General features: G+C 55.7%; 47 protein-coding genes and 1 riboswitch. Of the genes, 23 read left to right on the top strand and 24 right to left on the bottom strand.

What is annotated here, in order from left to right; translation table 11 throughout:
• The 5 genes from BQ5353_RS01085 to BQ5353_RS01065 form a co-directional block, all read left to right on the top strand.
• Nucleotides 1–241 (top strand): MnmM family RNA methyltransferase (locus BQ5353_RS01085; RefSeq protein WP_321164274.1); only part of this gene is annotated, 241 nt, incomplete at its 5' end.
• Nucleotides 242–255: 14 nt separating this feature from the next.
• Nucleotides 256–1797 (top strand): indolepyruvate ferredoxin oxidoreductase subunit alpha, encoded by a 1542-nt coding sequence (locus tag BQ5353_RS01080; protein WP_143117120.1) that lies wholly within the window; start codon nt 256–258, stop codon nt 1795–1797.
• Entirely contained in the window at nt 1794–2222 is a 429-nt protein-coding gene (locus BQ5353_RS01075; protein ID WP_054331106.1) for a 2-oxoacid:acceptor oxidoreductase family protein, read from the top strand. The genes BQ5353_RS01080 and BQ5353_RS01075 overlap by 4 nt, the downstream gene beginning before the upstream one ends.
• Nucleotides 2223–2311: 89 nt before the next feature.
• A complete protein-coding gene (locus tag BQ5353_RS01070) occupies nt 2312–2860 on the top strand; it encodes a flavodoxin family protein (RefSeq protein WP_071427123.1) in 549 nt (182 codons plus the stop codon).
• 35 nt (nt 2861–2895) lie between these two features.
• On the top strand, nt 2896–3348 hold the full coding sequence (locus tag BQ5353_RS01065) for a hypothetical protein (protein ID WP_071427122.1): 453 nt from the start codon (nt 2896–2898) through the stop codon (nt 3346–3348).
• Between the two features lie 44 nt (nt 3349–3392).
• Here the strand turns inward: BQ5353_RS01065 and BQ5353_RS01060 are convergent, their stop codons facing one another.
• Both BQ5353_RS01060 and BQ5353_RS01055 read right to left on the bottom strand, forming a co-directional pair.
• Nucleotides 3393–5756, bottom strand: coding sequence for a homocysteine S-methyltransferase family protein (locus BQ5353_RS01060; protein ID WP_074026291.1), 2364 nt, complete (start codon nt 5754–5756; stop codon nt 3393–3395).
• Nucleotides 5731–6429 carry a hypothetical protein gene (locus tag BQ5353_RS01055; protein WP_054331109.1) on the bottom strand — a complete coding sequence of 233 codons (699 nt, stop codon included), beginning with the start codon at nt 6427–6429 and terminating at the stop codon, nt 5731–5733. Before BQ5353_RS01055 ends, BQ5353_RS01060 begins: the two co-directional genes overlap by 26 nt.
• A 314-nt stretch (nt 6430–6743) precedes the next feature.
• Here BQ5353_RS01055 and BQ5353_RS01050 point away from each other — a divergent pair, with 314 nt between their 5' ends.
• Entirely contained in the window at nt 6744–7424 is a 681-nt protein-coding gene (locus BQ5353_RS01050; RefSeq protein WP_054331110.1) for a hypothetical protein, read from the top strand.
• Between the two features lie 51 nt (nt 7425–7475).
• Here the strand turns inward: BQ5353_RS01050 and BQ5353_RS01045 are convergent, their stop codons facing one another.
• Nucleotides 7476–7712: a hypothetical protein gene (locus tag BQ5353_RS01045; protein ID WP_054331111.1), complete on the bottom strand. Its 237-nt coding sequence runs from the start codon at nt 7710–7712 to the stop codon at nt 7476–7478.
• A 54-nt stretch (nt 7713–7766) separates the two neighbouring features.
• Nucleotides 7767–8999, bottom strand: a complete 1233-nt coding sequence (locus BQ5353_RS01040) for a tRNA nucleotidyltransferase/poly(A) polymerase family protein (protein WP_054331112.1) — start codon at nt 8997–8999, stop codon at nt 7767–7769.
• A 625-nt stretch (nt 9000–9624) separates the two neighbouring features.
• On the opposite strand from BQ5353_RS01040, the gene BQ5353_RS01035 reads away from it, so the two are divergent.
• The 4 genes from BQ5353_RS01035 (at nt 9625) to BQ5353_RS01020 (ending at nt 13875) form a co-directional block, all read left to right on the top strand.
• On the top strand, nt 9625–10791 hold the full coding sequence (locus BQ5353_RS01035) for an NAD(P)-dependent malic enzyme (protein ID WP_071427121.1): 1167 nt from the start codon (nt 9625–9627) through the stop codon (nt 10789–10791).
• A 184-nt stretch (nt 10792–10975) separates the two neighbouring features.
• Nucleotides 10976–11560, top strand: a complete 585-nt coding sequence (locus tag BQ5353_RS01030; RefSeq protein WP_071427120.1) for an HD domain-containing protein — start codon at nt 10976–10978, stop codon at nt 11558–11560.
• 175 nt (nt 11561–11735) lie between these two features.
• Nucleotides 11736–12677, top strand: a complete 942-nt coding sequence (locus BQ5353_RS01025; protein WP_054331113.1) for an AEC family transporter — start codon at nt 11736–11738, stop codon at nt 12675–12677.
• Nucleotides 12678–13002: 325 nt separating this feature from the next.
• Entirely contained in the window at nt 13003–13875 is an 873-nt protein-coding gene (locus tag BQ5353_RS01020) for a DUF6612 family protein (protein WP_054331114.1), read from the top strand.
• Between the two features lie 77 nt (nt 13876–13952).
• Here the strand turns inward: BQ5353_RS01020 and BQ5353_RS01015 are convergent, their stop codons facing one another.
• The gene (locus BQ5353_RS01015; RefSeq protein WP_054331115.1) at nt 13953–15551 is read right to left on the bottom strand and encodes an ABC-F family ATP-binding cassette domain-containing protein; all 1599 of its coding nucleotides are present in this window, start codon (nt 15549–15551) and stop codon (nt 13953–13955) included.
• 39 nt (nt 15552–15590) lie between these two features.
• Complete coding sequence (locus BQ5353_RS01010) at nt 15591–16193, bottom strand: flavin reductase family protein (protein ID WP_071427119.1); 603 nt, start codon at nt 16191–16193, stop codon at nt 15591–15593.
• A gap of 246 nt (nt 16194–16439) precedes the next feature.
• Here BQ5353_RS01010 and BQ5353_RS01005 point away from each other — a divergent pair, with 246 nt between their 5' ends.
• Nucleotides 16440–17681: a M20 family metallo-hydrolase gene (locus BQ5353_RS01005; RefSeq protein ID WP_071427118.1), complete on the top strand. Its 1242-nt coding sequence runs from the start codon at nt 16440–16442 to the stop codon at nt 17679–17681.
• A 50-nt stretch (nt 17682–17731) separates the two neighbouring features.
• On the opposite strand, the gene BQ5353_RS01000 is transcribed toward BQ5353_RS01005, so the two are convergent.
• Nucleotides 17732–18145 carry an aminoglycoside 6-adenylyltransferase gene (locus tag BQ5353_RS01000; protein ID WP_054331119.1) on the bottom strand — a complete coding sequence of 138 codons (414 nt, stop codon included), beginning with the start codon at nt 18143–18145 and terminating at the stop codon, nt 17732–17734.
• A gap of 300 nt (nt 18146–18445) precedes the next feature.
• On the opposite strand from BQ5353_RS01000, the gene BQ5353_RS00995 reads away from it, so the two are divergent.
• The gene (locus BQ5353_RS00995; RefSeq protein WP_071428382.1) at nt 18446–19792 is read left to right on the top strand and encodes an MATE family efflux transporter; all 1347 of its coding nucleotides are present in this window, start codon (nt 18446–18448) and stop codon (nt 19790–19792) included.
• Nucleotides 19793–19872: 80 nt separating this feature from the next.
• On the opposite strand, the gene BQ5353_RS12850 is transcribed toward BQ5353_RS00995, so the two are convergent.
• The 6 genes from BQ5353_RS12850 to BQ5353_RS00970 all read right to left on the bottom strand — a co-directional run bounded on the left by BQ5353_RS12850 (nt 19873) and on the right by BQ5353_RS00970 (nt 24589).
• Entirely contained in the window at nt 19873–20025 is a 153-nt protein-coding gene (locus tag BQ5353_RS12850; RefSeq protein ID WP_153801618.1) for a hypothetical protein, read from the bottom strand.
• Nucleotides 20026–20126: 101 nt separating this feature from the next.
• Nucleotides 20127–20873, bottom strand: a complete 747-nt coding sequence (locus tag BQ5353_RS00990; protein WP_071427117.1) for an ABC transporter ATP-binding protein — start codon at nt 20871–20873, stop codon at nt 20127–20129.
• A gap of 3 nt (nt 20874–20876) precedes the next feature.
• The gene (locus tag BQ5353_RS00985) at nt 20877–21881 is read right to left on the bottom strand and encodes an ABC transporter substrate-binding protein (protein ID WP_071427116.1); all 1005 of its coding nucleotides are present in this window, start codon (nt 21879–21881) and stop codon (nt 20877–20879) included.
• 12 nt (nt 21882–21893) lie between these two features.
• Nucleotides 21894–22676 carry an ABC transporter permease gene (locus BQ5353_RS00980; RefSeq protein ID WP_054331120.1) on the bottom strand — a complete coding sequence of 261 codons (783 nt, stop codon included), beginning with the start codon at nt 22674–22676 and terminating at the stop codon, nt 21894–21896.
• Nucleotides 22645–22944: a thiamine-binding protein gene (locus BQ5353_RS00975; protein WP_071427115.1), complete on the bottom strand. Its 300-nt coding sequence runs from the start codon at nt 22942–22944 to the stop codon at nt 22645–22647. Before BQ5353_RS00975 ends, BQ5353_RS00980 begins: the two co-directional genes overlap by 32 nt.
• 93 nt (nt 22945–23037) lie before the next feature.
• A riboswitch (TPP riboswitch) is annotated at nt 23038–23142 on the bottom strand.
• A 52-nt stretch (nt 23143–23194) separates the two neighbouring features.
• Nucleotides 23195–24589 carry a glycosyl hydrolase family 18 protein gene (locus tag BQ5353_RS00970; protein ID WP_071427114.1) on the bottom strand — a complete coding sequence of 465 codons (1395 nt, stop codon included), beginning with the start codon at nt 24587–24589 and terminating at the stop codon, nt 23195–23197.
• 328 nt (nt 24590–24917) lie between these two features.
• Here BQ5353_RS00970 and BQ5353_RS00965 point away from each other — a divergent pair, with 328 nt between their 5' ends.
• Entirely contained in the window at nt 24918–26093 is a 1176-nt protein-coding gene (locus tag BQ5353_RS00965; protein WP_054331123.1) for a M20 metallopeptidase family protein, read from the top strand.
• Between the two features lie 244 nt (nt 26094–26337).
• A complete protein-coding gene (locus BQ5353_RS00960) occupies nt 26338–27465 on the top strand; it encodes an aldo/keto reductase (RefSeq protein WP_054331124.1) in 1128 nt (375 codons plus the stop codon).
• Nucleotides 27466–27517: 52 nt separating this feature from the next.
• On the opposite strand, the gene BQ5353_RS00955 is transcribed toward BQ5353_RS00960, so the two are convergent.
• On the bottom strand, nt 27518–28636 hold the full coding sequence (locus BQ5353_RS00955) for a hypothetical protein (RefSeq protein WP_204211274.1): 1119 nt from the start codon (nt 28634–28636) through the stop codon (nt 27518–27520).
• A gap of 344 nt (nt 28637–28980) precedes the next feature.
• Here BQ5353_RS00955 and yabP point away from each other — a divergent pair, with 344 nt between their 5' ends.
• From yabP to BQ5353_RS00915, 8 genes are all read left to right on the top strand, one after another.
• The gene (yabP, locus tag BQ5353_RS00950) at nt 28981–29262 is read left to right on the top strand and encodes a sporulation protein YabP (RefSeq protein WP_054331127.1); all 282 of its coding nucleotides are present in this window, start codon (nt 28981–28983) and stop codon (nt 29260–29262) included.
• Nucleotides 29263–29273: 11 nt separating this feature from the next.
• Entirely contained in the window at nt 29274–29801 is a 528-nt protein-coding gene (gene yabQ, locus BQ5353_RS00945; protein WP_071427112.1) for a spore cortex biosynthesis protein YabQ, read from the top strand.
• Nucleotides 29798–30088: an FtsB family cell division protein gene (locus tag BQ5353_RS00940; RefSeq protein ID WP_054331129.1), complete on the top strand. Its 291-nt coding sequence runs from the start codon at nt 29798–29800 to the stop codon at nt 30086–30088. Before yabQ ends, BQ5353_RS00940 begins: the two co-directional genes overlap by 4 nt.
• Nucleotides 30089–30139: 51 nt before the next feature.
• Nucleotides 30140–30574 carry a S1 RNA-binding domain-containing protein gene (locus tag BQ5353_RS00935; RefSeq protein WP_054331130.1) on the top strand — a complete coding sequence of 145 codons (435 nt, stop codon included), beginning with the start codon at nt 30140–30142 and terminating at the stop codon, nt 30572–30574.
• 63 nt (nt 30575–30637) lie between these two features.
• Nucleotides 30638–31804 carry an amidohydrolase gene (locus tag BQ5353_RS00930; protein WP_054331131.1) on the top strand — a complete coding sequence of 389 codons (1167 nt, stop codon included), beginning with the start codon at nt 30638–30640 and terminating at the stop codon, nt 31802–31804.
• 107 nt (nt 31805–31911) lie between these two features.
• Nucleotides 31912–32436 (top strand): ribosome hibernation-promoting factor, HPF/YfiA family, encoded by a 525-nt coding sequence (gene hpf, locus BQ5353_RS00925; RefSeq protein ID WP_054331132.1) that lies wholly within the window; start codon nt 31912–31914, stop codon nt 32434–32436.
• Nucleotides 32437–32642: 206 nt separating this feature from the next.
• The gene (locus tag BQ5353_RS00920; RefSeq protein ID WP_207733431.1) at nt 32643–33155 is read left to right on the top strand and encodes a DUF1836 domain-containing protein; all 513 of its coding nucleotides are present in this window, start codon (nt 32643–32645) and stop codon (nt 33153–33155) included.
• Between the two features lie 18 nt (nt 33156–33173).
• Complete coding sequence (locus BQ5353_RS00915) at nt 33174–34031, top strand: DegV family protein (RefSeq protein WP_054331134.1); 858 nt, start codon at nt 33174–33176, stop codon at nt 34029–34031.
• Between the two features lie 168 nt (nt 34032–34199).
• Here BQ5353_RS00915 and BQ5353_RS00910 read toward each other — a convergent pair whose 3' ends face one another.
• Nucleotides 34200–34985 (bottom strand): EcsC family protein, encoded by a 786-nt coding sequence (locus BQ5353_RS00910; protein WP_071427111.1) that lies wholly within the window; start codon nt 34983–34985, stop codon nt 34200–34202.
• A gap of 257 nt (nt 34986–35242) precedes the next feature.
• Here BQ5353_RS00910 and BQ5353_RS00905 point away from each other — a divergent pair, with 257 nt between their 5' ends.
• The gene (locus BQ5353_RS00905) at nt 35243–36367 is read left to right on the top strand and encodes a THUMP domain-containing class I SAM-dependent RNA methyltransferase (RefSeq protein WP_071427110.1); all 1125 of its coding nucleotides are present in this window, start codon (nt 35243–35245) and stop codon (nt 36365–36367) included.
• Nucleotides 36368–36440: 73 nt separating this feature from the next.
• Here the strand turns inward: BQ5353_RS00905 and BQ5353_RS00900 are convergent, their stop codons facing one another.
• The 9 genes from BQ5353_RS00900 to pheS form a co-directional block, all read right to left on the bottom strand.
• Entirely contained in the window at nt 36441–37730 is a 1290-nt protein-coding gene (locus tag BQ5353_RS00900) for an MATE family efflux transporter (RefSeq protein ID WP_233424484.1), read from the bottom strand.
• A 42-nt stretch (nt 37731–37772) separates the two neighbouring features.
• Complete coding sequence (locus BQ5353_RS00895) at nt 37773–38222, bottom strand: MarR family winged helix-turn-helix transcriptional regulator (RefSeq protein WP_054331137.1); 450 nt, start codon at nt 38220–38222, stop codon at nt 37773–37775.
• A gap of 112 nt (nt 38223–38334) precedes the next feature.
• Nucleotides 38335–38862, bottom strand: coding sequence for a P-loop nucleotide/nucleoside kinase family protein (locus BQ5353_RS00890; RefSeq protein WP_054331138.1), 528 nt, complete (start codon nt 38860–38862; stop codon nt 38335–38337).
• Nucleotides 38863–38864: 2 nt separating this feature from the next.
• Nucleotides 38865–39479, bottom strand: a complete 615-nt coding sequence (locus BQ5353_RS00885) for a DUF3267 domain-containing protein (protein WP_054331139.1) — start codon at nt 39477–39479, stop codon at nt 38865–38867.
• Nucleotides 39476–40318, bottom strand: a complete 843-nt coding sequence (locus tag BQ5353_RS00880; RefSeq protein WP_054331140.1) for a putative RNA methyltransferase — start codon at nt 40316–40318, stop codon at nt 39476–39478. The genes BQ5353_RS00885 and BQ5353_RS00880 overlap by 4 nt, the downstream gene beginning before the upstream one ends.
• 78 nt (nt 40319–40396) lie before the next feature.
• Nucleotides 40397–40705: a hypothetical protein gene (locus tag BQ5353_RS00875; protein ID WP_054331141.1), complete on the bottom strand. Its 309-nt coding sequence runs from the start codon at nt 40703–40705 to the stop codon at nt 40397–40399.
• A gap of 267 nt (nt 40706–40972) precedes the next feature.
• A complete protein-coding gene (locus BQ5353_RS00870; RefSeq protein ID WP_054331142.1) occupies nt 40973–41218 on the bottom strand; it encodes an IreB family regulatory phosphoprotein in 246 nt (81 codons plus the stop codon).
• A gap of 181 nt (nt 41219–41399) precedes the next feature.
• The gene (pheT, locus tag BQ5353_RS00865) at nt 41400–43787 is read right to left on the bottom strand and encodes a phenylalanine--tRNA ligase subunit beta (protein ID WP_071427109.1); all 2388 of its coding nucleotides are present in this window, start codon (nt 43785–43787) and stop codon (nt 41400–41402) included.
• An 18-nt stretch (nt 43788–43805) separates the two neighbouring features.
• Complete coding sequence (gene pheS, locus BQ5353_RS00860) at nt 43806–44825, bottom strand: phenylalanine--tRNA ligase subunit alpha (RefSeq protein ID WP_071427108.1); 1020 nt, start codon at nt 44823–44825, stop codon at nt 43806–43808.
• Between the last annotated feature and the right edge of the window lie 167 nt (nt 44826–44992).

Here is a 44992-nt window from a genome sequence, read left to right as displayed (position 1 = left end):
GGCGGTGCCCCCCCGCCATGAGACCAGCCTTTCCGCCATCCAGACAGCGACTGAGATGCTCAAACCGGGCGGCGTCCTGGTGGTGGCAGTTTACCCCGGCCATGGGGAGGGCGCCTTGGAGGGGGAGCTGGTTCAGAGGCTTGCCGCGGGCCTGGACAGCAGGCGGTTTGACAGCTTTTTCTACCGGCTGCTCAACCAGCCCTCCGCCCCGTTTTTGGTGGCCATACAGCGCAAGAAATAAGGGGGATGATCTCGGTGAAAGAATGGAAATCCGGGCGGGAAGCTCTCGCCCAAGCAGCGAAGGGCCAGGTGTGTTTTGTTTTTGGGGAGAGGCGTCAGGAGACTGCCTCCCTTTTGGATTTGCTTGAGGAACCCGGTTGCTCCCGCCCTGAGGAGGCCATTGACCGGGCCTTTGGCACATCTATCGCCGGAGCGAGGGCTCTCTGCGTTTTGTCGGCGTCCTCCGCCGGCGTTTTGAGCCGGATCAGCGATCTGGGCTGTGGTGGAGGGATCCTCTTTCTTTTGGTGGGGCAAGAGGATGCGCCGCCCGCAGACCTGCGTCCTTTGGCGCAGCAGCTGGAGCTCCCCTTGTTGACCCCCGCTGTGCCCCAGGACTGCGCCAGTCTCCTGGGGGAAGGCTTTGCCCTCTCCGGGAAGATCGCCGCGCCGGTGCTGGCCGAAGTGGGCCCATGGCTGCTGGATGCCGCCAGCATGGTGGAGTTTCCACAAGGGCAGAGCGCCTCTCTCCTGGATTACCAGCGGGAGAGCGGCCGGTTTGTCCGGCTTCCCGGGGCGGAAAAACAGAAAATACAGTTGGCAGAACGGCGGAAGGCGCTGCTCTCCTGGCTGGAAGTTTCCCCTTGTGTCACTAGAAAAGGGGAGGGGGAGACCGGCCTGATCGTCACCGGCGGAATGGCCCACAGCGTCCCTCAGATGGAGCGTCTCGCAGTCCTCCAGCTGGGGATGGGCTGGCCGGTAAACCTGGAGGAGATCCGCCGGTTCTCCCAATCGGTGGAGCATCTTTACCTCCTGGAAAAAGGCCGGTACCTCGCCCCCATCCTGGCCGAGGCGGGAATCCCAGTGGAACCCGGCCTCCCCTGGGCGCCCGAAGAGACCATTTCCCCGGATCTGCCCGCCCGGCCGCCCCAGCTCTGCCCGGGATGCCCCTGGCGCGGGGTGCTTTACACCTTAAAAAAGGAAAAAGCCTCTGTGTTTGTGGAAAGCGGCTGCCTCAGCTTGGGGGCTGGCCTGCTGATGAAAGGGGTGGACGGCTGCGGCGCCGGTTCGCCCCTTGCCCTGGCCATGGGGTTTGCCGCCTCCCGGCCGGGGAAGGCGGGAAAAACTGCGGCTCTTCTCACCGCACAAGGGTGGGAGGGGTGCAGCTTTGCCCAGCTTGGGGATTTTTCCTCCAGCCGGATTTTTGCGGTGGTATTGGAAGATGCTGCCCAGCCCGCCCAGCTCACCCCCCAACAGGTGGCAAGGGCGATGGATATCCCCATTGTGGAGGCAGACTCCCACAGTTTATCCCAGATCCGGGATGGGGTGCGCAGCTGTATGGCCCGGCCGGGGTCGGTGCTCATCCTTCACGGAAGCTGTGCTGCCAAGGAGGAAAGCCTTCCGGCCCATCGGGTGGACCGGGAGCTCTGTACCGGCTGCCGCCAATGCCTGCGGATGGGGTGCCCGGCCATCTCTTTCCCAGAGCACAAGTCCGCCATTGATCCAAACTGCTGTGCCGGATGCGGCCTCTGCGGGGAAATCTGCCCGGTAAAAGCTATCCAAAAGGGGGAAAAAGCATGAAACATTGGGTGATCGTCCTCTGTGGAGTACAGCCCATAGACATTTGGGCAAAGGGCCTAGCCCTGCTGCTGGAGAAATGCGGGTATGCGGCCACCCTCCAACGGGAGGGCCCGTCCCACATTGGCGGCGGGTGCCGCTGGATTCTCCGGGCAGGGGAGAAGCCTTGTTTTGCTCCAATCCGGTTGGGGGAAGCCGATTGCCTCATCGCCTTGGAGCAGTTGGAAGGGGTGCGAAACCTCCCTTTCCTCAAGGAGGGAGGAACCTTTTTCTTGGGAGAAAATCGGGAAAACCCTGCGGCTGTCAGCGCCGGGCGGGTGAATTACCCTGTGTTGGAAGAGCTTCCAGTGAAGGCCCAGCCGCTGCCTGCTTCGCCCCAAGAGACATGGGAACAGATGCTGTCAGCCTGTGAAAGGATGGGGGATTGACGGTACCGGTAAAATTTGCTATACTCAAAATAGAAGAATATATATTTATCTATATTATTTCTATTTGCCGAAAGCAGGGAGGAATTATCATGGGGAAAAATGTATTGATTTTGCTGGGCAGCCCCCGCAAGGAAGGCAACAGCCATCTGTTGGCTAAGGCGTTTGCCGAAGGCGCGGAGTCGGCTGGCCACACCGTCACATACTTTGACGCGGGCAAAGGCGGCATCGCCGGGTGCATGGCCTGCGGCGGGTGCTGGAAGACCGGCGCGCCCTGCGTTCAGAAGGACCGGATGCAGGAAGCTTACCCTCTATTGGAACAGGCGGACGTTTTGGTCATCACTTCGCCCCTCTATTTTTTCGACCTCAATGCCCAGGTGCGTGCGGTGCTGGACCGCTTCTACCCCTATGGCCGGCAGGAGCGCACCAGCAGCCTGCACATTCAGGAGAGCGTCCTGCTGATGACTGCCGCCGGGGTGCCCTACAAATTTGACGGCGCCCGGGCCACTTATGAGCTGATGGTGGAGTACATGAAATGGACCGACCGGGGCATGATCCTGGCGGACGGTGTCTGGGACAAGGGGGATATCAAAACCACAGGGTTCCTCGATCAGGCGAAGGCGCTGGGCGCGGCCTTGTAGCGATTCGATTCTAGTTTGGAAAGAAGGAGAACACTTTGAAGAAAAAGAGATTGTTTTTGGCGGCGCTGCTGCTGTCATTCTGCCTGCTGGCTGCCTGCCAGAACGGGGAAATCCCATCCAGCAGTGAGAATGTCTCTGTCCCGGTATCTGGTTCAGAACCAGCCCAGGGAGAAAATCCCCCTGATCCGGCTGAGCCCACCCCAAACCCATCGACCCCCTGGGAACCATCCATGCAAGATCCCGCCGTTCAGCCGGAGACTTATTCTGAAGGGCAGCTGGAGAAAATCATGGAGGAGATTCAGGAGAGTGAGATCGCCCCCTGTATCACCGGGGTGGAGATCAGCACCGATGGCCAAGTTTTGATCACTGCGGCCGGGGCGGAAAACATCGGGAAAATTGAGGATTTTTTAAAGACCTACCCGCAAAGGGATGCGGTGTCAATTTTAGAGCTGGCCCCCACCCCTCCCGGCGAAAATCCCACTGTATAGAGAGTAAAAAAGCGCCCCCGGCCCAGGCCGAAGGCGCTTTTTGTTTATCCAAGTACCTGCCGGGCGAACTGCACCGACTGCTGGGCATCCGCCGCATAGAAGTCTGCGCCGATGGATTTGGCGTATTCGGCGGTGAGCACCGCGCCGCCCACCATCACTTTGCACTGGGGGAGCTCCTGCCGCAGCAGGCGGATGGTCTTCTCCATGCTGGGGACGGTTGTGGTCATCAGAGCGGAGAGGCCCACCAACCGGATGTCCCGCTCCTTAGCAGCCTGCACCACTGCGGCGGGGGGGACATCTTTTCCTAGGTCAAGGATGGTGTAGCCGTAGTTTTCCAACACTACCTTGACGATGTTCTTGCCGATGTCGTGGATGTCCCCCTCCACTGTGGCCAGAAGGATGGCGCCCTTGGAATGGGTTTGAGGCCCCTTTTTGGCCAGGGTTTCTTTGAGGAGTTCAAAGGCGGATTTGGCCGCCTCTGCCGACTGGATCAGCTGGGGGAGGAAGATGCGCCCCTCCTCATAATCTCTGCCCACCTGGTCCAGAACGGGGATTAAATGGCGGTTGACGATCTCCATAGGGGGCAGGGAAGAGAGTAGGCGAAGGCAGGCTTCCCTGGCCTGTGCTCTAAGCCCTCGGGCGATGGCGTGACCGATCTCCATGTCCTGGCCCGAGGGGAGGGGCTTCGTTTCCGACTCCCCGGCAAATCGGGAGAGGAATGCGGCACAGGATGTATCCTGCCCGGTGAGGGTGGCAGAAGCGAAAAAGGCGTCCATCATCCCCTTGTTGTTGGGGTTGAGGATGGCAATATCCAGCCCGCGGCCCAGCGCCATGGAGAGAAAGGCCTGGTTGAGGGCTTCCCGTGCCGGAAGGCCAAAGGAGATGTTGGAGACGCCCAGGATGGTTTTCAGCCCCAGCTCCCGTTTGACCAGGGCGGCCGCTTCCAAGGTTTCGGTGGCATTGTGCTGCCCGGAGCTGACGGTGAGGGTCAGGCAGTCGATGAGCAGCCGCTCTTCCGGGATGCCGTAGGACAGGGCGCGGTCCCGGATTTTTTTGGCCACGGCAAGGCGTTCCCGGGCCGAGGATGGAATCCCGTTTTCATCCAAAGTGAGGCCGATGACCATGGCGCCGTATTTGCGGGCCAGAGGGAAAACCTGCGCCATTGACTCCTCTTTTCCGCTGACCGAATTGATTACAGCGCGGCCGCAGTACACCCGCAGGGCGGCCTCCAGAGCGGCGGGAGAGGAGGAGTCGAGCACCAAGGGCAGGTCCAGCACCTCTTGGAGGGCCTTGACCGCCTGTTTCATCGCCGCTGCTTCGTCGAGGCCCGGGAGCCCTACATTGACGTCCAAAAGGTGGGCGCCGGCCTCTGCCTGCTGGATACCCTGGCGGGCCAGGTAGCTGGAATCCCCATCCAACAGGGCCTGTTTCATTGCCGGTTTGCCGGTGGGATTGATCCGCTCCCCGACAATCCGGGCGCGGTCCAGCTCCACCACCTGGGAGGGGGAGCAGACCGCAGAGCGGATCACTTTTTGGCGGGAAGCGGGGCTCCTGCCTGCGACTGCTTCCCTCAGGGCGGCGATATATCGGGGATCGGTGCCGCAGCAGCCCCCCAGAATGGAGGCACCCAGATCCAGGAACCGGGCCATCCCCCGAGCGTATTCCTCCGGCCCGATTTTATAGACCGTCTCGCCGTTTTCCACCGCTGGGAGGCCGGCGTTGGCTTTGATCAGCAAGGGAAGGTTGGTCCACTGGGCCAGCTCCTGGGCGATGGGGTAGATTTCAAAGGGCCCCAGGGAGCAGTTGATGCCGATGGCATCTGCGCCCATCCCCTCCAAGGTGAGGGCCATGGCCCGGACATCGCAGCCGGTGAAGGTGCGCCCCCCCTCGTCAAAGGACATGGAGCAGAACACAGGCAGGGGGGAGTTCTCCTTGGCGGCCAGCAGGGCCGCCCGCATCTCCTGGAGGTCGGTCATCGTCTCAATGACGATGAGATCCGCCCCGGATGCGCCGGCCAATATCTGTTCCCGAAACTGCCCATAGGCTGCCTCAAAGGGGAGGGTCCCCATGGGCTCCAGCAGTTCCCCCAGGGGGCCGATGTCCAGCGCCACCAGACCGCCAAAGTCTGCGGCCGCTTTGCGGGCGATGGCCACTGCCGCTGGGATAACTTGATCTGGGGTATGGCCACTCCCTTGGAGTTTTAAGCCGCTGGCCCCAAAGGTGTTGGTGTACACCACCTGGGCTCCAGCAGCGAAGTAATCCCGGTGGATCTGCTCGATGGCATCGGGGGCGGTGAGGCAGAGAAGCTCTGGTCGTTCTCCCGTATTCAGCCCGTGTTTGAGGAGCATAGTTCCCATGGCCCCGTCCAGCAGGAGGGGCTGGCTAAACAGTTGTTTTGTCCGGTTCACAAAAAGTCCCCCCTTTTCGGTATGGACAGCTTTCCCAGTTTGGGCAGGAGGTACAGCTCCGGCCTGCGGCGGCGATAGGTTCTGACGATAACCCCAGGATGGCGGTCACTGATTTGCGGGGCAGGAGGATTCCCGAGCCGTTGACGGTGAGGCCGATGGTTTTGGGGGTGTCCAGCGCCCGGGTAAATTCCCGCTGTAAGAGGATGGGAAGGTCTCCATAGCCAGGGCTGAACCGCCCGGTGGCGAATAGACCGTGACATTTAGCCTCCCGGTGGACAGTGACCTCCACCCAATCGCACAGCTCCTCCACCGCAGCGGTTGCGGCAGCATCCGCCATAGCGCCAAGGGTCATATCGGTCAATTCTAGGTATTTAATCTCCTTGTCCACCTGAACCCCCAAGGTGGCGGCCATCAGCGCCACCTGGTTACATCCGGCCAGGTGGTTTGCGATGTCTTCACCTGAAAGGAGGAGGTTTGTCCCTTGGGGAACAAGCCCGGTTTCGGTGCGGCTGAGGGGAAATATCCGATAGGTGTAGAGAGGGCGGCTCACCCTGCGGATTCTCTCCCGGGCCAGGTTCAGTTTTTCCAGAAGGGAGTCCTCCAGAGGCTGGCCCTGGTACCCCAGGTAGCGCAGGGTCTCCTCCCGCCGGATGGGGAAGGGAAAAGGCTCCATGGTGACCTCCTTGTGCAGATTGTCCTGTTTATGATCAAAACATAGTTTAATTTAGTCTATTGTGAGCGGGTAATGATCTGTAAAGGGGTATATCTTTACAGATCAATTGGCTGAATTCAGATGGCTGATTCTACACAATAATGGGAAAAAGTGGTTAGCAGTAGGGGCTTGTCCGTTTTCTGGCAAGAAGTTTCGAAAATCTTCATACATTTTCCTGCTATTCATGGTAGAATAATATTATTCATTGTAGTATACTTTGTGGGAAATGTAAAGTTTTCCCATTGGGATCATCCTGTGAAACCGGAGGAATGCATGTGTACGGTTATCGTTATTATAGCTCATCGGGGGCGGCGGCTCTCCTGGGATTTCTTGCCGCGGTGGTTTCTCTGATTTTCTTGGTGCTTATGGTCTACTGGATTATCAGCTATATTTTCAGCTCCATCGCCTATTACAAGATTTCCAAGCGGCGAGGGTACCAGCGTCCCTGGCTGGCCTGGATTCCTTTTGCCCGGAATTATCTGTATGGAGCTATTGCTGATGACATCAACATCAAACGCGGCAAAAAGACCTACTTCGGCTGGATTTTGCTGGTGCTGAACCTGTGCTCCACCGGTGCGTTGGCCTTTCTGTTGGGTGACCTGCGGGCAGGCGGGCACATCGGCATGGGGGGCTATATAATCGGCAGCCCGTGGAGCAGCTTAATCGGCCTTGCTACCACCGTTTTGTATTATATTGCCTTGTCGGTGATTTACCGGGACTATATGCGCGGCCAGATCACCTTGATGCTGGTTCTTTCCATCGTGTTTCCATTCATCTCCCCCTTTGTTCTGTTTTCCATCCGCAATAAGCCGTCGGTCTCCTGTGGGGAGGCCGCCTATGGCGGTTTCGATGGCTTCGGCGGTTATGGAGGTTATCAGAATTACGGCGGGTACCAAGGGGGATACCGCCCCGGCGGCTATCCAGGGAATCATGAGACCAGAGGTCCCAAAGAATAATGGATAAAACGAAAAGCAGCTTTGGATATTCCAAAGCTGCTTTTTTCAGATTTAATCCACGTTCTCGGTGACGATCAACGTTTTATTGACAATGGCGCGCTGAGCCAGAATGGCATCCAGGATATCGCTGACCAAGTTGAACAAATTGATCAAGGTTTCCAGTTCCTGCTGGGTTTTTCCCTGGCTGGTGGCAAGGGCGATGGTGACCGCAGCAGTAACCAGCTGTTCCGGCGTCAGCACCGAGGAGGGGTGTTCCTTCTGTTTATCCTTACCCTTACATTGTGCCACAGTGCATCACATCCATATTCCCATATATAAGCGGGAGCCGGGTCGGATATGCCGTTATCGGGCAAGCCTTTTGGCCAAGGGGAGGAGCTTTTCCCGGGTGTTGAGGGAATCCTGTGCCCAGACCTGTTCCAGAAGCTGGGGAAGTATCCGCTTTGCATCCTCGGGGGAGAGCCCTTCGGCGGTTAAATCCTCTTGGCCAACCGCCAATTCCCGCAAGGTGCAGCACTGGTTGGTGCGAAGGATGTCGCCTAGCAAGAGGTTGGAGCGGTGCAGGGAGAGAATGCTGTCCACCTTGCTCCCTTGCCCCGAGTAGATGAGGGCCTTTTTGAAAAGGATCAGCCGCTGGAACAGAGGCTTGCCATATTGGGCAATCATCTTTTTCATCTCGGTGGGGGAGGTGGGGATAAAGGTGTCATAAGCCCCACAGAGCTGTTCGATGTATCCCGCCGTCAGGGAATCCAGGGCAAAATCCAACGCTGCCTGTTTGGCCAAAGCACCGGTGACAGCCCCCTTTTGCCGCTCAATGGGGAGAAGGAGCAGGGCAAGGCGGACGGTGAGATCCGGCGGGCAGTGTTCCAGTGACCGGGCCACTAAGGCGGGAAGGTTAGCTTCCCGCTCCAAAGGGGCGGCGAGGCTGGGGATTAGGGCCGACGCCACATCAAAGTAGTTGCGGATGGTACCCGCTGCATTGCTGCACATGAGGATGCGGCAGAAATCCACCGAAGCCCTCTCGGCGGGGATGTCGGATAGCATAGGGGCCAGCCGGTGGATGGACGAGGCCACTGACCGGTCCATCCGGCAGGAGGACAAGGCGGAAAAGCGCAGCGTCTGAAGCATGTTGAATGGGTTGCGGCGGAAGTAGATATCCGGGTCGCCGATGCCGCGGATCAGCTTGCCCTCCAGATCCTCCAGGCCGTGAAACTCGTTGACCAACCCTTTGACTGGGTGATAGGCGATGGCGTTGACCGTCAGCCCCCGGTCGGAGAGGTCCGGTTTGGGGTTGGAGCTGGAGGATTCCTGCCGGAAGGTGGCGGTCGTCACCCGCAGGGAAACGCCATCCACCACCAGCATCAGGGAATTGGGCTCTTGTTTGGGTTCTATGTGCAGTTCATTTTGAATACAGGAAGCGGCCTGTGCAAGGCTGGCGTCGGTGCAGACTTCCCACTCCGCAGGGATAAGGTCTACCAGCCGGTCCCGGACACAGCATCCCACGGCATAGGCTTCATGCCCGCTGCCGGACAATAGATCTATCAGATGATTTACCTGCAAAGGCAAACGCAAAGTCAACACAGATTCCTCCTCCCAGGCGGTGTCAAAAATGCCTGGCGATCAATTCTCATACAAACAAAAAAACCACTGTTAAAAAATTAGTATAGCACGTTTTTGGAGGGAATGCAATTGTCGCAAAGCACACAAAAAAAGCCCCCGATTTATGGCATATCCACAGGAAAAACAGGGATTTGAGCACACTTTTTGATGGGGCATTGGAAGCGGGAGAGAAGGTTGCAACCTGCTATACTTACTAGATGAAGATGGGTCCCTTTTGCGAATTGTCTCACAAAAGGGACCATCGGGGGAGCAGGGCCTCCCTATTGCTGTGCTGCCTTGTCAATTTTGGCCCCGAAGCCAGCAGGTGTATCTGCTTCCAGAACCTGCGGGATAGGCAATTTCCTGGAAAAAGGATAATGGATTTATTCATTCTACCCAAATGCAAGAAATCATGCATTGTTTCCCGAAAGAATGGAAAATAACCCACAAGAAGAGGGCGGTATTTTTGTTTCAAGGGGTGATTGACTTGCTTTGGGCGGAGTGCTATAGTGTAGATGCAAGATTTCTTTCATCAATAGAGATGCAGAGAAGAGCCGGTCCCAATCTTATGGGACGTGCGGATTGAAAAGGGAGGAAATAACCAATGACCTATGGTGAAAAAGCGTTGATCGCCCATGAAAAAAGCAAGGGCAAAATCGAAATGAAAAGCAAACTCCCCGTGACCAATGCAGAGGACCTGAGCATCGCCTACACCCCTGGCGTGGCCCAGCCCTGTCTGGAAATCAGCAAAAACAAAGAGGACGCCTACCGCTATACCGCTAAGGGCAACCTGGTGGCAGTAGTCACCGACGGCACCGCTGTCCTCGGCCTGGGCAACATCGGTCCCGAAGCTGCCATGCCGGTGATGGAGGGCAAATCCATCCTCTTTAAGGCATTTGCCAATGTAGATGCTTTCCCCATCTGCCTGGACACCACCGACACAGAGGAGATCATCAAGACCGTCAAATACCTGGCTCCTACCTTTGGCGGTATCAACCTGGAGGACATCGGCGCCCCCCGCTGCTTCGAGATTGAGAAGCGCTTGCAGGAAGAGCTGGATATCCCGGTGTTCCACGACGACCAGCACGGCACCGCCATCATCGTCTCCGCGGCGGTGATTAACGCCTTGAAGATTGTAGGAAAACCCATTGAGACCGCCAAATTCGTAGTCAACGGCTGCGGCGCTGCCGGCAGCGCTACCATCAAAATGCTGATGAACCTGGGCGCTACTGACATCCTCGCTGTGGATCTGCCCGGCATCCTCAACACCGATATGAAAGGCAAAATCGACGACGCCAAGTATCACCTGGCTGAAATCACCAACAAAGACCACAGATCCGGCGGCCTGAAGGAAGCCCTGGTGGGTGCGGATGTGTTTATCGGCGTTTCTGCCCCCAACATTGTCACCGCTGACATGGTCCGCTCGATGAACAAAGACGCCGTCGTCTTTGCCATGGCCAACCCCGTCCCTGAGATCATGCCCGACGTGGCAAAAGAGGGTGGAGCCCGGGTGGTCGGCACCGGCCGTTCCGACTTCCCCAACCAGATTAACAACGTGGCGGTATTCCCCGGTATTTTCCGCGGCGCGCTGGATGCCAGAGCCCACAAGATCACTGAGGAAATGAAGGTCGCCGCCGCCTACGCTATTGCGAATGTCGTCACTCCTGAGGAGCTGAATGAGGACTATATCCTGCCCGGCCCCTTTGACAAACGGGTTCCTCTGGCTGTGGCGGAAGCGGTCAAATCCACCTGGGAAAAGAGCGGCAAATAAGTTGTTTTCACAAAGGAGAGTGCAGTCGGCACTCTCCTTTTTTATGTAGGCAGGGAGGATTGGCTCTACGTCTGGGAGGATTTTGTGCTATAATAAGGAAAATGGCCGCCGCGAGCAGGTTGGGCCATCTAGAAACACATGGCAATAGGGCACAAGGCAGCCCATCATTTATAAGGAGGGACCTATGAATTATCAAGAGCGCTTTGAGGAAATTTACACCGCCCACATCACCCGGGAAGGTTCCAAAGAACTGCTGGACTGGCTGCGGAAAACCGATTTTTTCACCGCCCCGGCCAGCACCAAATACCACTGCGCCTGTGAGGGGGGATTGGTGCAGCACAGCGTCAACGTCTATGAGGTGTTGCGGGAGAAACACTTTGAAGAAGGGGACAGTGAGGAGAGCTTTGCCATCTGTGGGCTGCTCCATGACCTGTGCAAGGCCCAGTTCTACAAAGTGAGCACCCGCAACGTAAAGAATGAAGCCACCGGCCAGTGGGAAAAACAGCCCTTTTATATGGTGGAGGACAGCTTCCCCTACGGCCATGGGGAAAAATCGGTGTTCTTGATTGAGCGCTTTCTACGGCTCAAAACCAGCGAGGCCATGGCCATCCGCTGGCATATGGGCGGGTTTGATGAGACGGCCAAGGCCGGCGGGTTCTCCATCAGTGTGGCTTTTGAGAAATACCCCATTGCAGTAAAGCTTCACTTGGCGGACTTGGAGGCCACTTATCTGCGGGAGAAAAACACCTCCGCCGTCAACAGGAAATAGCCCGATGAGGTGCAGCCAAGGGCGAGACATATGGATGGAAGAGCGGCTGACACACTTGCCATCGATAGGGCAGAGGAGATTGTGAGGTTTTTTGTTGCATCCTGGGGTATATGGTGCTAAACTAATACAATATGCCCTTCCAATCAATCTTATAAAGAAATGGAATGATGATTTCGTGGAACTCTCCCTCCTCCTGGGCAAACAAGTGTTGTCCATGCTGGTGATGATGCTGGTGGGCATCTTCGCCGCTAAGACCCACCTGGTGGATTCTTCCGCCAACAAGTCCCTATCAACTTTGGTTTTGTACATCTTCTCGCCCTGCGCATTGCTGGCTGCCTTCCAGATGGATTTTGACGCCCAAAAGCTGGTTTCTCTGGGGGTGGTCACCTTTTTTGCGGTGATTGCCCACCTGTTCTTTATCCTGATGGCCCAGTTTGTCTTTTTCCGAAAAAAGACTGCCTTTTCCAATGCCAACCGGGCGGCGCTCATCTATACCAACTGCGGCAACCTGACCATCCCTTTGATCAGTGCGACTCTGGGGCAGGAAGCGGTCTTTTACTCCTGCGGTTACATGCTGGTTTCCAGCATCCTCTTGTGGACCCACGGCCGGGTGGTGATGAGCGAAGACATCCGCAGCATTTCGGTGAAGAACATCGTTTTTAACTCCAATATTATCGCCATTGTGGTGGGGCTGGGTATGTTTTTGACCGGACTGCGGTTTCCTTCTGCCCTGGATAGTGCGGTCAATTCCTATTCTGGGGCGATGGGCGCAGTTTCCATGCTTGCCTTGGGCCTGATGCTGGGCGGAAACAACCTCAAGGAGATTTTTGCGGACAAGCGGGTCTATTGGGTCTGCTTCTTGAGGCTCATCGCCCTGCCACTCCTGCTGATTCTCTTTTTCAAGTTCACCGGTTTGGCATACATTGTCTCCAACGGCAAGGAGCTGCTGACGGTGGTTCTCATCGCCGCATTTGCGCCGGTGGCCGCGGCGGTTGCCATGTTCGCCCAGCTGTTTGAGAAAAATCCGGATTACGCTTCCCGTTTGACCGGCGTTTCCACCATGCTAAGCATCGCGTCGATGCCTTTGATGGTCGCAGCCAGCCAAATTCTGCTGTAACACGTTCGGAAAGTCCGCACAGGGGGATGATTCTCCCTGTGCGTTTTTGTATGGGGACCTTCTACAAGGGATAGTGCTGCATCTTCGTATGATTTTTTTGTAAGAAAAACCCAATATATACCAAATTTGTAAAGTTTTTGGGGTGGATGTTCTCTCTTTTAACACGGATTCTGTTTAACCATTCTGTGAAAAACATCCAAAATAGTGACAGAAGATTTACAGACAATGGACATGATGCAAAAAATATGCTAAAATGAAGCAAATCGGTGCAACAAAAGTGCGCCAGTTTTAATCGTATGGATACGAGCTAAAGGAGGATACCCCAATGAAAAAATTTCTGGCGCTGACCCTTGCCGGTGCAATGGTTTTGACCTTTGCCGCTTGCGGTCAGACAAAGAAGACCGCTGAAGAGGTGTATACGGAAGCGGTTGCCAAGAATGCGGCTCTGACTTCAACCCAAGCCAACATGACAATGGACCTCGACATGGACATGGGCGGCATGTCCCTCGGCATGAAGATGGACATGGTCATGAAGATGAAGAAAGCTGATGACAAGTTTGAAATGGCGATGACTGGCGGCACCACTGTCATGGGCCAGAGCATCGACATGGCTGTCTACTACAAAGATGGCTACAACTACACCAATGCCATGGGCACTAAGGTCAAACAAGCCATGGATTTGGAGGCAATTGCCAAACAGGCCGAGAGCATGACCATGGATTCTGCCCCCGTGGAATACTTGGAGAACCTGACCATGACCGAGGCCGACGGCGTCACCACCCTGACCTACACCATTAGCCAGGACAAGATGAAAGAGTATTTTGACCAGGCTATGAGCACCGCTGGTGAGAACGCCATCCCCGAGGGCACGGAGATGAACTTTGAGTCGATGAACGGCACTGCCACCGTGAACAAAGACGGCTACATCACTGCCGAAACTGTCGATATGGTGTTCACCATGGTGATGGAAGGCCAGGAAGTTAAGACCACTGTTAAAGTGGACCTGACCTATGTGGATCCCGGTCAAGATTTTGAGATCGAGTTCCCTGAGGATCTGGATACTTACATCGAAGTTCCCGCCTTGACTGGTGAGGAAGACGGCACTGCCCCTGAAGGGGATGTGTCCAATCCCGACACCGCTCCCGATGCCTCCGCTCCGGAAGATGTTCCCGAAGGCAGCTCCAGCACAGCTGCATAATACCCATTTCACACAATAAAAGGCATCCTCCTATGGGAGGATGCCTTTTTTCTTTGGATGGATTTGAGTGGTTCCCCTTACTGCCGGGCGAGTCCTTTGGATTCCAGGTATTCGTCAAAGGTGGACATCCGGTCAATGACCCCATCGGGGGTTATCTCGATGATTCGGTTGGCAATGGTCTGGATGAACTGATGGTCATGGGAGGTAAAGAGGACATTGCCCTTAAAGTCGATGAGCCCGTTGTTGAGGGCGGTGATCGACTCCAGATCCAGGTGGTTGGTGGGCTGGTCCAGAAGAAGGACGTTGGAGCCCGCCAGCATCATCCGGGAGAGCATGCAGCGCACCTTCTCGCCGCCGGAGAGGACCTTGACCGGTTTGAGTGCCTCGTCCCCAGAGAAGAGCATCCGGCCCAAAAAGCCCCGCAGGTAGCTTTCATGTTCGTCGGTGGAGAACTGGGCCAGCCATTCCATGATGGAGAGGTCGCACCCCTCAAAGAAGGCGGAGTTGTCCTGGGGGAAGTAGGAGGTGGTCACGGTGCCGCCCCATTTGGTCTCACCGGAATCCGGTTCCAATTCGCCGGCCATGATTTTGAACAAGGTGGTGAGGGCGATCTCGTTCTCGCCGATGAAGGCGATTTTATCCCCCTTGTTGACCCGGAAGGAGACGTTGTTCAGCACCTGAACCCCGTCCACCGTCTTGGAGACCCGATCCATGAAGTAGATATCCTTGCCCACTTCCCGATCCTGCTGGAAGGCCACATAGGGGTAACGCCGGCTGGAAGCGGGCATCTCCTCCACGGTCAGCTTGTCCAGCAGCTTTTTACGGCTGGTGGCCTGCTTGGATTTGGATTTGTTGGCGGAGAACCGCTCGATGAAGCTTTGCAGCTCCTTGATTTTGTCCTCCCGCTTTTTGTTCTGATCCCGCATCATCGACTGCATAATCCGGCTGGATTCATACCAGAAATCGTAGTTGCCCACGTAGAGCTTGATTTTGTTGTAGTCGATGTCCACCGTGTGGGTGCAGACCGCGTTGAGGAAGTGGCGGTCGTGGGAGACCACGATGACTGTCCCCTCAAAGTCCAGGAGGAAGTCTTCCAGCCAGTTGATGGATTGAATGTCCAGGCCGTTGGTGGGCTCGTCCAACAGGATGATGTCCGGGTGGCCGAAGAGGGCTTGGGCCAGAAGGACTTTGACCTTCTCACTGCCGGTGAGGCTGGACATCTGGGCATAGAGGAGATCGGTCCCGATGCCCAATCCCTGGAGAATCTGGGTGGCCTCGGTCTCGGCGTCCCAGCCGTTCATCTCGGCGAATTCCCCTTCCAGTTCGGAGGCGCGGACCCCATCCTCATCGGAGAAATCCTCCTTGGCGTAGAGGGCGTCCTTTTCCTGCATGATTTGGTAGAGCCGCTCGTTGCCCATGATGACAGTGAGGATGACATTGTACTCATCGTAGGCGTAATGGTCCTGTTTGAGGACGCTCATCCGCTGGGCGGCGGGGATCTCCACCGTGCCGGTAGAGGGTTCCAACGCACCGGAGAGGATCTTCAAAAAAGTGGATTTGCCTGCGCCGTTGGCCCCGATGATGCCGTAGCAGTTGCCGGGGGTAAATTTGAGGTTGACGTCGCTGAACAGCTTCTGCCCGCCAAATTGGAGGCTCAGGTTGGAAACAGTGATCATAGTGTTTTCTTCATCCTTTGCTTGTGATAATAGACAGGGTTATTTCTTTCTCCCGGTTTTGGGGGGCAGCTTGCTGCGGGAGACGTGTTTCTTCACCGAATAGCCAAAGTAGCCCATCTTTTTGCCGATGGCATAATAGGAACCGTGGGCATAGGCCACCAGGCCGCACTGCTCCAGCCGGAGTTTGCCGGTTTCGTCGATGTATTTTTCATCCACATTGACTGCCACAATGTCCGCCAGGAACATATCGTGGGTGCCAAGGGGAGTCACCGAGCGGACTTTGCATTCCAGGCTGACCGGGCTCTGGGCGATCATCGGGGCGGAGACAATGGTGGCGGGCTCCGCCGTCAGCCCTTTTTCTTTGAATTTATCATATTTGGCGCCGGATCGGGCCCCGCACCAGTCGGCAGTCCGGAGCAGCTCCTTGGTGGTCAGGTTGATGACAAACTCCCCCGATTCCTTAATCAGATGGTAAGAATGGCGGGTGGGCCGCACCGAGATGTAGGTCATGGGCGGGTTGGTGTTCACGATGCCAGTCCAGGCGATGGTCAGGCAGTTGGGTTCTTCCACCGTGCCACAGGATACCAGGGCAGGGGGGACGGGGGCCATCAGAGCCGCCGGTTTCCAGGTTACTTTGCTCATGTTTTTTGTTCTCCTTTTGTATGAAGGCCGCAGTTTTGGCGCTGCGGCTGGGGTGGGCAAACATATACAAATTCTATTTTACCATATTTCCCCACAAGATAACAGCGGTCCGGCAAAGAAAACAAGGGAATTTCTAAGGTTGGCGGATTCTTGTGGAATCTGCCTGATTTGGATTGCTTGTTGGGAGAAAATATGGTATATTTAAGGCAATAAATCCTGCAATTTTAAAGGGGAGGAGATACGATCATGAAGGATTTGACTCAGTTGACAGCACGGCTTCAAAACCATTTGGAAACCTTGCGGGAGTTCACCGCAACCCCAGGCGAGGGCGTCACCCGGCTTCCCTTTACCAAGGAAGCGCGGCAGGCCGTGGAGTACTTAAAACAGCAAATGGAGGAGATCGGCCTTGCCGTGCGGGTGGATAACTCGGGGGCAGTCATCGGCCGGCTGGAGGGGGAAGACCCGGATGCCCCGGCCATCCTCATCGGATCCCACTATGACACAGTGAAGTCTGGCGGGGCCTATGATGGCATTGCCGGGGTGGTCTCTGCCATAGAGATCGCCCGGTTGGTCAAGGAGAGCGGCGTGGGGCTGAAGCACCCTTTGGAGGTGGTGGCCACCAACGACGAGGAGGGCATTGTCTACGGGGTGTGCTTTGTCAGCAGCAAGGCCATGCTGGGCCGCTGGACGTTGGAGGAACTCAAATCCCTGAAGGACAGCGAGGGGGAGAGCATCTATGAGGCCATCCGCCGGTTTGGCCTCGACCCGGATAAGATCGAAGACTGCCGCATCGACCCCAGCAAGGTCAAGTGCTTTATCGAAATCCATATTGAACAGGGTCCTGTGCTGGACGCCACTGGAACCCAGCTGGGCCTTGTAGACTGCATTGCCGGCTTGCAGCGGTACCGGGTGCAAATGGTGGGCGAATCCAACCACGCGGGAAGCACCCCTATGAATATGCGTAAAGACGCGGTGGAGGCGGCAGCCAAAGTGGTGAGCTGCATCCCCGGATGGGCCCGGGAAGAAGGCGGAGGCACTGTGGGGACGGTTGGCTATTTCCAAGTGTACCCCAATGCCCTCAACACCATTGCAGGCAAAGTGGAATGGGTGTTGGACTGCCGTTCGGCCGAGAAGGAGAAAATCGACCATGTGGTTGCCAAGATGAAGGAAAAACTGGAGGAGGTCTCCCAAGAAACTGGGGTGAGCTACACAGTGGAACAGCTGGTCAACATTCTGCCCGGCGCCATGAGCCCAGAACTCCTGGATCTGTTGGAAGAATCCTGCAAGGCTGCTGGGTACAGCTGCCAGCGGATGCTCAGCGGCGCAACCCATGACACCCACCTTCTCTCGGAAGAGATGGATACGGTGATGGTCTTCATCCCCAGCAAAAACGGGGTGAGCCATTCGCCGGAGGAATCCAGCAAATACGAGGATTTGGCCCGCGCAGTTGATGTGGTTGCGGACACCGTCCTCAAGCTGAACCGGTAGTATTGGCAGAATAAGGCAACAAATAGAAGGATGCCGTTAACGGCATCCTTCTATTTGTTGAAGGGACTTGTATAGGGTGGGGGAACACAAGATGGAAACCGCTGCTTTTTATCCAAAATCACCCGATACCCTCCCTGTAATACCTGCATTGTCCCCGCATCCAAAGGGCGGGCGATCCACGACGGTTCTACAAGGCCAAACTCCACTTCCGGCCCGCCTTCATACCACACGCGGATGGAGGTGCAGGCCCCATAATACTCGGTCTGGCGGCGTGCTACAGTCCCAAACTGCTCTGTGAATGCCTGGTTTTGAAGAAAATCCTCCTTGCTGGGGGTGAGGAGGACTAGGTCGATGTCAGAATCATCTTTGTGATCGCCCCGCGCACAAGACCCAACGAGAATAACCCCCTCAATTTTTGGGTGATTTTGCGCCCATTGTTTGATATCCTGTAACAATTTTTCCACAAAAAGCCCTCCAGCCCATAGAATGATATAGATGAAATAATACCACAATGGAGCATGTGCCGCAACGCTTTTTCTATAAGGTTGTCGGAAGGAGAAACTCTCTGTTCCTTGACAATTCCCGGCGAAAAATGGTATACTGAATTTCACTCGGAGGGTAGGAGTCCTCATGCGATAGCAGACGGATTTGTGCTGGATAAGAGATCGACCGCGGTTGATTCTTATCCAGCTTTTTTTGTGTGGATAGCTTCAAATGCCATGCTTCCCTCCCAAAAGATTGTATGGAAGAAAGGCGGGCTCCCTGTGGAGAACAACAGCAGCAATTTGACCGAGGGCAGCATCGGCCGCCGGCTGATCACCTTTGCCATCCCTTATCTGATCGCCAACTTTGTCCAGGCGCTGTACGGCGCGGTGGATATGGCGGTGGTGGGATGGTTTGCCAATTCGGCGGGTATTTCAGCGGTGTCGGTGGGCAGCCAAGTGATGCAGATTGTCACCAGCATGGTATCCGGCCTCACCATGGGCGGCACCATTCTGATCGCCCAATATTTCGGCGCCAAACTGGAAAAAGACACCAAGGAGACCATCAGCACCATGCTGACCATGTTCGCTGCGGCGGGGGTGGGTTTCACGGCAGTGATGTTTTTGTGTGCCCCTTGGGTTTTATCGCTGCTGCAAACCCCGCCGGAGGCCTTCGAACAGGCCCTCTCCTATGTGCGGATTGCCTCCTGCGGCATCCTGTTTATCTTTGGCTACAACGCCATCAGCGCCATGCTGCGGGGGCTAGGGGACTCTAAAAGTCCTCTCCTCTTTATCTCCATCGCCTGCCTGACCAACATTGCCCTGGATCTTCTTATGGTCGGCGGCATGGGGATGGGCCCAGCCGGCGCGGCGCTGGCCACCATCCTCTCCCAGGCGGTGAGCATGTGCTTGGCCATCCTCTACCTGACCCGGCGGGATTTTATCTTTGACTTTAAGCTGCAAAGCTTCCACATGTACAAGGATAAGGCATTGAAACTGCTGAAAATTGGTCTGCCGGTTTCCTTGCAGGAATCGATGGTCAGCGTGTCCTTTTTGTTCATCGCGGCCATTGTCAACTCGTTGGGGGTGATCACCTCGGCAGCGGTGGGCATTGCCGGCAAGTTCACCAACTTCGCCATGCTGCCCGCTACGGCATTTTCCGGGGCGATTTCCGCCCTCACAGCCCAAAACATGGGGGCCGGACAACCGGATCGGGCAAAAAAATCCCTGCTTATCGCCATTTCCATGGCCTTGGGATGCGGGTTCCTCTTCTTTTTGTGGGTACAGCTGGCCCCGCAGTCGGTGCTGCACATCTTCAAAGCGGACCCGCAGGTAACTGCCGCCGGAATTGCATATATGCGAACCTTCTCCATCGACTATCTGCTGGTGGCCTTTGTATTCTGCATGAACGGCTTTTTCAATGGCTGTGGGCGCACGGTGTTCTCGATGGCAAATGGCCTTTTTTCCACGTTAATGGTTCGTGTGCCCCTCGCTTATTTCCTAAGCCGATACATTCCGGGAAGCCTCAGCGGCATTGGGCTGGCTGCGCCGCTGGCATCCTCCACCTCGCTGATCTTTGGGCTTATCTATCTGAAAATGGGGCGGTGGAAGCAGTTCCAGGTGGAATAAAAATCATGAAAAATCCCGGCGAGCCCAATTGGGTTCGCCGGGATTTTTCATCGCTTTGCAGCGGGAAGGGATCGGGGATCTTACAGGTGGACCGGGAATTTCTCGGATTTTTCCAGCGCTTCGATCTGCTCCCGGACCAGTGAAACCAGCCAATCGCGGTGTGGGGAAGGGGGCATTGCCTCCAGTTCCCGCAAGGTCTCCCGGTAGTTTTCCAGCTGCTGTTCCTTAGGCATACCAATCCCTCCTAACCCTTTCAGTATAAAGGGGCCGTCAAGGGATATTTTGTCGAACGGTGTCACAACAAAAAATATTTTCAAGATTCCTGGATTTTTTCTTAGTGTGGCAGTTCCAGCAGCCGGATAATCTCCCGTTTATATTGAAGGAATTCCCCGGTGAGTGGAAACTGAGCGCTGCGGGGCTTGGGCTCCCGAATGGCCAGCTCCGCCACAATCCGCCCCGGCTTGCCGGATAAGATGTAAATGCGGTCGGAGAGGAGGATCGCCTCGTCGATGTCATGGGTGATGAACAAGGTGGAGAGGCGGATGCGCTCCATCACCTCCAGATACCAGGTGTGGATGGCCCCTTTGGTGATGGTGTCCAGGGCGCTGAACGGCTCGTCCAGAAGGGCCACGTTCTGGGAAAAGAGATAGGTTCGAAGGAGGGCGGCCCGCTGCCGCATCCCGCCGGAGAGCTGGCTGGGGTACCGGTGTTCCGTCCCCGCCAGGCCGAATTCCCCAAAGTGGCGGGCGGCTTCGGCGTAGGCCTCCTCTTTTTTCACCCCGCGGATGAGGAGGGGCAGGGCCACATTGCCCAGCACCGTCTGGTAGGGGAGGAGAAGGTCTTTTTGCAGCATATAGCTGATCTTTCCCGCCTTGCCGGTGATCTCCTCGCCGGAGAGATAGACCTTGCCCTCTTCCGGCTCCATCAGACCGGAGATGATGTTGAACAAGGTTGTCTTGCCCGCGCCGCTCACCCCCAGCAGGCAGACCAGTTCCCCCTCTTCCAGACGGAGGGAGACATCCTCTAGGATGGGGACGCCGTCAAAGGATTTGGAGACATGCTCCACGACAAGCTTGCTCATGGGCTACTGGGGAAGGTAGTCGTTGGAGTACCCAGTTCCGGCGGGGATTTCCTCCTCCAGCAGCTGGTTGTCCCACAGCCACTGATAGAAGCCGTCCCAGCGGGCGGGGTCGATGACCCCCCAAGCTTCCGCGTCCGCCTGATACTGGGCGGAGAGGTATTCCTGGCTGGCGTAAACCAGATCTTTGTCCAGCTCTGGGCTGGCTGCCAGCAGGAAGTCGGCAGCTTCCCTGGGGTTGGCGATGGCGTATTCATACCCTTTGCGGGTGGCGGCCAGGAACGCTTTTGCCGTCTCGGGGTCCTCTTGGAGGAAGGCGTTGTTCGCCAGGATCACTGGGGTGTAGTAGTCAAAGGTGGGCTCAATGTCGGAAAATGCCCAGTAATCCATATCGATGCCCTTCACTTCCGCGGCGATGCCATCCCAGCCGTAGAACACCCAGATGGAGTCCACGTTGGTCTGCAAGCTGGTGAGGACATCCGTGGGGGTGCTGGGCACCAGGTTGACCTTGGAGAAATCCCCGCCGTCTTTTTCCACGCAGTACCGCATCATGGCCTGTTCCACTGGGTTCTGCCAGGTGGCGTAGGTGCGGCCTTCCAGCCCTTTGGGACGGTCAACCCCTTTTCCGCTCAGGGTGAGGATGCCGCTGGTGTTGTGCTGGACAATGGCCGCCACTGCGGTGACCGGCAGGGCGGCGTCGCCGATGAGGGCGGGGGCGATAGTGTCCTGGGCGTTGATGCCGAACTGGGCTTTGCCCGAGGCCACCAGGGCGGGAGCTCCATCTTCCGGGGGCTGGACAAACTCCACCTTCAGGCCGGCTTCCTCATAATAGCCCAGGGCCTGGGCGGCGTAGAGGCCGGTGTGGTTGGTGTTGGGGGTCCAATCCAGGCAGAAGGTGATCTCTTTGAGGGATTCCCCCTCGCCGGAGGAACTGGAATTGCCGTTCCCGCCGCAGGCGGTGAGGGAAAGGGCCAGCCCAGCCGCAAGGATGGCTGCAAGTATCCGTTTCATATACAATTCTCCTTATAATTCTTGTTCCTGCTGGCGCAGGTTGTCCCAAGGCGTGGCCTTCTTTTGCAGCAGGTCGATGGCCTTCATCAGCAGAAGGCTGATGGCGGAGATCAAAAAGATCACCGCGAACATTTTGTCAAAGGAATAGGATTTTTTGACCCGGGTCATGTAGACCCCCAGGCCCTCCATGCCGCCCAGCCATTCGGAGATGACCGCCCCCACCACCGAGTAGGAGGCGGCGATTTTCAGGCTGGCAAAGAACTGCCGCAGGGCAGAGGGGAACTTGACGTACCGGAAAATCTGGTTCTGGGTGCTGCCCATAGCCCGCATCAGGTTGATGGTGTCCGGATCGGCGGAGGAAAACCCCTCCAGCAATCCGATGGCCATGGGGAAAAAGCAGGTGATGACAATGAGCACCACCTTGGGGGCGATGCCATACCCCAGCCAAAGGATGAGCAGGGGGGCGATGGCAACGGTGGGAACCGTCTGGCTCACCACTAAGAGGGGATAAACCGCTCGCCGCAGCAGGGAGTAGCGGTCCATAAAGAAGGCGACCACAAAGGCCAGGAAGATGGCGCAGGAGAGACCGAGGGCGGCCTCGGCCAGGGTGGTCTTGGAGTGGCTGACCAGAAGGGGAAAATCGGCAAAAAAGGCCTTGACCACATCAGCGGGGGAGGGCAGCATGTACTTGGGGACCACTCCCAGGCTGGACAGCCCCTGCCACACGGCCAAAAGAAGGGCGATCAGCACTCCGGGAGCGGCCTTATTGATGGTGCTTGGTGACTTTTTGGTCAATGGTCAACACACCGCCTTCCGGCCGGTAGGAGATCCGCACATAGGTGCTGACCGCGGGGGCGCCCGCCTTGGCGGCGATGAGCTGGCAGTTTTTGACGATCTCCATCAATTGGTCGTAGTCCCCCTCAATGGCGGTCTCAAAGGGGCCGACAAAGGTGGTGAGGCCGGTGGATTTGATGTAGGCGATGACCTCATCCACAATGCGGATGGTCTCGGCGTCGTCCATGACTTTGGGAACAACTTGGATAGCTACGCTTGCGTTTGGCATAAAATCTCGCTCCTTTTTGCTGTACAATCAAAAGACCGCCCAGCCGGAAAGCCAAGCGGTCTTATCATACAGCATCTGTTGGGGGCAGGCCCCCACAGCATTGTGCAGCATCCCTCCGCCGGCATTATCCGGATCAGGTTCAGGGTTACAGGCCATAAGCCCGCTCTCAGCCGAAAATCAGCACCCCTTGCGGTTTTATTGTCGAGACTAGAATACTCCAAAAGGGAGAAGTTGTCAACCAGGCAGAAAATCACCAGGTCAACGCCTCCCCAATGGCGGTGAGCAGGCTCTTCTCCCGGTCGGCGGTGTCCTGGGTCACCTCCCAGACCATCACCCCGCCCAGGTGTTTTTTTGCGTAATAGGTTTTGTCTTGGATGGTGGGAATCCCGTTGTAATGGACTTCCACCCCGTTAATGGTGGTGACATCCTTCCCATAGGCATCTGGGTCGGCGGCCAGGATGGCGCTGTAAGTGGCCCAGGAAGGACGGCCATAGAAGGGCATCCCCAGTACTACCTTGTTGGCGGGCACACCCCTGGTCTCCTTCCAATAGGTGGCGCTGGCCACAGCGAGGGAGTAGCTGGAATGCCGCTCCCCGTCGCCGCCATCATAGGCCATGACATTGATCCAGTCCACGCAGGAAAGCACCTTATCGGTGTGGGCGAGGGTGGCGTCCCGGTAGACGGTACCCTCGGGGGAGACGCCGCCCAGCACCGCCGCAGTCAGCAGCTTGCCCTTGGCGTGGAGCTTCTCGCTTAAATAGAGCATCAGTTTTTCATACCGTTTGGAGCTGCCATTTGAGACGTTGGGATGTTCCCAGTCCATGTCCACCCCGTCGAAGCCGTATTGGTCGCACATGGTCAGGATGGCATCCCCTAGCCGGTAGAGCTTTTCGTCGGTGGCGGTGGCCTGTTCAAACACCGATTGGAGGGTGTTGCCCTGGTAACTCCAGCCCCCCACCCCCAGAAGGACCTTGTTCCCCTTTTGATGGGCGGCCTCGATGAGGGATTGGGCAGCATAGGCATTTTCCAAAGGGAGAAGGGTCCCCTCCTTGGTGGGGATGGCGAAAGCATAGATCAGGTGGGTCACCACGTCGTGCTGGATTTTTTCCATGCTGCTAGGCTTCCAGGAGGGATAATAAGCCACTACTTTAAACCCTTGTGTGCCAACCGAAGGGGAGCCGGCAGGGGGAAGGGAAGAAGAAGACGCGCTGGAGGAGGATGCTGGTGCCGAGGAGGAGGGAGGGGCTGCACTGGAACTGGAAGGGGGCATTGGAGTGGAGCTTGGACTTTCCACCGTTTCCCAGGGGTTGCCATCCCCTTTGCCAGGCTGTTCGCCTGTATTCCACCATTTGGCCTGGTAAAGAACGCCGCCGTAGAGGACTCGATCCCCCTTTTGGTAGGTGGCGGCGGAATCCCACACAGAGGCTTGTCCAGGGGCAGGGGAGGTTACCTGAGAGGAGGATTCTTCCTCCAGGCTTTCTTGGTTCTCGCTTTCCGATGACTCTTCTTGGGAGGCGCTGGAGGAAGGGGCTTCCCCCGGCAAAAAGCTTCGGTACAGGGAAAAACCCCCAGTGATGAGCAGGACAGCCAAGGTGATTCCCGCCGCAAGCAGCAAATAAGGTTTGTGTTTGTTTTTTACTTCCACAAAGGGGCACTCCTTTTGAAAAAATCTTGGCGGCCCACAGGGAGGGAACCTTATCGTGGGCCACACACTGCCCCCATTGTAGCAGATAGACGCGCCTCATGACAAAGGAAAGATCGGGAAGGGAATCCCCCAAAAAGCTGGAATACCGGGCTTGTTTGGAGGAAAAGACCAGAAACCATGGTGGAAATACAGGGTTTTCTGGGACAATATCCAAAAGATTTGAAGAGGTGGGGGAATCTCTTGACTTTAGCCATTAAAAGCTTTAAACTGTAAAACAGTGAGAGATCACTGAATTACAGAGTCACAACGACTGAAAGGCGGAAATCCAATGAATGACCTGCTGAAAAGCGCAAAAGCAATCGAAGAGACTATCGTCAAGGACAGACGGACGATCCATCAGAACCCAGAGCTGGGGAATGATCTGCCCCAGACGACTCGATATATCATGGACCGCCTGACCGAAATGGGATATGAACCCAAGGAAATCTGCAAGAGCGGCGTTGTAGCCACGGTGGGCAAGCCAGGCAAGACCATCCTTCTCAGAGCCGATACCGACGCCCTGCGCATGCCGGAAAAAAGCGGCCTGCCCTTTGCCTCCCAGAATCCGGAAGCTGCCCATACCTGCGGCCATGACACCCATGCTGCCATGTTGCTGGGTGCAGCAAAACTCCTCAAAGACCGGGAAAACGAGTTGTGCGGCACTGTTAAATTGATGTTCCAGCCTGCGGAGGAAATTCTTGCCGGCGCCAAAGCGATGATTGATGCCGGCGTGCTGGAAAATCCCCATGTGGACGCAGCTGTGGCTATCCATATCAGCAGCGTCACCCAGCCAGCCGGATTTGTGGGCTTTACCAAAGGCGGCTCCCACGGCTCGGCGGATAAATTTGTCATCACCGTCAAAGGAAAAGGCGGCCATGGGGCCAACCCCCACACCGCCATTGACCCCATCACCGCCGGCTCCCACATCGTCATCGCCCTCCAGGAAATTCTGGCTCGGGAAATCGACGCGGCGGACACCGCCACTATGACTATCGGCGCCTTCCAGAGCGGGCTCAAGGAGAATGTCATTCCCGATGAGGCGATGATCATGGGCACCATCCGAACCAAATCCAGCAAGGTCCGCACTTTTATGAAACAGCGCCTGGTGGAGGTAGCCAAAGCGGTGGCGTCGGCGTTCCGCTGCGACTGCGAGGTGGAATACCCCTTTGGCGTCGCCCCCTTGGAGAATGACAACGACTTGATGGATGAGATCGTCGGCTACACCCGCGACCTGCTGGGCGAGGACAAAGTCCAGGAGCTTCCCGGCGGTATGGGATCGGAGGATTTCTCCCTGGTCACCGAAAAGGTCCCCGGCATCTTCCTGCGCCTGGGCGCCATGCCCTCCGACCCGGAGAAGGTGTTCCCCGCCCATAACCCCAATGTCCTGTTCGACGAAAGCGCGTTCCCCATCGGCTCGGCGGTCTACGCCAATGCAGCCATCCAGTGGCTAAAAAACAATCAATAACCCCATTCTACTTCCAATTCTGATTCAACAGGGAAGAGCCCTCCGCCACAGCGGGGGCTTTTCTCTTTCTCCGGAAGGGGCAATCCTGTGGCGGAACTGGCTGGAAAATTACACTTGTCAAACTTTTCGTTTAGGAGTAAAATAAAGGAGGCATATTGTCCTTTATCTATATATCTAAGCCCTTTCCATCGCCGGATGGGGCCAGGAAAGCAGTTGTAGAAACAGGAAAGAAGGGTGACAGTTTATGAATTACCGCAAATTTGGAAATACCGGGGTTGAAATTTCCGCCCTGGGATTTGGCACCATGCGTCTGCCCACCACCGACGGAGTCCCTCTGAGTGCCAATATTGATGAAAAAGAAGCCATCCGGCTGATCCGTCACGCCATTGACAGCGGCGTCAACTATGTGGATACCGCTTACCCTTACCACGGCCGGACCAGTGAAACCCTGGTGGGAAAAGCCTTGGCCGATGGCTACCGGGAAAAGGTGTATTTAGCCACCAAGAGCCCTGTTGTCCTGATTGAGGCGGAAGGGGATTTCGACCGCATCCTGGACGAGCAGCTGCAAAAGCTGAACACCGACCATGTGGACTTTTACCTCCTGCACGCCTTGGACAAAAAGAAATGGGAGACGGTGAAAAAGTTCAACCTGCTGGATAAGATGAAAAAGGCCCGGGACGCCGGGAAAATCCGGTTTATGGGGTTCTCCTTCCACGACGACTTGGAGTTGTTTAAAACCATTGTGGACAGCTTTGACCAGTGGGATTTCTGCCAGATTCAGTTCAATTACATCAACACCGACTACCAGGCTGGGCTGGAAGGCCTCCACTATGCCGCCGGCAAAGGGCTGGGCGTAGTGATTATGGAGCCGCTGCTTGGCGGGGCTCTGGCCGCACCTTCTGATGCGCTGAAAAATGCCCTCTCCCCCGAAAAATCCCCAGTGGAATGGGCTCTGGATTACCTGTGGAACCAGCCTGAGGTCTCTTTGCTGCTCAGCGGTATGGGGGAGATGCAGCAGGTGGAGGATAACCTCACCTATGCGTCCCGCTCCAGTGTCGGCATGCTCAGCGAAAAAGAGGTCGCTATGCTGGCCCATGCCAAAGAGGTCTACGATTCCTCTATCCTGGTGCCCTGCACCCGGTGCAGCTATTGCATGCCCTGCCCCTTTGGCCTAAATATCCCCGCTATTTACCAAGCCTACAACGCAACCAGCCAGTCCACTATGGAGAGGGCCAAAACGCTGTATGCCACCGCTACCCCGGAAGTCTCTGCCATTGATTGCCGCAAGTGCAGACGCTGTGAGAATGTGTGTCCTCAGCACATCCCCAGCAGCGAACTAATGCCCAAAATTGCCGAGGTATTCGGCCGGTAATTGTCCACTCACATGCAAAAAAGCCTCCCTATTTTGGGAGGCTTTCTCTTTGTCAGGAGGGGTTGTCCGAATCTTTTTCTTCCCCTGTGGAGCGGGATTTTTTCTCCCAGAAGAGGAGGAGCCCCGCCGCAGCTGCGGAGAGGTAGACAGCCGCCGCCAAGTAGAAACCCGACCGGGACGGGGCGGACGCCTCTTCTTCCAGGATAATCTGTTGGGTGGCAGCTGGCGCAGCAGCGGGGGAACTCCCGGTTTTGGAAGAACTTCGGGAGGAGCTAGTGGAAGGGGAAGAGGCCTTTACAACGGCTTTCGGGGAACTGCTAGACACCTTGGCACCAGCTGTCTTGGAAGAGGAACTGGATGAGGAGGAAGCGATCTCCTTCCCCTTTTCGCTAGAAGAACCGTTGTCCTTTTTGGGCGGTTTTTCCAAATCTGGGTCTTCCTCTTCGCCGCCACTGCCGCCATGAGGAGTGCTGTTGCTCCCTGAACTGCTGGAAGGAGGGGTGGAGGAAGATGGGATGGAGCTGCTAGGTTCCTCCGCTGGCGGCCCCACCGAGATCCTTTCTCCAGTAAAAACCGCATTTGCCAGCCGAAGGGGATTTTTCACATTGTTTGCCTGTACAGCGCCGTTTTCCATGGGGAAGCTGGTGTAATCCCGCAGCACCAGCTTGACATAGTCACAATCGGCGGGAAGAGTATAAGAAAACACGTCATAATACTGCAAGATGGTACCTGGGCGAGAGAACTGGGCTTCCTTGTCCTTTTTGCGGGTGGGGGTGAGCAGCCGCAGGTTCCCTTGGCTTTTGCCCGCATAAACCTGCAGGCCATAGGGGATGAGGTCTTCTGGCCGTTCGGCGGTGGGGAGGAACGCCTTTCCACCTTGGACACCGGTCAACCGGGCAAGGCCGTCCTCCATCTGGATATAAACCCCTCCGGTGGAAGGGCTGAGCCGCATTTCTTTGCGGGCTAGGGATGGGTTGGCAGCTGCGAAATAGCCCAGTGTATAAGCATCCAATTCTTCGCTGTAGGTAGAAAAGGTGCCTTTGCGGCTGTACACAGCCACTTCTAAAGTCTGCGCCCCGCGAATTTGATAGAGGACTGACCCCACTGTACTAGCGGAGGGCAAGCTGCAAAAAGTCTGATCCTGGGCGGCAGGCCAGTTAAAGTCATCCATGGGGTCGCCGGAGCGGGTCACCAAATTTTGATACGATGCGGCATCGGTGTTTTGTGTAGGAGGGCAAATGCGAGAAGCATGGTCAAGATTCTTTTCATGATGTACACATCCTTGTTGTCTATTTTTGTTTTATTATACGAGTTTAAGACAAAAAATACAACATAATGGATAATTTTAATCAATAATAAAAATTATTTATGTGGAAATAGACAAAATCCGAGGGGATCATTTGTGAAACCTCTGGTTATCATCTTCCGGCATAGGGCCATCTTGTCGGCGGAATGGCTCATAAGATGGGAAAAAAACGCATACAATGAACCAGCTTGTAAATGGGGGGAATCACCATGCCAGAGGATAAAAAGGCGCCGAAAGGGCCGCATACCATTATTTTGGAAGACCGCAGGAATCTTTCCATCACCGGGGTCACCGATATCGACAGTTTTGATGAGGAAACTGTGATAGTCTATACAGACACAGGAGAACTTGTGGTTCACGGTTCCGGCCTGCACATCAATAAGATCGACGTGGACACTGGGGAACTCACCTTGGAAGGAGAGGTCACCGGGATGACCTACAACGACAACCAGCCGTACCGGGGCGGCCTATTTGCCCGCATGTTCCGCTAGGGAGGGGAAAAATGGAGATCAGTGTTTCCTTCCAGACGATGGCGTTTTTGCTATCTTGTCTGTTGGGTGCCGGCTTGGCCGCAGTGTATGACGTCTTCCGAATCCTGCGCATCGCCCTGCCGCAGCCAGCCCCTGTGATTGCGGCTCAGGATTTTGCCTATCTGCTCATCTGTGCGGGAGCTACTTTTTTCTACTTGATGACCACAGTCAGCGGGCAGATCCGGCTGTTTGTGCTGGTGGGGGAGGTCATTGGCTGGGTGCTTTACTACTTCACCATCGGGGAAGTGGTGATGAAAGCCGCCCACACGGTCATTGACTTTGTTTACCGGCTTCTCCGGCTCCTGCTGGCCCCATTTATCTTTGTGGGAAAGCGGTTGTACCGGATTTTGAGCCGCGCGGGCAAAAAAGTGGAGGCAAGGGCCAAAAAAATTTCGGCGAATGGGAAAATGCGCTTGAAACAACAGAGGCTTTTATTGTATAATCTTATAAAGATACCTGGGAGAAAAACAAGGATTGTTAAAGGAGGCGACAGCCAGTGAGCAAGGCACAGAAAAAACGAGCCAATCCCTTTTTCCGCTTGTTGGTGGTTGGGTTTACTTGTTATGCGGTGTTTGCCATGGTTGGCCTTCAGGTGGAAATTGCGAAGAGACAACGGGAAATCAAAGAGCTGGAGGATAAATGCACCCAGCAGGAGATTGACAACAAGGAAATTGAACGCCTGCTGGCCGAAGGCAACAACGAAGATTATATCGAACGGGTCGCGCGGGATAAGTTGGATTTTTCCTATCCCAATGAGCGAATCCTTGTGGATGTCTCCGGAGGTTAACCCCCGGCGCAAAGGTTTCGGGACAATAATATAAGGAGGACTTTTCCATCTATGCAGCAGCTTGCGGTAGGAAATATTGTGGAGGGCAAAGTAACCGGCATCACCAAGTTCGGGGCGTTTGTGGAACTCCCCGGCGGGAAGACTGGCATGGTTCACATCTCCGAGGTGGCGGCCACCTATGTCAAAGAGATCAAGGATTTCATCCAGGAGAACCAAATGGTCAAGGTGAAAATCCTCAGCATTTCGGAGGATGGCAAGGTCAGCCTCTCCATTAAAAAAGCGCAGGATCGCCCTGCACCGCCGCCCAGAAGATCCGGCCCCGGGTCGGATAGTTTTGAGTGGGCCCCCAAGCGTTCCAATGAGAATCTTTCTTTTGAAGATATGATGGCAAAATTCAAGCAGACAAGCGATGATAAAATGTCCGATCTGAAGAAGTACATGGATGTCAAACAGCGGGGTTCCGGCCGCAAAGGCCCATCCAAATAAGTTCTTTTCTGGAGTGCCCACCCGGCACTCCTTTTTTCATTTCAGCTGTGGAAGGAGATTACCATGCTACTGATCAATGCCGCCCTTGTTCCGGTGGAATCCCCCCGGATTGACAATGGATATATCCGCATCCTCGATCAAAAGATCGCCGCTTTCGGCCCTATGCCCGCCCCCAATCCAGATGAGGGGGAAGAAGTGCTGGACCTTTGCGGCCTCACTGCCTACCCCGGCTTTGTGGACGGCCACTGCCACATCGGCATGTTTGCAGACGGCCTGGGGTTTGAGGGGGACGACGGCAACGAGGAGACTGACCCGGTGACCCCCCACCTGCGGGCCATTGACGCCGTCAACCCCATGGACCGCTGTTTCCAGGAGGCGCTGGAACAGGGTATTACGACGGTGGTCACCGGCCCGGGGAGTGCCAACCCCATCGCAGGGCAGTTCTGCGCTATGAAAACCTTTGGCCGCCGGGTGGACGACATGGTGATCCGGGAGCCGGTGGCCATGAAGTTTGCTTTGGGGGAGAATCCCAAGACGGTATACAACGACAAGAACCAAACCCCCAATACCCGGATGGCCACCGCCGCCTTAATCCGGGAAGAGCTCCACAAGGCCCAGCGGTATGGAGAGGATTTGGAGGCCGCCCAGGAGGATGAGGACGCCGACGAACCGGATTTTGACGCCAAGTGCGAGGCCCTTCTTCCGCTGCTGGCAGGGGAGATCAAGGCTCACATCCACGCCCACCGGGCTGACGATATCTTCACAGCCCTGCGTTTTTCCAAGGAATTTGGCCTGGCCCCGGTCCTTGTCCACTGCACCGAGGGGCACCTGGCCGCGGACATCCTGGGGGAAGAGAAGGCCAGCGCCATCTGCGGGCCGCTGATCGGTTCCCGCTGCAAACCGGAATTGGTCCACGCCAGTTTGGCCAACCCGGCCATCCTCTCTCAAAACGGGGTGGAGGTGTCCATCTGCACCGACCACCCGGAGCTGCCCATCCAGTTTTTGGGGATCAGCGCCGGCCTCGCTGTCCGGGAGGGGATGGATTATGATAAGGCCCTCGCCGCAGTGACCATCGTGCCCGCCCGCCAAGCCGGGGTGGACAGCCGGGTGGGGTCTATCCAGGTGGGGAAGGATGCCGACCTGGCCTTTTTCGACTGCGACCCCTTGAGCCTCACGGCCAAGCCGAAGCTGGTTTTGGTGGATGGGAAGATTGTATTCTCCAAAATGTGATTTTTACCTTGTAATTTTATATAATTCGTGTTATACTGTGTGTAGAACTTATGGAGGGATTGCACAATTTCCCTTCGATAAGATTTTCCAGTAAAGGGGTTGAATCTATGAACATTACCATCAGCGGAAGAAAGACAATCATTCGAGACTCCTTCAAAGAACGGGTGGAAAAGAAGCTGTCCAAATTGGATCGCTTCTTTGATGAGGATGCCAGCGCCCAGGTTACCGTCACAAACGAACATGAGCGGGAAACCGTTGAGGTGACCGTTCAATCCAAAGGGATGTTCTTCCGGGCCGAGAAAACAACCGGTGACCGGCTGGATTCCCTGGATTTGGTGGTAGATGCCCTGGTCAAACAAATTGTCAAGAATAAAAATAAACTGGGGCAGAAGCTGCGGGTTTCCGCCTTTGACCCCATCTATCACGATGAACCCACCGAGCCGGAGGAATACCATCTGGTCAAAACCAAACGGTTCCCTGTCAAACCTATGGCAGTGGAAGAAGCGATTCTTCAAATGAACCTTTTGGAGCACGAATTCTATATGTTCCGCAACAGCGAGGATGGGGAAATCAACGTTGTCTACAAACGCAAAGACGGCAACTATGGCCTTATCGAACCGCTTGGGGATTAAAATTCCCGATGGGCATACGGCAGCATTTATGTGGCCGGGGACAGTGACAGTCCCCGGCCTTTTTTGCGTCAAATCGTGGCTGTTTTCGACAACAAATCGCATTTAAAAAGATAATCTAGTTCTAGGAACCATATTGAAGAATCTAAGATATTCTGATATAATAGAGGAAAAAGTTGGATGTATGGGGAGGTGAATCTGTGGAGGGCATGGATCAAGATTTGCAGGAATGGCAGGAATCGCTGCGGGAGGTACATCTTCCCCGCTGGGAGGAACTGCCAAACCTGGGGTTATATATGGACCAGGTAATCACCATCCTGGAACACTACCTGGAGCCGGTCTTCCCGGAGGGGGAAAAAATCCTCACCCCGGCGATGATCAACAACTATGTAAAGCTCAAATTGATCCCCAAACCGGATAAGAAAAAATACGGGCGGGAACACCTGGCCTATTTGGTGGCCATCACCATTTTGAAGCAGGTGCTCACCATCCCGGAAGTGCGGGACGGCATCGTCTGGCTGGCGGAGAAGGTGGGGCCCAAACAGGCCTATAACCTCTTTTGTCAAGAGCAGGAGAGGGAACTGTCGGCGTTGTTCCAACCACCGGAGGGCGAGTGTCCCGCAGGCACTGAAGTCCTGGCGCTGCGGATGGCGGCGCGGGCCTTTGCCAGCAAACGGATGGCGGAAAAAATGCTGGAATTGGAGTATACCTTAAGACAATGATCCCAGGAGGTGACAGAGATGAACCAGCAAAAAATTGCTATAGTGGTGGATTCCGGCTGTGATGTGCCAGAGGAGTGGAGAAAACGGTACGGGATGTACCTGCTTCCCCTGCGGATCCTCTATGAACAAGGGGAATACCTGGATGGGGTGGAAATCTCCTCTGAGGAGGTGTATCAAAGGCTCCCCCAGGAGATCCCCAAGACATCCCTGCCCAGCGGCGGACAGGTGACTGACTGCCTGGATCAAATCAAGGCGGATGGGTATGAAAAGGTGCTGGCGGTAACCCTTTCCAGCGGACTCAGCGGGACTTATAACCTGGTCCAGCTGATCGCCCAGGAGTATGAAGGTCTGGATATCCATGTGGTGGACACCAAGAACATCGCCATAGGCAGTGGGTTCACTGCAATTTTAGCAGGCCAGTGCCTGGAGCAGGGGATGGAGTGGGAGGCCCTGAAAGCCACCATTGACGGTTCCCTGGAAAAATCCAAGGTGTTTTTCTGCCTCGCCACGTTAGAATACCTGCAAAAGGGCGGGAGGATCGGGCTGGTGGCCTCCCTGGTGGGCAATGCCCTGGGGTTAAAGCCCATCATCTCCTGTAATGAGGACGGAGTTTATTATGTAGTTTCCAAAGCAATGGGCCGCAAACAATCGATTCACAGGGTGATGGAGATGGCGTGGAGGTTTGCCGCAGAAGGCAAGCGGTACAATGTGGCAATTGTCAACGCTTCTGCCAAGGAGGAAGCCGCCGCCATCAAGGAGGAGCTTTTGCCCCATCTGCCTGGCCGCGTCCAGCTGATTGAAAGCGATTTGGGCCCGGCCTTGGGCGTTCATGTGGGTCCCGGCCTGTTGGGGGTTGGAATCCAGCTGTTGGATTAGGTTCACTCAACGAAGCGCTTGATAAAAGCCCCTGGATTTCCAGGGGCTTTTTGTCGGTTTCGGGGCGCAGGCAGTTTCACCCCGGGAGGGTTTTTGTGATCTGTGGGATCGCTGAATGAGGTTTGGCAAGGCAGGGGAACATCTGCGGGCCAATGGACGGATAGGCTTTTATTTTCTCCCCTGTAGATACCTGCGCCGGTATTTGATACCTGCATATGCGGCGATCTGTTTCATATAAACGGCGTCGTAGACGCCGCCGACAGCCCCAACAAGGGGAACCCCTTGAAGGAACTTAAGATACAGCAGCTCTTTGGACAGAGCCTTGGCGGCCGCCTCTATCTGTTTTTTCTCCTCATATCCATCGGGAAGTTTCCCGTCGTGGATAAACTGGTTCAGCTTCTGGTCGGTTTCAAGAAGGGTCTCCCCGTTGGATACTGCGCCCTGGATCAGCAGCAAGATGAAATACCGTTCTTCTTTGGCTTCGTACCCATACCCGAAGTGGAGGGCAATTTCATAGAGGTTTTTCAGAAGCATGCCGGTGAAGATGGGAATATCTGGAAGTCCGATTCCCAGGGCGCCCATTCCTATTCCCGATGCTCCGGAAAGAAGGGTGTTTTTGGCACTGGTATTCCGCACAGTTTTTGAAAAAGACCGCAGGGATTTGGAATCCTGCTTGATTTTTAGGGCGTACTGGCGCACCTGGTATTCCTGTTCCAGCTTTTGCCGGGAATAGGTCTTTTCCACTAGGCCCGTGCCCTTTTCAAAAATGAGGGCAAAGGCTTTGGAAAAGGCGGTATCCAAAGTGGACTGCAATTTTGGGGGAACTTTCTCCTTCAGTTTTTCCTGGAAAAGCGGGGACTTTTTCTCCAACCGCTTCTGAAGGAACCTCCGCTCCTCTATCAGCAGCCTGCGCCACCCCTTTTCCACAGGGGATTCCCTCGTAAAAAAACCCATTTTCCTGCACCTCCTCACCGCTGGCTTGTTGCTTCGAACGGGACGCAATTGGATTTTATTCAGAGTTCAGGCAGCACAGAAGGGGGGCGTCTGCCTTTTATCAAGGCGATTATAACACACGGGAATCGGTTGGCGCAACGTTTGGGGTGCCGCAGGGCCGGCCTGCTGCATTTTGCCGTTGGGTTTTGGGGGAGATTATGCTATAATAGTTGCAGAAGCCTTGCGCTGCATCAAGTGAGAAAGATGAGGAAAAATCCATGTCTCTTTTGACGATAAGCTGTCCCTGCCTCTTTGGGCTGGAGAGTGTCCTCTCCGGCGAAGTTAAGCGGATGGGCGGAGAAAATGTCCAGGTCACCGACGGCAAAGTCACCTTCCAAGGGGATGAAGCCATGGTGGCCAAAGCCAATATTTGCCTGCGCACCGCCGAACGGGTTCTGATCCAGCTGGGCTCCTTTCAGGCAAGAAGCTTCACCGAGCTGTTCGACCAGACAGTACAGCTCCCCTTTGAAGCGTTTATCGGCCGGGCAGATGCTTTCCCGGTGAAGGGCTGGTCCTTGGGTTCCCAGCTCCACAGCATCCCGGACTGCCAATCCATCATCAAAAAGGCTGCTGTGCGCCGGATGGAACAGGTGTACCACCAGAGCTGGTTTGAAGAGACCGGCCCGGTTCACCAAATTCAGTTTTCCATCCACAAGGACAATGTCTGCATCTTTTTGGATACCTCTGGAGTGGGCCTCCACAAACGGGGATACCGGAAGACCTCCAACGCGGCTCCTATCAAGGAGACTCTGGCTGCCGGCATCATCGATCTGGCCAGGGTGCGGCAGGACGATGTGGTGTATGACCCCTTCTGCGGCTCCGGCACCTTTTTGATTGAGTCGGCTTTTCATGCCCTGAACATTGCGCCAGGGATGCGCCGCCGGTTTTCCGCCGAACAGTGGGATTGTTTCTCAAAGGAGATATGGACCGCCCAGCGCAAGGAGGCAAACGCCCGCATCCGCCGGGATGGGAAGTTCCGCGCTTTCGGCTATGATATCGACCCAGAGGCAGTGGCCCTGAGCCAAGAGAATGCCTATCAAGCTGGGGTGGCAGGCCGGGTGAAAACGTCCTGCCAAGGGATCGACCGGTTCCAGATTGAGGATGAGCGGGCGATCATCTTTGCCAACCCGCCCTATGGGGAAAGAATGCTAGAGATCCAGCAGGCTGAGGAGATTTACCGTACTATGGGCCGGGTGTTCCAGCAGCGCAAATATCTGAGCTTTTACATCATCAGCCCCCATGAGAATTTTGAGGAGATCTTTGGCCGCCCGGCGGACAAGCGCCGCAAGCTGTACAATGGCATGATCAAATGCCAGCTGTACATGTATTTCCGCTCTAAGTAAACAGCCACATCGTTATTTGTATCCGGACAAGCGATAAAACAGCCGGCCTCCATTAAGGGGCCGGCTGTTTGGGTTAGTAGTTGTAATTTGGTTTCAGCTTTGCCAGATAAAAGGCGGACACGCCGGCGGCCAGCAATTCTGCAAACGGGATGGAGAGCCAAACCCCGTTGATCCCCAACAGGAGGGGGAGCAGTAAAATTGCCGCCACAATGAAGACCAGCGTCCGCAGGAAGGAAAGAATGGCAGAAACCCTGCCGTTGGAGAGGGCGGTGAAGAACCCGGATACAAAGATGTTGAACCCCATGAAGAGGAACCCGATGGCAAACAAGGTCATGCCTTCCTCGGCCAGGGCGTATACCGCAGTTCCGGGTTTGGCAAATGCCCGGATAACAGTGCCTTTGAGCAGCAGGGAGCCCCCAAAGGCTAGGGCCGAACAAATGCCTACAAAGATAAGGCTGAGGCGGTACAGCTTTTGCAGCCGGGTGTGATTTTCCGCCCCGTAGTTGAAGCTGACCAGTGGTGCAACCCCAGAGGTAAACCCGAAGAAGACGGCGGTGAACAGGAATTGGGCATAAAAGATGATGGTAATGGCGGCAACGCCGTCCTCCCCAAGGAGATTCATCATCACCAAGTTGAACAGCAGGGTGGTGATGGCGGTGGCCAGGTTGCTGACCATCTCCGATGAGCCGTTTATACAGGATTCCCCCAAAATTTGCAGGTTTAACACCGGTTTGACCAGGCAAAGGTGCCCTTTCCGGTTGAAGGAGAAATAGAGGAGCCCCATCACCGACGGCAGGACAAAGCCGATGCCAGTGGCGATGGCCGCCCCTTTGATGCCCAGGTTTGCTGGCACAATGAGGATATAGTCAAAGACGATGTTGGCCACGCCGCCCAGCAATGTGGCGGCCAGGCCCAAACCCGGTCTTCCTGCGGTGGTGAAGAAAAACTGGAACATCACCTGCAATATGGCAAAGGGGACAAAGAGGCTTAGATAGAACATATAGTCGTAGCAGTACTGGAAAATGGCGTCGTTGGAGCCCAGCAGCCGGACGATTGGGCCGGCAAAGACAGTTCCAACCACAGCCATCAGCAAACCGATGGCCGCACCACAGAAGAGCAACAGGGAAAAGCTGTGCTTTGCACCCTGGTCATCCCCTTGGCCCATCTGCCGGGCGCAGACGGCGCTGCCGCCTGTGGCCAGCATAATGCCGATGGCCAAGGTCAGGGATTGTGTGGGGTAGACGATGTTGACTGCGGATAAGGCGCCGGTCCCCACAAAATTGGAGACGAAGCCACCGTCCACAATGGTATAAAATGCGTTGAACACCATCATGACAATGCTGGGCAGGGTAAAGCGCAGCAAAAAACCTGGTGTTATATTGTGTGCCAAATGATTCATAAGTCGTTACGAGTGCCTTCCTTTCTCATGGGGTGCTTCTTCCTGAAAACGGCGGTGGATGGTATCCAGCATATCGCACAGAAGTTTTTTCTGCTCATCGGTATAGCTCTCTTCCACTTCGCCAAGAGCCCTATAGAATACCTGGTCGTATGCTTTGTATTGTTCTAACAACTGCTGGTTGACCGATAAGTAGAACACCCGTTTGTCAGTGGGGCTCTGTACCTTTTCCACCAAACCTAGCTTTTCCAGTTCTTTTACTTTTAAGGTAACAGCGGACTTGGCCACATGCAGGGTATCCGCAATGTAGGTGACAGTGCAATTCTCCTGGTAGGCAATAATATCCAAGTAAAGAATGCTGTTGTAAGTAAGGTGTCCCAACTGGCTGGAGTTGGCAAGCCGCAGTTCATTGAGCACCAAGTCCAGGTAGAACCGGTCCATTTTTTGCCGCAGATCCATAGAATCCTCCAAATGGTTTTAAAATTATAATTATAATTGCTTAACTATATTAGCAGAGAAAAAGAGACCTGTCAAGGTCTCTTTTCATTCTATGAAACCGCTGTGTCCATTGCTACAGCGGCGGGGAAAATACCAGCTGGCTGGGATATTCTTCGTCAATGAGCTGGTAAGGGCAGCCGTAGGCAATACAGCGCTCCAGGTTGGAGCGGTTTTCGGACAACAGCTGCTGTGAGGTGCAGGAGCAGGGATTGATCCGCTGTTCCACTGCATTTTCGTGGGCGAGGATTTCATCAAAGTGCCGGTTGAGGTATCCTTCGCTGAAAATAAGACAGAGGTAGCGAATCTCCTTCCGATATTCCGGTGGGAAAGACGCGGCAAAGTCAAAAGGGATGTAACAGCCTTCCACAATGAGGTTCTGCCCATTTTCGATGCAGGTTTTGACCATCTCCCGCACAATAGGCCAGAGGAAGGCGGTCAGCTCCTCATCTGGGCTTTCCGGGGTCAGAGGACAGAGGCCGGCGCGGATCAGCCCCATTTTTAGATGGTCAATGGACAGATAGGGGAAGCGGTATTGCTCCATCAGCCGCTGTGCCCAGAAGGTTTTGCCGGTGTGGGTGCTGCCAGCCAACAAGAGAACCATTTCTATCCCTCCCTCTTTTCATTGGGCCAGTACCAATAGGAGTGGAACCCGGATAGTCGGGTCAAAGCGTCTTTGGGCATCTGGGTCGCAGCATTGTAAACGTTGAGGTAGTCGCCCACCCCCATCATAGCGGAGTAAAAGCCCAGGGCTCCTATGGCATTGCCCCAAAAGGTGTCGGGCAGAAAGATCCACAGCACCATAGGCAGGGCCCCGAATACCAGGTTGGGAAGCAGGCTCATAAAGAGGAAGCGGCCGCGGCTCATGGGGGCGGTGCTGGTGACAAAGGCCATCAAATTGCGGGGAGAGATGAAAAGCTCCACCTGTGCATCCCTGGGGAAACAGACGGCATGGAGGAGTTCATGGGGGAGGATCGCCAGCAGGGCGAGAAGGATCCCAATGGGGTGAATCAGCTCCATCAGGGTAATGCCGGGCAGGAGTATCCGCCGCAGGAGATACACCCCTGCGCCAAACCCCAGGGGGAAGATGGCAAACTTTGCGGCCTGGCGGGAGAGTTCCGCCGGGTCGTCCGGCTCCTCAAAGGGGACGGCTCCTTCCGGCAGTTCCACTTGGGGGAGCTGGCTCTCATCTTGGAATACGCCTTTATAAATCAGTTTCATTTGGCCTCCGTCCGGTCGTGGACTTTTTGGTAGGTGATGATGGCAAACTCCATGGCGGTGTCTAGTTTGTCCAGGCGCTTCAGCCGCTCTACCGCCTCCCGGGAGGTTTTCCAGTAATAAGGGGTCATCATAAAGAGATTAAAGATGTCATCTTGAGAATTCAGCTGGGCATCCCGCCGGATGCGGCGGATCTCCACCGGCTCAAACCCTTCTAGGTCATAGGGCTTGACGACATTTTCATAAGGGGATTCATACAGCGTCTTTTTGAGGCCGAAGAGATGCTGCTCGGCGGGGACAGCGGTGATGATGTGGCCGCCGGTTCGCACTACCCGATTAAACTCGGTGTTGCTGTAAGGGGCGAAGATGTCCACCAGCAGGTCCACCGAATGGGAGGGCAGCGGGATTTTGGAGAGGCTGGCTACAGCATAGGTCACCTGGCGGCACCGCTTGGCCGCCAATTGAAGGGCGTATTTTGCAATGTCAAAGCCGTAGACCTGGGCCTCTACCCGGTGGTCCCGCAAAAAAGTGCAGAGGCTGCCGGTATAGTACCCTTCGCCGCACCCTACATCCGCGACAACAGGGGCAGGGGAACCCTTTAGAAACCCCAGGGCAATACGGTTGACTTCCTCGCTCAGGAAGGAGTAGTAGCCCTTGGAGAGAAAATCCTGCCGGGCGCGGACCATCTCCTTGCTGTCTCCGTGAACGCCGGACGCCTTGCCGCCGGAGAGGAGCAGGTTGACATACCCAGTGGAGGAAATATCAAAACAATGGCCTTTGATGCAGCGGTAAGAGCCGTCTTTTTGTTCCAGCTGATTGCCGCAGACAGGGCAGAGCAACATGGGGGAAACACCGCCTTTCTAACGCAAAAAACGGCCAGGCAATGTTGCATGCCGGACCGCTTTTCCAAGTGATTGTGCTTATTTGGTTTCCTGCAGCGCCCGCTCCAGCCAGATGGAGGCGATGTTCAAGGCGTTGTACAGGCCGTTTTTCTCAGTTTTTTTCAGAATGCGGTTTTTAAGGCTCAGCTCGGTATTGGTAGAAAGAATCTGAACAGTGATCTTGTCAGAAAGCTCCAATTCCCCCTGCTGCCGGGTGCTCTGCACCTGGAGGAGCGCCACATATTTATCGGCGGGATGGCCGTAATAGATGGTGTTTCCGTTGCGAACCAGGGGCTTGCCTTTATAGTATAAAAAATCCTTTTCTGCGGGTGTGGTGTTTTCTGCCATAGTGTACCTCCTGTGGATGTAATAAGACTTCTATCGCAAATTCGATAAAGCAAACATAAAGCGGATCGAAATTAGTATGCCACAAAGTCTGTACAAGCTGTAAGAATTGCGGTGCAGCATATGCCGCAAAGGGCCTCGCCCTGCAAGCAATTCTTCGAATGACACAACTTTGCTGTGGTTATTATACCACAACTTACCAGGGAAGTAAACCGGCTTCCCCTGGCGGATAAAAAATAAAGGCGGCCGCAGCTGCGGCCGCCCACGGTGTTAATCATTCAAATAGGATTTTACCAACAACTGAAGCAGTTCATCCCGGTCAACCCGGCGGATCAGGCTGCGGGCGTTGTTGTAGGTTGTGATGTAGGTAGGATCTTCGGAAAGGATGTACCCTACAATCTGGTTGATAGGGTTGTACCCTTTTTGACGCAACGCATCATAAACAGTAGTCAGAATTTGTTTGACCTCTTTTTCCCGGTCCTCATGGATGGAAAAGGATATGGTTGGTTCCTGCATATACATCACCTCTTATTTACAAGGATACACCAAAATGGGGAAATTATCAACCCCCGGCCGCAATAAGATGCTGTTAAAATCACGGAATTGGATGGCTCTCACGCAAAAAAACAGGCGAACCCACCGAAAGATAGGGCCGCCTGTTTTAAAAAATACAGATTGTGTAAAAACTGCTGGGAAATTAGCTGCGCAGGGTCACGTTCAGGGCGGAAAGGGCTTTTAGCGCTCGTTTGACTGCGGCATCGGCTTCTTCAACGGTCAAAGTGTGGTCGGCGCTGCGCAGCACCAGATTGAAGGCCACGCTCTTCTTGTGGTCGGGGATCTGCGCCCCGCGGTAGACGTCAAACAGCTCCACCTTTTCCAGGAGGGAGCCGACAGCAGAGGAGATGGCCTTTTCCATGGTGAGGACAGGCAACTCCTCATCGCAGAGGAGGGCGATGTCCCGCTGGGAAGCAGGGTATTTGGGCAGAGCCTTGTACTCCTTGTCAGCAGGGGTGTGGGCAAAGAGAGCATCCATGGAGAGCTTAGCCAGGTATACCCGGGTGCCGATTTCGTAGTTTTCCGCAACCAAGGGATGGACTTCTCCCACCACACCCAGTTCTTCGCCGCCTGCGGTGATGACCGCGCAGCGGCCAGGGTGGAAGGTGGGGTTGGTGGAATCCGCTTCTACATCGACATCTTGAATATTCAGGTAGTCCAGCAGAGCTTCCACAGCGCCCTTGATGGCATAGAAGTCCGCCTTGTCCCCGTAAAGGCCCAGGGTCAGGTGGTCGGTCTCAATGGGAAGCTCGTTCTCCCCCTGGGGGATGTACTCAGCGCCGATCTCATAGAGGGCGGCGGCCATGTTGCGGTTGGCGTAGTTTTTGGACAGGATTTCCAGCATGGAGGGCAGGGTGGTGGTGCGCATGACGCTGGTATCCTCCCCCAAGGGGTTGGAGATGACCACTGATTTGCGCAGAGCACTGTCTGCGGGCAGGCCGATCTTGTCGTAGTATTTGGGGCTGATGAAGGAATAGGTCATAATCTCGCTGTACCCCTGGGCCAACATAATGTTGTTGACCCGGCGTTCCATCTTCTGGCGAGGGGTCAGCTTGCCTTCGCAGGAGCCCCGCAGGGAGGTGGTGGGGATGTTGTTGTAACCGTAGATCCGGGCGATCTCCTCGGCCACATCGGCTTTGCAACGCACGTCGGCCCGGTAGGAGGGAACCACTACCTGATCGCCTTCGATGCCGAAGCCCAGGCGGGAGAGGATGGTTTTCATCTCCTCAGCGGGAAGGTCAATGCCCAGGAACCGGTTGATCCAGTCGGCTTCCAAGGGGAGGACGATCTTCTCTTTGGGGCTGTTGTCCACGTCGATCATGCCGCCGACCACTTCGCCGGCGCCCAGCAGTTCCACCAGCTGGCAGGCCCGCTGGACGGCAGGCAGGCAGGTGGCGGGGTCCAAGCCCTTTTCATACCGGCCGGAAGCTTCGGTGCGCATCCCCAGCTTTTTGGCAGTCAGCCGGACCGAGGGGCCGTTGAAGCAGGCGGATTCAAAGAGGATGGTGTCGGTGTCCTCCATAATGGAGCTGAACTCGCCGCCCATGACGCCGGCCACAGCGGTGGGACCCTCGGCGTCGCAGATGGTCAGCATCTCCGGGGAGAGGGTGCGGGTCACCCCGTCCAAGGTCATGAAGGAAGTCTCATCCTCCCGGGCGGTCCGGACGATGATTTTGCCGCCTTTGACATATTTGAAGTCGAAGGCGTGCATGGGCTGGCCGTATTCCAGCATCACATAGTTGGTGATGTCCACGATGTTGTTGATGGGGCGGACACCACAGGCACGAAGCCGTTCCCGCATCCAGCGGGGGGAGGGCCCAATCTTGACATTTTTGACCATCCGGCCGATGTACCGGGGGCAGAGCTCTGGGTTCTGCACCTCAATGGACAGGTGTTCCCGGATGTCGCCGGTCTCCTTCTCCACCTTGGGCTCGGGGAGATGGAGCTCTTTTTGGAAGGTGACCGCCGCTTCCCGGGCCAGGCCGGTGACCGACAGGCAGTCGGGGCGGTTGGAGGTGATCTCAAACTCGGTGCACAGGTCGTCAAGGCCGATGGCCTCGTGGATATCCATGCCAGGGGTTTTTTCGCAGTCGTCCCCCAGGATGAAGATGCCGTCTTCAATGGCATAGGGGAAATCGTGGACGGTCAGGCCCAGCTCCGACAGGGAGCAGAGCATGCCGTTGCTGACCTCGCCCCGCAGCTTGCCTTTTTTGATGACTTTGTCGCCGGGCAGGTGAGAGCCGTTGGTGGCCACCGGCACATAAGCGCCGGCAAAGACGTTGGTGGCGCCGGTGACAATCTGCACCGGCTCGGCCTCGCCGATGTTGACCTGGCAGATGACCAGGGAATCGGCGTTGGGGTGTTTCACCACCGAAAGGATCTCGCCGACCACCACACCGGTGATGTCGGCGCCCTCACGGCAGTAGCCCTCCACCTTGGAACCGGACATAGTCATGGCCTCGGCGAATTCGTGGGGCTCCACCTCTGAAACATCCACATAATCAAGCAGCCATTTTTGGGATAAGTTCATTGTTTATGCCTCCTCGAATTAAAACTGGTTTAAGAATCTCAGGTCGTTTTCGTAGAATAGGCGCAGGTCGTCGATGTTGTACCGCCGCATGACGATGCGCTCCAGGCCCATGCCAAAGGCAAAGCCGCTGTAGACCTCCGGGTCGATGCCGCAGTTTTGCAGCACCTTGGGATGGACCATGCCGCAGCCCAGGATCTCGATCCAGCCCTCGCCTTTGCACAGGCGGCAGCCCTTGCCCTGGCAGTTGAAGCACATGACGTCCATCTCGGCGGAGGGCTCGGTAAAGGGGAAGTGATGGGGCCGGAACCGGACCACCGAATCCTCGCCGTACAGGGCTTTGACAAAGGTCTCCAGGGTGCCTTTCAGATCGGCCATGGTGATGCCTTTGTCCACCACAAGGCCCTCGATCTGATGGAAGAGGGGGGAGTGGGTGGCATCCACCGCGTCGGAGCGGTAGACCCGGCCGGGGGCGATAATGCGGATGGGGGGCTTCTGCTGTTCCATGGTGCGGATCTGCACCGGGGAGGTTTGGGTCCGCAGCAGGATGTTTTCGTTGATGTAGAAGGTGTCTTGGGTATCCCGGGCGGGATGGTTTTTGGGGAGGTTCAGGGCTTCAAAGTTGTAGTAATCCAGCTCCACCTCGGGCCCTTTGACCACGCTGAACCCCATGCCCAGGAAGATCTCCTTGAGCTCGTCCAGGACGATGGAGAGGGGGTGCTGGCTGCCCATCGCCTGCCGTTTGCCGGGGATGGTAACGTCCAGTTTCTCCTCCTCCAACCGGCGGTTGAGCATGGCGGTTTTCAGGGAGGCGAGCTTGTCCTCCAAATCCTGCTCAATCTGGGCGCGGACTTCATTGGCCAGCTGGCCGATCACCGGGCGTTCCTCGGCGGAGAGGCTGCCCATCTGCTTTAAGATGGCAGTCAGCTCGCCTTTTTTGCCCAGGTACTGGACCCGCAGGGCGTCCAGCGCCTTGGTGTCGGCAATCTCAGATAGCTCTTTGCGTGCTTTTTCTCGAATCGCTTCCAAAGCTGCTTTCATTTGTTTCACCTCTTGATTAATATGGGAAAATGACTGGCTTTCCATGGGGCGGGGGAAATAAAAAAGCCCTCCGTCCACAAAGGGACGAAAGGCCATTCTTCCGCGGTACCACCCAATTTTTTGCCACATGAGCAAACACTCTGCGTCCCTTGTAACGGCGGGCACCC

It is taken from the genome of Merdimmobilis hominis (assembly GCF_900104615.1).
Classification (GTDB): Bacteria; Bacillota; Clostridia; order Oscillospirales; family Ruminococcaceae; genus Merdimmobilis; species Merdimmobilis hominis.
Note: the sequence above shows the minus strand (reverse complement) of the source record. Positions and strands in the feature narration are given on the sequence as shown.

Bases quoted from the DNA above. Each gene is read 5' to 3' on its own strand.
- BQ5353_RS01075 (WP_054331106.1), top strand. From the start codon at position 1,794: ATGAAACATTGGGTGATCGTCCTCTGTGGAGTACAGCCCATAGACATT.
- BQ5353_RS01070 (WP_071427123.1), top strand. From the start codon at position 2,312: ATGGGGAAAAATGTATTGATTTTGCTGGGCAGCCCCCGCAAGGAAGGC.
- BQ5353_RS01055 (WP_054331109.1), bottom strand. From the start codon at position 6,429: ATGGAGCCTTTTCCCTTCCCCATCCGGCGGGAGGAGACCCTGCGCTAC.
- BQ5353_RS01035 (WP_071427121.1), top strand. From the start codon at position 9,625: ATGACCTATGGTGAAAAAGCGTTGATCGCCCATGAAAAAAGCAAGGGC.
- BQ5353_RS01030 (WP_071427120.1), top strand. From the start codon at position 10,976: ATGAATTATCAAGAGCGCTTTGAGGAAATTTACACCGCCCACATCACC.
- BQ5353_RS01020 (WP_054331114.1), top strand. From the start codon at position 13,003: ATGAAAAAATTTCTGGCGCTGACCCTTGCCGGTGCAATGGTTTTGACC.
- BQ5353_RS01015 (WP_054331115.1), bottom strand. From the start codon at position 15,551: ATGATCACTGTTTCCAACCTGAGCCTCCAATTTGGCGGGCAGAAGCTG.
- BQ5353_RS01010 (WP_071427119.1), bottom strand. From the start codon at position 16,193: ATGAGCAAAGTAACCTGGAAACCGGCGGCTCTGATGGCCCCCGTCCCC.
- BQ5353_RS01005 (WP_071427118.1), top strand. From the start codon at position 16,440: ATGAAGGATTTGACTCAGTTGACAGCACGGCTTCAAAACCATTTGGAA.
- BQ5353_RS12850 (WP_153801618.1), bottom strand. From the start codon at position 20,025: ATGCCTAAGGAACAGCAGCTGGAAAACTACCGGGAGACCTTGCGGGAA.
- BQ5353_RS00990 (WP_071427117.1), bottom strand. From the start codon at position 20,873: ATGAGCAAGCTTGTCGTGGAGCATGTCTCCAAATCCTTTGACGGCGTC.
- BQ5353_RS00985 (WP_071427116.1), bottom strand. From the start codon at position 21,881: ATGAAACGGATACTTGCAGCCATCCTTGCGGCTGGGCTGGCCCTTTCC.
- BQ5353_RS00975 (WP_071427115.1), bottom strand. From the start codon at position 22,944: ATGCCAAACGCAAGCGTAGCTATCCAAGTTGTTCCCAAAGTCATGGAC.
- BQ5353_RS00965 (WP_054331123.1), top strand. From the start codon at position 24,918: ATGAATGACCTGCTGAAAAGCGCAAAAGCAATCGAAGAGACTATCGTC.
- BQ5353_RS00960 (WP_054331124.1), top strand. From the start codon at position 26,338: ATGAATTACCGCAAATTTGGAAATACCGGGGTTGAAATTTCCGCCCTG.
- BQ5353_RS00955 (WP_204211274.1), bottom strand. From the start codon at position 28,636: ATGGATGACTTTAACTGGCCTGCCGCCCAGGATCAGACTTTTTGCAGC.
- yabP (WP_054331127.1), top strand. From the start codon at position 28,981: ATGCCAGAGGATAAAAAGGCGCCGAAAGGGCCGCATACCATTATTTTG.
- yabQ (WP_071427112.1), top strand. From the start codon at position 29,274: ATGGAGATCAGTGTTTCCTTCCAGACGATGGCGTTTTTGCTATCTTGT.
- BQ5353_RS00935 (WP_054331130.1), top strand. From the start codon at position 30,140: ATGCAGCAGCTTGCGGTAGGAAATATTGTGGAGGGCAAAGTAACCGGC.
- BQ5353_RS00930 (WP_054331131.1), top strand. From the start codon at position 30,638: ATGCTACTGATCAATGCCGCCCTTGTTCCGGTGGAATCCCCCCGGATT.
- hpf (WP_054331132.1), top strand. From the start codon at position 31,912: ATGAACATTACCATCAGCGGAAGAAAGACAATCATTCGAGACTCCTTC.
- BQ5353_RS00920 (WP_207733431.1), top strand. From the start codon at position 32,643: ATGGATCAAGATTTGCAGGAATGGCAGGAATCGCTGCGGGAGGTACAT.
- BQ5353_RS00915 (WP_054331134.1), top strand. From the start codon at position 33,174: ATGAACCAGCAAAAAATTGCTATAGTGGTGGATTCCGGCTGTGATGTG.
- BQ5353_RS00910 (WP_071427111.1), bottom strand. From the start codon at position 34,985: ATGGGTTTTTTTACGAGGGAATCCCCTGTGGAAAAGGGGTGGCGCAGG.
- BQ5353_RS00905 (WP_071427110.1), top strand. From the start codon at position 35,243: ATGTCTCTTTTGACGATAAGCTGTCCCTGCCTCTTTGGGCTGGAGAGT.
- BQ5353_RS00895 (WP_054331137.1), bottom strand. From the start codon at position 38,222: ATGGATCTGCGGCAAAAAATGGACCGGTTCTACCTGGACTTGGTGCTC.
- BQ5353_RS00890 (WP_054331138.1), bottom strand. From the start codon at position 38,862: ATGGTTCTCTTGTTGGCTGGCAGCACCCACACCGGCAAAACCTTCTGG.
- BQ5353_RS00885 (WP_054331139.1), bottom strand. From the start codon at position 39,479: ATGAAACTGATTTATAAAGGCGTATTCCAAGATGAGAGCCAGCTCCCC.
- BQ5353_RS00880 (WP_054331140.1), bottom strand. From the start codon at position 40,318: ATGTTGCTCTGCCCTGTCTGCGGCAATCAGCTGGAACAAAAAGACGGC.
- BQ5353_RS00875 (WP_054331141.1), bottom strand. From the start codon at position 40,705: ATGGCAGAAAACACCACACCCGCAGAAAAGGATTTTTTATACTATAAA.
- BQ5353_RS00870 (WP_054331142.1), bottom strand. From the start codon at position 41,218: ATGCAGGAACCAACCATATCCTTTTCCATCCATGAGGACCGGGAAAAA.
- pheT (WP_071427109.1), bottom strand. From the start codon at position 43,787: ATGAACTTATCCCAAAAATGGCTGCTTGATTATGTGGATGTTTCAGAG.
- pheS (WP_071427108.1), bottom strand. From the start codon at position 44,825: ATGAAAGCAGCTTTGGAAGCGATTCGAGAAAAAGCACGCAAAGAGCTA.